The organism is Pseudomonas hamedanensis (assembly GCF_014268595.2).
Classification (GTDB): domain Bacteria; phylum Pseudomonadota; class Gammaproteobacteria; order Pseudomonadales; family Pseudomonadaceae; genus Aquipseudomonas; species Aquipseudomonas hamedanensis.
This window is the reverse complement of record NZ_CP077091.1, coordinates 5,094,163-5,149,599: the sequence shown is the minus strand read 5'-3', so window position 1 is coordinate 5,149,599 and position 55,437 is coordinate 5,094,163. Positions and strand designations below refer to the sequence as shown.

General features: G+C 57.7%; 56 protein-coding genes and 2 pseudogenes (2 of these 58 cut by a window edge). 35 read left to right on the top strand and 23 right to left on the bottom strand.

Annotation, left to right across the window (positions count from 1 at the left end; genetic code table 11):
* The 8 genes from HU739_RS22530 to HU739_RS22495 all read left to right on the top strand — a co-directional run.
* On the top strand, positions 1 to 526 hold the final stretch of the coding sequence (locus tag HU739_RS22530; protein ID WP_186550604.1) for an ATP-binding protein. The gene continues 944 nt to the left of window position 1, outside the view; only the last 526 of its 1,470 coding nucleotides appear in the window; its start codon lies off the left edge, out of view; the stop codon is at positions 524 to 526.
* A gap of 225 nt (positions 527 to 751) precedes the next feature.
* Complete coding sequence (locus HU739_RS22525) at positions 752 to 2,011, top strand: D-mannose isomerase (protein WP_186550606.1); 1,260 nt, start codon at positions 752 to 754, stop codon at positions 2,009 to 2,011.
* Positions 2,012 to 2,130: 119 nt separating this feature from the next.
* Positions 2,131 to 3,432, top strand: a complete 1,302-nt coding sequence (locus HU739_RS22520) for an ABC transporter substrate-binding protein (RefSeq protein WP_186550608.1) — start codon at positions 2,131 to 2,133, stop codon at positions 3,430 to 3,432.
* 214 nt (positions 3,433 to 3,646) lie between these two features.
* Positions 3,647 to 4,555, top strand: a complete 909-nt coding sequence (locus tag HU739_RS22515; protein WP_186550610.1) for a carbohydrate ABC transporter permease — start codon at positions 3,647 to 3,649, stop codon at positions 4,553 to 4,555.
* Positions 4,548 to 5,393 carry a carbohydrate ABC transporter permease gene (locus tag HU739_RS22510; RefSeq protein ID WP_126365763.1) on the top strand — a complete coding sequence of 282 codons (846 nt, stop codon included), beginning with the start codon at positions 4,548 to 4,550 and terminating at the stop codon, positions 5,391 to 5,393. Before HU739_RS22515 ends, HU739_RS22510 begins: the two co-directional genes overlap by 8 nt.
* Before the next feature lie 2 nt (positions 5,394 to 5,395).
* Positions 5,396 to 6,556 (top strand): ABC transporter ATP-binding protein, encoded by a 1,161-nt coding sequence (locus tag HU739_RS22505; protein WP_186550612.1) that lies wholly within the window; start codon positions 5,396 to 5,398, stop codon positions 6,554 to 6,556.
* A gap of 227 nt (positions 6,557 to 6,783) precedes the next feature.
* Positions 6,784 to 8,133, top strand: a complete 1,350-nt coding sequence (locus tag HU739_RS22500; protein WP_186550614.1) for a carbohydrate porin — start codon at positions 6,784 to 6,786, stop codon at positions 8,131 to 8,133.
* Positions 8,134 to 8,441: 308 nt separating this feature from the next.
* Positions 8,442 to 9,296: a D-hexose-6-phosphate mutarotase gene (locus tag HU739_RS22495; protein WP_186550616.1), complete on the top strand. Its 855-nt coding sequence runs from the start codon at positions 8,442 to 8,444 to the stop codon at positions 9,294 to 9,296.
* Between the two features lie 120 nt (positions 9,297 to 9,416).
* Here HU739_RS22495 and HU739_RS22490 read toward each other — a convergent pair whose 3' ends face one another.
* Entirely contained in the window at positions 9,417 to 10,277 is an 861-nt protein-coding gene (locus HU739_RS22490; protein WP_169842436.1) for a MurR/RpiR family transcriptional regulator, read from the bottom strand.
* A 226-nt stretch (positions 10,278 to 10,503) separates the two neighbouring features.
* Between HU739_RS22490 and zwf the strand changes: the two genes are divergently transcribed.
* From zwf to HU739_RS22470, 4 genes are all read left to right on the top strand, one after another.
* Positions 10,504 to 11,970 carry a glucose-6-phosphate dehydrogenase gene (gene zwf / locus HU739_RS22485; RefSeq protein ID WP_186550618.1) on the top strand — a complete coding sequence of 489 codons (1,467 nt, stop codon included), beginning with the start codon at positions 10,504 to 10,506 and terminating at the stop codon, positions 11,968 to 11,970.
* Positions 11,957 to 12,670 carry a 6-phosphogluconolactonase gene (gene pgl / locus HU739_RS22480; RefSeq protein ID WP_186550619.1) on the top strand — a complete coding sequence of 238 codons (714 nt, stop codon included), beginning with the start codon at positions 11,957 to 11,959 and terminating at the stop codon, positions 12,668 to 12,670. Before zwf ends, pgl begins: the two co-directional genes overlap by 14 nt.
* A 17-nt stretch (positions 12,671 to 12,687) precedes the next feature.
* Entirely contained in the window at positions 12,688 to 13,353 is a 666-nt protein-coding gene (locus tag HU739_RS22475) for a bifunctional 4-hydroxy-2-oxoglutarate aldolase/2-dehydro-3-deoxy-phosphogluconate aldolase (RefSeq protein WP_186550621.1), read from the top strand.
* 172 nt (positions 13,354 to 13,525) lie between these two features.
* A complete protein-coding gene (locus HU739_RS22470) occupies positions 13,526 to 14,107 on the top strand; it encodes a peptidase associated/transthyretin-like domain-containing protein (protein WP_186550623.1) in 582 nt (193 codons plus the stop codon).
* Here HU739_RS22470 and HU739_RS22465 read toward each other — a convergent pair.
* Both HU739_RS22465 and HU739_RS22460 read right to left on the bottom strand, forming a co-directional pair.
* Positions 14,104 to 15,285 carry an aminotransferase class V-fold PLP-dependent enzyme gene (locus tag HU739_RS22465; protein ID WP_186550625.1) on the bottom strand — a complete coding sequence of 394 codons (1,182 nt, stop codon included), beginning with the start codon at positions 15,283 to 15,285 and terminating at the stop codon, positions 14,104 to 14,106. The genes HU739_RS22470 and HU739_RS22465 overlap by 4 nt on opposite strands.
* A gap of 30 nt (positions 15,286 to 15,315) precedes the next feature.
* Complete coding sequence (locus tag HU739_RS22460) at positions 15,316 to 15,552, bottom strand: DUF3820 family protein (RefSeq protein ID WP_003227425.1); 237 nt, start codon at positions 15,550 to 15,552, stop codon at positions 15,316 to 15,318.
* Between the two features lie 204 nt (positions 15,553 to 15,756).
* Here HU739_RS22460 and HU739_RS22455 point away from each other — a divergent pair, with 204 nt between their 5' ends.
* A complete protein-coding gene (locus tag HU739_RS22455; protein WP_186550626.1) occupies positions 15,757 to 16,224 on the top strand; it encodes a ferritin-like domain-containing protein in 468 nt (155 codons plus the stop codon).
* 129 nt (positions 16,225 to 16,353) lie between these two features.
* On the opposite strand, the gene HU739_RS22450 is transcribed toward HU739_RS22455, so the two are convergent.
* A complete protein-coding gene (locus HU739_RS22450; RefSeq protein ID WP_003227420.1) occupies positions 16,354 to 16,824 on the bottom strand; it encodes a MaoC family dehydratase in 471 nt (156 codons plus the stop codon).
* 42 nt (positions 16,825 to 16,866) lie between these two features.
* Positions 16,867 to 17,811: an alpha/beta hydrolase gene (locus tag HU739_RS22445; protein ID WP_186550628.1), complete on the bottom strand. Its 945-nt coding sequence runs from the start codon at positions 17,809 to 17,811 to the stop codon at positions 16,867 to 16,869.
* Between the two features lie 222 nt (positions 17,812 to 18,033).
* Between HU739_RS22445 and fadD2 the strand changes: the two genes are divergently transcribed.
* Together fadD2 and fadD1 are read left to right on the top strand one after the other, a co-directional pair.
* Positions 18,034 to 19,722 (top strand): long-chain-fatty-acid--CoA ligase FadD2, encoded by a 1,689-nt coding sequence (gene fadD2 / locus HU739_RS22440; RefSeq protein WP_186550630.1) that lies wholly within the window; start codon positions 18,034 to 18,036, stop codon positions 19,720 to 19,722.
* 356 nt (positions 19,723 to 20,078) lie between these two features.
* Complete coding sequence (gene fadD1, locus HU739_RS22435) at positions 20,079 to 21,776, top strand: long-chain-fatty-acid--CoA ligase FadD1 (protein WP_186550632.1); 1,698 nt, start codon at positions 20,079 to 20,081, stop codon at positions 21,774 to 21,776.
* Between the two features lie 155 nt (positions 21,777 to 21,931).
* On the opposite strand, the gene HU739_RS22430 is transcribed toward fadD1, so the two are convergent.
* Entirely contained in the window at positions 21,932 to 22,309 is a 378-nt protein-coding gene (locus tag HU739_RS22430) for a hypothetical protein (protein WP_119427887.1), read from the bottom strand.
* Positions 22,310 to 22,502: 193 nt separating this feature from the next.
* Between HU739_RS22430 and HU739_RS22425 the strand changes: the two genes are divergently transcribed.
* The 3 genes from HU739_RS22425 to def all read left to right on the top strand — a co-directional run bounded on the left by HU739_RS22425 (position 22,503) and on the right by def (position 24,341).
* Positions 22,503 to 22,694 (top strand): CsbD family protein, encoded by a 192-nt coding sequence (locus tag HU739_RS22425; RefSeq protein WP_186550634.1) that lies wholly within the window; start codon positions 22,503 to 22,505, stop codon positions 22,692 to 22,694.
* 163 nt (positions 22,695 to 22,857) lie between these two features.
* Positions 22,858 to 23,805, top strand: coding sequence for a YihY/virulence factor BrkB family protein (locus HU739_RS22420; protein WP_186550636.1), 948 nt, complete (start codon positions 22,858 to 22,860; stop codon positions 23,803 to 23,805).
* Positions 23,802 to 24,341: a peptide deformylase gene (def, locus tag HU739_RS22415; RefSeq protein WP_186550638.1), complete on the top strand. Its 540-nt coding sequence runs from the start codon at positions 23,802 to 23,804 to the stop codon at positions 24,339 to 24,341. The genes HU739_RS22420 and def overlap by 4 nt, the downstream gene beginning before the upstream one ends.
* A gap of 123 nt (positions 24,342 to 24,464) precedes the next feature.
* On the opposite strand, the gene HU739_RS22410 is transcribed toward def, so the two are convergent.
* Positions 24,465 to 24,881, bottom strand: a complete 417-nt coding sequence (locus HU739_RS22410) for a GNAT family N-acetyltransferase (RefSeq protein WP_186550640.1) — start codon at positions 24,879 to 24,881, stop codon at positions 24,465 to 24,467.
* 323 nt (positions 24,882 to 25,204) lie between these two features.
* On the opposite strand from HU739_RS22410, the gene HU739_RS22405 reads away from it, so the two are divergent.
* The 6 genes and pseudogenes from HU739_RS22405 (at position 25,205) to HU739_RS27105 (ending at position 30,624) form a co-directional block, all read left to right on the top strand.
* Positions 25,205 to 26,146 (top strand): fatty acid desaturase, encoded by a 942-nt coding sequence (locus HU739_RS22405; RefSeq protein ID WP_186550642.1) that lies wholly within the window; start codon positions 25,205 to 25,207, stop codon positions 26,144 to 26,146.
* A gap of 139 nt (positions 26,147 to 26,285) precedes the next feature.
* Positions 26,286 to 27,077 carry a phosphate/phosphite/phosphonate ABC transporter substrate-binding protein gene (locus HU739_RS22400; protein ID WP_186550644.1) on the top strand — a complete coding sequence of 264 codons (792 nt, stop codon included), beginning with the start codon at positions 26,286 to 26,288 and terminating at the stop codon, positions 27,075 to 27,077.
* Positions 27,078 to 27,207: 130 nt separating this feature from the next.
* Entirely contained in the window at positions 27,208 to 27,735 is a 528-nt protein-coding gene (locus tag HU739_RS22395) for a sigma-70 family RNA polymerase sigma factor (protein WP_186550646.1), read from the top strand.
* The gene (locus tag HU739_RS22390; protein WP_186550648.1) at positions 27,732 to 28,745 is read left to right on the top strand and encodes an ABC transporter substrate-binding protein; all 1,014 of its coding nucleotides are present in this window, start codon (positions 27,732 to 27,734) and stop codon (positions 28,743 to 28,745) included. The genes HU739_RS22395 and HU739_RS22390 overlap by 4 nt, the downstream gene beginning before the upstream one ends.
* A 559-nt stretch (positions 28,746 to 29,304) precedes the next feature.
* Positions 29,305 to 30,081, top strand: a pseudogene (locus HU739_RS27110) (PAS domain-containing protein); the annotation flags it as partial.
* A 3-nt stretch (positions 30,082 to 30,084) separates the two neighbouring features.
* Positions 30,085 to 30,624 carry a methyl-accepting chemotaxis protein gene (locus HU739_RS27105; protein ID WP_225922847.1) on the top strand — a complete coding sequence of 180 codons (540 nt, stop codon included), beginning with the start codon at positions 30,085 to 30,087 and terminating at the stop codon, positions 30,622 to 30,624.
* Between the two features lie 65 nt (positions 30,625 to 30,689).
* Here HU739_RS27105 and HU739_RS22380 read toward each other — a convergent pair whose 3' ends face one another.
* Together HU739_RS22380 and HU739_RS22375 are read right to left on the bottom strand one after the other, a co-directional pair.
* Complete coding sequence (locus HU739_RS22380) at positions 30,690 to 31,118, bottom strand: hypothetical protein (protein WP_186550652.1); 429 nt, start codon at positions 31,116 to 31,118, stop codon at positions 30,690 to 30,692.
* A gap of 295 nt (positions 31,119 to 31,413) precedes the next feature.
* Entirely contained in the window at positions 31,414 to 31,851 is a 438-nt protein-coding gene (locus HU739_RS22375) for a PACE efflux transporter (RefSeq protein ID WP_186550654.1), read from the bottom strand.
* Positions 31,852 to 31,973: 122 nt separating this feature from the next.
* Between HU739_RS22375 and HU739_RS22370 the strand changes: the two genes are divergently transcribed.
* Positions 31,974 to 32,846 (top strand): LysR family transcriptional regulator, encoded by an 873-nt coding sequence (locus tag HU739_RS22370; RefSeq protein ID WP_186550656.1) that lies wholly within the window; start codon positions 31,974 to 31,976, stop codon positions 32,844 to 32,846.
* 126 nt (positions 32,847 to 32,972) lie between these two features.
* Here the strand turns inward: HU739_RS22370 and gntR are convergent, their stop codons facing one another.
* Positions 32,973 to 34,004 (bottom strand): HTH-type transcriptional regulator GntR, encoded by a 1,032-nt coding sequence (gene gntR, locus HU739_RS22365; protein WP_186550658.1) that lies wholly within the window; start codon positions 34,002 to 34,004, stop codon positions 32,973 to 32,975.
* A 216-nt stretch (positions 34,005 to 34,220) separates the two neighbouring features.
* On the opposite strand from gntR, the gene HU739_RS22360 reads away from it, so the two are divergent.
* Both HU739_RS22360 and HU739_RS22355 read left to right on the top strand, forming a co-directional pair.
* On the top strand, positions 34,221 to 34,754 hold the full coding sequence (locus HU739_RS22360; RefSeq protein ID WP_101155849.1) for a gluconokinase: 534 nt from the start codon (positions 34,221 to 34,223) through the stop codon (positions 34,752 to 34,754).
* An 82-nt stretch (positions 34,755 to 34,836) separates the two neighbouring features.
* Positions 34,837 to 36,189, top strand: coding sequence for a GntP family permease (locus tag HU739_RS22355; RefSeq protein ID WP_186550660.1), 1,353 nt, complete (start codon positions 34,837 to 34,839; stop codon positions 36,187 to 36,189).
* A 177-nt stretch (positions 36,190 to 36,366) separates the two neighbouring features.
* Here HU739_RS22355 and alaC read toward each other — a convergent pair whose 3' ends face one another.
* Positions 36,367 to 37,584: an alanine transaminase gene (gene alaC, locus HU739_RS22350; protein ID WP_186550662.1), complete on the bottom strand. Its 1,218-nt coding sequence runs from the start codon at positions 37,582 to 37,584 to the stop codon at positions 36,367 to 36,369.
* 139 nt (positions 37,585 to 37,723) lie between these two features.
* Here alaC and HU739_RS22345 point away from each other — a divergent pair, with 139 nt between their 5' ends.
* From HU739_RS22345 to HU739_RS22335, 3 genes are all read left to right on the top strand, one after another.
* A complete protein-coding gene (locus HU739_RS22345) occupies positions 37,724 to 38,386 on the top strand; it encodes a LysE family translocator (protein ID WP_186550664.1) in 663 nt (220 codons plus the stop codon).
* 69 nt (positions 38,387 to 38,455) lie between these two features.
* Positions 38,456 to 38,941, top strand: coding sequence for a GyrI-like domain-containing protein (locus tag HU739_RS22340; RefSeq protein ID WP_186550666.1), 486 nt, complete (start codon positions 38,456 to 38,458; stop codon positions 38,939 to 38,941).
* Between the two features lie 88 nt (positions 38,942 to 39,029).
* Complete coding sequence (locus HU739_RS22335; RefSeq protein ID WP_186550668.1) at positions 39,030 to 39,518, top strand: GNAT family N-acetyltransferase; 489 nt, start codon at positions 39,030 to 39,032, stop codon at positions 39,516 to 39,518.
* A 120-nt stretch (positions 39,519 to 39,638) separates the two neighbouring features.
* Here the strand turns inward: HU739_RS22335 and HU739_RS22330 are convergent, their stop codons facing one another.
* From HU739_RS22330 to HU739_RS22295, 8 genes and pseudogenes are all read right to left on the bottom strand, one after another.
* The gene (locus HU739_RS22330) at positions 39,639 to 40,415 is read right to left on the bottom strand and encodes a dTMP kinase (RefSeq protein WP_186551501.1); all 777 of its coding nucleotides are present in this window, start codon (positions 40,413 to 40,415) and stop codon (positions 39,639 to 39,641) included.
* Complete coding sequence (locus HU739_RS22325) at positions 40,412 to 41,548, bottom strand: radical SAM protein (protein WP_186551500.1); 1,137 nt, start codon at positions 41,546 to 41,548, stop codon at positions 40,412 to 40,414. Before HU739_RS22325 ends, HU739_RS22330 begins: the two co-directional genes overlap by 4 nt.
* 22 nt (positions 41,549 to 41,570) lie before the next feature.
* Complete coding sequence (locus HU739_RS22320) at positions 41,571 to 42,407, bottom strand: inositol monophosphatase family protein (RefSeq protein WP_186551499.1); 837 nt, start codon at positions 42,405 to 42,407, stop codon at positions 41,571 to 41,573.
* Positions 42,404 to 43,462: a hypothetical protein gene (locus HU739_RS22315; RefSeq protein ID WP_186551498.1), complete on the bottom strand. Its 1,059-nt coding sequence runs from the start codon at positions 43,460 to 43,462 to the stop codon at positions 42,404 to 42,406. Before HU739_RS22315 ends, HU739_RS22320 begins: the two co-directional genes overlap by 4 nt.
* A 32-nt stretch (positions 43,463 to 43,494) precedes the next feature.
* On the bottom strand, positions 43,495 to 44,826 hold the full coding sequence (locus HU739_RS22310; RefSeq protein WP_186551497.1) for an MATE family efflux transporter: 1,332 nt from the start codon (positions 44,824 to 44,826) through the stop codon (positions 43,495 to 43,497).
* A gap of 32 nt (positions 44,827 to 44,858) precedes the next feature.
* Entirely contained in the window at positions 44,859 to 45,920 is a 1,062-nt protein-coding gene (locus HU739_RS22305) for a hypothetical protein (RefSeq protein WP_189684544.1), read from the bottom strand.
* A gap of 242 nt (positions 45,921 to 46,162) precedes the next feature.
* Positions 46,163 to 46,797, bottom strand: a pseudogene (locus HU739_RS22300) (pyridoxamine 5'-phosphate oxidase family protein).
* An 18-nt stretch (positions 46,798 to 46,815) separates the two neighbouring features.
* A complete protein-coding gene (locus HU739_RS22295; protein WP_186551495.1) occupies positions 46,816 to 47,301 on the bottom strand; it encodes a GNAT family N-acetyltransferase in 486 nt (161 codons plus the stop codon).
* Positions 47,302 to 47,443: 142 nt separating this feature from the next.
* On the opposite strand from HU739_RS22295, the gene HU739_RS22290 reads away from it, so the two are divergent.
* From HU739_RS22290 to HU739_RS22280, 3 genes are read left to right on the top strand one after another with little or no spacing between them, the layout of a single operon-like run.
* Positions 47,444 to 47,869, top strand: a complete 426-nt coding sequence (locus HU739_RS22290) for a YybH family protein (RefSeq protein ID WP_186551494.1) — start codon at positions 47,444 to 47,446, stop codon at positions 47,867 to 47,869.
* 40 nt (positions 47,870 to 47,909) lie between these two features.
* Positions 47,910 to 48,254: a YciI family protein gene (locus HU739_RS22285; RefSeq protein ID WP_186551493.1), complete on the top strand. Its 345-nt coding sequence runs from the start codon at positions 47,910 to 47,912 to the stop codon at positions 48,252 to 48,254.
* Entirely contained in the window at positions 48,247 to 49,476 is a 1,230-nt protein-coding gene (locus HU739_RS22280; protein WP_186551492.1) for an RNA polymerase sigma factor, read from the top strand. The genes HU739_RS22285 and HU739_RS22280 overlap by 8 nt, the downstream gene beginning before the upstream one ends.
* 144 nt (positions 49,477 to 49,620) lie before the next feature.
* On the opposite strand, the gene HU739_RS22275 is transcribed toward HU739_RS22280, so the two are convergent.
* Positions 49,621 to 50,475: a LysR family transcriptional regulator gene (locus HU739_RS22275; RefSeq protein ID WP_186551491.1), complete on the bottom strand. Its 855-nt coding sequence runs from the start codon at positions 50,473 to 50,475 to the stop codon at positions 49,621 to 49,623.
* A gap of 89 nt (positions 50,476 to 50,564) precedes the next feature.
* Here HU739_RS22275 and HU739_RS22270 point away from each other — a divergent pair, with 89 nt between their 5' ends.
* On the top strand, positions 50,565 to 51,002 hold the full coding sequence (locus HU739_RS22270; protein ID WP_186551490.1) for a multidrug/biocide efflux PACE transporter: 438 nt from the start codon (positions 50,565 to 50,567) through the stop codon (positions 51,000 to 51,002).
* 123 nt (positions 51,003 to 51,125) lie between these two features.
* On the opposite strand, the gene HU739_RS22265 is transcribed toward HU739_RS22270, so the two are convergent.
* Complete coding sequence (locus tag HU739_RS22265; protein ID WP_186551489.1) at positions 51,126 to 51,884, bottom strand: SDR family NAD(P)-dependent oxidoreductase; 759 nt, start codon at positions 51,882 to 51,884, stop codon at positions 51,126 to 51,128.
* A gap of 119 nt (positions 51,885 to 52,003) precedes the next feature.
* Here HU739_RS22265 and HU739_RS22260 point away from each other — a divergent pair, with 119 nt between their 5' ends.
* Positions 52,004 to 52,900 (top strand): LysR family transcriptional regulator, encoded by an 897-nt coding sequence (locus HU739_RS22260; RefSeq protein WP_186551488.1) that lies wholly within the window; start codon positions 52,004 to 52,006, stop codon positions 52,898 to 52,900.
* 122 nt (positions 52,901 to 53,022) lie between these two features.
* On the opposite strand, the gene HU739_RS22255 is transcribed toward HU739_RS22260, so the two are convergent.
* Positions 53,023 to 54,633, bottom strand: coding sequence for an inorganic phosphate transporter (locus tag HU739_RS22255; RefSeq protein WP_186551487.1), 1,611 nt, complete (start codon positions 54,631 to 54,633; stop codon positions 53,023 to 53,025).
* 224 nt (positions 54,634 to 54,857) lie between these two features.
* On the bottom strand, positions 54,858 to 55,437 hold the 3' portion of the coding sequence (locus tag HU739_RS22250; protein WP_186551504.1) for a transporter. Its footprint extends 449 nt past the window's final position; only the last 580 of its 1,029 coding nucleotides appear in the window; its start codon lies beyond the right edge, outside the window; it ends in the stop codon at positions 54,858 to 54,860.

The window sequence follows — 55,437 nt, the reverse complement described above, 5'->3', positions numbered from 1 at the left end:
GCAAGCCAAATTCGGCCGCGATCTCGATGAGTTGGAGTTGTTGGTCAAAGGCGCGCTGCAATGCGTCAAAGACACCGACATCCATGAAAACATCGAGCCGGTGGACCTCAATCATGTGCTCGATTGTCTGGTCGAGCCGTACCTGGCGCCCAACGGCAATGGCCGCGTCACCCAGCACGGGCGGGCGCTGTCGGCGTATCCGGGCAAGCCGCTGGCGCTCAAGCGCTGCATCGGCAACCTGATCGACAACGCCTTGAAGTACGGGCAAAACGCGCACCTGCACATCGATGACGATGACAGCGCGTTTGTTTTGCATGTCGATGATGAAGGGCCGGGCGTGCCGCAGCAGCGGCTGGAGCAGGTGTTCGAGCCGCACTTCAGACTCGCGGGGCAGCAGCAGGGCTATGGGTTGGGCCTGGGGATTGCGCGCAACATTGCCCATAGCCATGGCGGCGAGGTGACGTTGCAGAATCTGCGCGAGGGCGGGTTGCGGGTGACGTTGCAGTTGCCGCGCAGTGTTGATTAGTCAGACCGCGTTACCGTTCTTCGCGAGCAAGCCCGCTCCCACATTCGACCGCGTTGCGGCGGGTGGAATGCGTTCACCTGTGGGAGCGAGCCTGCTCGCGAAGGCGTCAGATGCATCAATACAAATGTCACAAGCCAGTGACAAACCCCGTCCCCTTCGTTACAAGCCCAGCCCGGCCCGTTGTTTAAACTGCCCGCAGTCATAACAACAAAAAAGGGCCACTCCATGGACACCTTTCATCCAGGCTTCAGCAGTTGGCTGAACGCCCCTGCCCATCAGCAATGGCTCGCCGCCGAAGGCCTGCGCCTGCTGGATTTCGCCAAAGCCTCGAAGCTGCCTGAAGGCTTCGGCAATCTCGACGAGCGCGGCCACCTGCCGGTGAACGCCCAAGCTGAAACCATGAACACCGCGCGCATGACCCACAGTTTCGCCATGGCCCACATTCAGGGCCTGCCGGGGTTTGCCGAACTGGTCGATCACGGCATCGCCGCCCTGCGCGGGCCGTTGCGCGATGCGCTGCACGGCGGCTGGTTTGCGGCCGCCGGGCACCGTGACGACAACACCGGCAAAAACGCCTACCTGCACGCCTTCGTCGCGCTGGCCGCCAGCTCTGCGGTGGTCGCGCAACGGCCCGGCGCACAGGCCCTGCTTGATGATGCGATCGACATCATCGACAGGTATTTCTGGAGCGAAGAAGAGGGCGCGATGCGCGAGTTCTTCAATCGCGACTGGAGTGAAGAAGAAGCCTATCGCGGCGCCAACAGCAACATGCACGCGACCGAAGCGTTCCTTGCGCTGGCCGATGTCACTGAAGACCCGCGCTGGCTGATCCGTGCGCAACGCATCGTCGAGCGAGTGATCCACGGTCACGCCGCTGCCAACGGGTACAGGGTTATCGAACATTTCGATCGAGACTGGCAACCGCTGCGCGACTACAACCACGCCAATCCCGCCGATGGTTTCCGCCCTTACGGCACCACCCCGGGCCACGGGTTCGAGTGGGCGCGGCTGTTGTTGCACCTGGAAGCCGCGCGGGTCCAGGCCGGCATGCTCACACCGGGCTGGCTGGCAACCGATGCGCAAAAGCTGTTCGAGAACAACTGCCGCCACGGCTGGGATGTCGACGGTGCGCCGGGCATCGTCTACACCCTCGACTGGGACAACCAGGCGGTCGTCCGTCATCGCCTGCACTGGACGCACGCCGAAGCAAGTGCCGCCGCCAGTGCCCTGCTCAAACGCACGGGCGAGGCGCAATACGAAACCTGGTACCGACTGTTCTGGGAATTCTGCGAGACGCATTTCATCGACCGCTGCGACGGCAGCTGGCATCACGAACTCAGTCCACAGAACCTGCCCAGCGCCGATATCTGGCTGGGCAAGCCCGATCTGTATCACGCCTGGCAAGCCGTACTGATCCCTCGATTACCGTTGGCGCCGAGCATGGCCACGGCTTTGGCGCAGGTGTCTCGGCCTGCTCCTGTGTAACCATGTGGTGACATTTACGCATCGCTTCGTTACCTGCGAAGCGAAATGCCCTGTTTAAACTCCTGTGCAGCGCAAGCACCAGACTTGCAATGCATAACAACAAGAAAGGTACATCTCGAATGAATGCGATTTCTCGCCTCGCTACTGTCATTTCTGTCGCCTCCCTGTTCCCGCTCGCAATCCTGCCGCTCAGTGTCTCCGCTGCCGAATCCAAAGGTTCGGTCGAAGTCGTGCACTGGTGGACTTCCGGTGGCGAAAAAGCCGCCGTCGATGTGCTCAAGGCTCAAGTCGAAAAAGACGGTTTCACCTGGAAAGACGGCGCTGTCGCCGGCGGTGGCGGTGCGACTGCCATGACCGTGTTGAAAAGCCGTGCCGTGGCCGGCAATCCACCGGGCGTCGCCCAGATCAAAGGCCCGGACATTCAGGAATGGGCATCGACCGGTCTGCTCGACACCGACGTGCTGGAAGACGTCGCCAAGTCGGAAAAGTGGGACAGCCTGCTCGACAAGAAAGTCTCCGATACCGTGAAGTACGACGGTGATTACGTGGCCGTGCCGGTGAACATCCACCGCGTGAACTGGCTGTGGATCAACCCGGAAGTCTTCAAGAAAGCCGGCATCACCAAGAATCCAACCACCCTTGAAGAGTTCTACGCCGCCGGCGACAAGCTGAAGGCGGCAGGCTTCATTCCGCTGGCTCACGGCGGTCAGCCTTGGCAGGACAGCACCGTGTTCGAAGCCGTGGTGCTCTCGGTCATGGGTGTGGATGGCTACAAGAAAGCCCTGGTCGACCTGGACAATAGCGCGCTGACCGGCCCTGAGATGGTCAAGGCACTGACCGAACTGAAGAAAGTCGCGACCTACATGGACGCTGACGGCAAAGGCCAGGACTGGAACCTGGAAGCGGCCAAGGTCATCAACGGCAAGGCCGGCATGCAGATCATGGGTGACTGGGCCAAATCCGAATGGACCGCCGCCAAGAAAGTCGCCGGCAAGGACTACGAGTGCGTGGCCTTCCCGGGCACTGACAAGGCGTTCACCTACAACATCGACTCGCTGGCCGTGTTCAAGCAGAAGGACGCAGGCACTGCGGCCGGTCAGCAGGACATCGCCAAAGTCGTGCTGGGTGAAAACTTCCAGAAAGTCTTCAGCATCAACAAAGGCTCGATTCCGGTACGCAACGACATGTTGAACAACATGGACAAGCTCGGCTTTGACTCCTGCGCCCAGACCGCGGCCAAGGATTTCCTCGCGGACGCCAAGTCCGGCGGCCTGCAACCAAGCATGGCGCACAACATGGCGACCACGCTGGCCGTGCAGGGCGCATTCTTTGATGTCGTGACCAACTACATCAACGACCCGAAAGCCGACCCGGCCGACACCGCCAAGAAACTCGGCGCGGCGATCAAGTCGGCCAAGTAATGCTTGGCCCCTGTAGGAGTGAGCCTTTGTGGTGAGGGGATTTATCCCCGTTGGGTCGCGAAGCGGCCCCGGAAAGTTGCAGCGGCGCAGTGTCTGAAATACCGCGTGTAATGATTTTGCGACTGCTTCGCAGCCGAACGGGGATAAATCCCCTCGCCACAGGGCTCACTCCTACAAGGGAATGCTTTCGTAAACCCCTTTTCTGGATTTCCCCATGAGTTCTGTTGCTGTGTTCAGCAAGGCCTCGCCGTTCGATGCATTGCAGCGCTGGCTACCGAAACTGGTGCTGGCGCCGAGCATGTTCATCGTGCTGGTGGGCTTTTATGGCTACATCCTGTGGACGTTCGTTCTGTCGTTCACCACGTCGACGTTCCTGCCCAATTACAAGTGGGCGGGCCTGGCGCAATACGCGCGGTTGTTCGACAACGACCGCTGGTGGGTCGCAAGCAAAAACCTCGCGGTGTTCGGCGGCATGTTCATCGGCATTACCCTGGTGATCGGTGTGTTGCTGGCGGTGTTCCTCGACCAGCGCATCCGTCGCGAAGGCTTTATCCGCACCATTTACCTGTACCCGATGGCGCTCTCGATGATCGTCACCGGTACCGCGTGGAAATGGCTGCTCAACCCGGGCATGGGCCTGGACAAATTGTTGCGTGACTGGGGCTGGGAAGGCTTCCGTCTGGACTGGCTGATCGACCCGGATCGCGTGGTCTACTGCCTGGTGATCGCCGCCGTGTGGCAAGCCTCGGGCTTCATCATGGCGATGTTCCTCGCCGGCCTGCGCGGCGTCGATCAATCGATCATTCGTGCTGCGCAAATCGATGGCGCGAGCATGCCGCGCATCTACTGGAAAGTCGTGCTGCCAAGCCTGCGTCCGGTGTTCTTCAGTGCGGTGATGATCCTGGCGCACATCGCGATCAAGAGCTTCGACCTGGTCGCGGCGATGACTGCCGGTGGTCCGGGTTATTCCTCTGACCTGCCAGCGATGTTCATGTACTCCTTCACCTTCAGTCGCGGCCAGATGGGCATGGGCTCGGCCAGTGCGATTCTGATGCTCGGTGCGATCCTGGCGATCATCGTGCCTTACCTGTATTCCGAGCTGAGGACCAAGCGCAATGACTAGTCTCGCTGCCAAACCTGCCATCAGCTTCAGTCGCATCGCCATCTACGCGGTGCTGATTTTCGCTGTGTTTCTGTATCTGGTGCCGCTGGTGGTGATGTTGCTGACCAGCTTCAAGACCCCCGAAGACATCAGCACCGGCAACCTGCTGAGCTGGCCGACGGTGGTCAGCGGCATTGGCTGGGTCAAGGCCTGGGCCACGGTTGACGGCTACTTCTGGAACTCGATCAAGATCACCGTGCCCGCCGTGATCATCTCCACGGCCATCGGTGCGTTGAACGGCTACGTGCTGTCGATGTGGCGCTTTCGCGGTTCGCAGTTGTTCTTCGGCCTGTTGCTGTTCGGCTGCTTCCTGCCGTTCCAGACCGTGCTGCTGCCAGCCTCGTTCACCCTCGGCAAGATGGGCCTGGCGAGCACCACCACCGGCCTGGTGTTCGTTCACGTGGTTTATGGTCTGGCGTTCACCACGCTGTTCTTCCGTAACTACTACGTGAGCATTCCAGATGCGCTGGTCAAGGCCGCGCGTCTGGACGGCGCCGGTTTCTTTACGATTTTCCGCCGCATCATCCTGCCGATGTCGACGCCGATCATCATGGTCTGCCTGATCTGGCAATTCACCCAGATCTGGAACGACTTCCTGTTCGGGGTGGTGTTCTCCAGCGGTGATTCGCAACCGATCACCGTGGCGCTGAACAACCTGGTCAACACCAGCACCGGTGCCAAGGAATACAACGTGGACATGGCAGCGGCGATGATCGCCGGCCTGCCGACCCTGCTGGTCTATGTGGTCGCAGGCAAGTATTTCGTGCGCGGGCTGACGGCCGGCGCAGTCAAGGGGTAATCATGGCAACGCTCGAACTTCGCAATGTAAACAAGACTTACGGCGCCGGCTTGCCGGACACCCTGAAGAACATCGAACTGTCGATCAAGGACGGTGAGTTCCTGATCCTCGTCGGCCCGTCGGGCTGCGGCAAATCGACCTTGATGAACTGCATCGCCGGTCTGGAAACTATCACCGGCGGCGCGATCATGATCGGCGATCAGGACGTCAGTGGCATGAGCCCCAAGGATCGTGACATCGCCATGGTGTTCCAGTCCTACGCGCTGTACCCGACCATGAGCGTGCGCGAGAACATCGAATTCGGCCTGAAGATCCGCAAGATGCCGCAGGCCTCGATCGATGAAGAAGTTGCCCGCGTGGCCAAGCTGCTGCAGATCGAACACTTGCTCAACCGCAAACCGGGTCAGCTCTCCGGCGGACAGCAACAGCGGGTGGCGATGGGCCGTGCACTGGCGCGTCGACCGAAGATTTATCTGTTCGACGAACCGCTGTCCAACCTCGACGCGAAGCTGCGCGTCGAGATGCGCACCGAAATGAAACTGATGCACCAGCGGCTGAAAACCACCACGGTTTACGTGACCCACGACCAGATCGAAGCGATGACGCTGGGCGATAAGGTTGCGGTGATGAAAGATGGAATCATTCAGCAGTTCGGCACGCCTAAAGAGATCTACAACGACCCGGCCAACCTGTTCGTGGCGAGCTTCATCGGTTCGCCGCCGATGAACTTCATCCCCCTGCGTTTGCAACGCAAGGACGGTCGTCTGCTGGCGCTGCTGGACAGCGGTCAGGCGCGTTGCGAGTTGCCGATGAGCATGCAGGACGCCGGGCTTGAAGACCGCGAAGTAATCCTCGGCCTGCGCCCGGAGCAGATCTGTCTGGCGAACGGCGAGGGCAATGGTTTGCCGAGCATCCGTGCCGAAGTGCAGGTCACCGAACCGACGGGTCCGGACACCCTGGTGTTCGTCAATTTGAACGACACCAAAGTCTGCTGCCGTCTGGCGCCGGACGTGGCACCGCAGGTGGGCGAAAGCCTGACGCTGCAGTTCGATCCGTCGAAAGTGTTGTTGTTCGATGCCAATACCGGCGAGCGTCTGGGCGTTGCGGGCCAGGCGCAGGCTGAAGTCCGGTCGGCGAATGTGGCGCAATTCAAAGGCCGCTGAAGAACAGTGTAGGAGTGAGCCCTGTGGCGAGGGGATTTATCCCCGTTGGGTCGCGCAGCGGCCCCAAAAGCTGGTCTGCTACGCAGCCCTACGGGGATAAATCCCCTCGCCACAGGGTTCACTCCTACAAAAAAGGAGCACGCGGTGAATGGCCTGTCATTCGTCGCACTTTATGTAAACCGCGTTAGATAAAAACAGTTAATAACAATAAAGACGAGGATGTAGGGATGAAAAAGAAACACGTCAATGCCCGGTTGATCTGCCAAATGTCCGCTGCTGCGGCATTGGTGCTGGCCGGCAATGCGATGGCGGCGGATGCGTTCAGCTCCGACTCCAAATGGATGACCGGTGACTGGGGTGGGGAGCGGACCCGGCTGATCGAGCAGGGTATCGACATCAAGGCCGACTACGTTGGGGAAATGGGCGCCAACCTGAACGGCGGCTACAACGACGACAAGACCGCGCGTTACGCCGACCAGTTCGGTCTGGGCGTGGCCCTCGACCTGCAAAAGCTGTGGGGCTGGGACAACACCCAGGCGAAGATCCAGCTGACCAATCGTAACGGCTACAACATCTCCAACGACCGCGTTGGCGATCCGCGTGCCGGCACCCTCAGCTCCTCGCAGGAAGTCTACGGCCGTGGCCACATGGTGCGTCTGACCCAGTTGTGGATTCAGCACCAGTTCTTCGACAACAAGCTCGACGTCAAGGCCGGTTACTTCGGTGAGGGCGAAGACTTCAACACCTTCCCGTGCGAGTTCCAGAACCTGGCGTTCTGCGGTTCGCAAGTGGGTAACTGGGCAACCAACATCTGGTACAACTGGCCGGTCAGCCAGGCCGCTATCCGTGTGAAGTACAACATTAACGACGAGCTCTACGCGCAGATCGGTGCGTACAACCAGAACCCGTCGCAGCTGGAACACGGCAACGGCTTCAAGCTCAGCGGCAGCGGTACCAAGGGTACCGTTTTGCCGGTTGAATTGGTCTGGTCGCCGAAGGTCAACAGCCTGCCGGGCGAATACCGCGTCGGTTACTACAAGAGCACGGCCGATGCCGATGACGTTCGCGAAGACGTCAACGGTTTCGACGCGGCAACCACTGGCGATGCCTACAAGACCCACAGCAGCAAAAGCGGCTACTGGTTCGTCGCGCAACAGCAACTCACTACCCACAACGGTGATGCGACGCGCGGTCTGAACATTGCCGCCAACGCCACGTTCCACGACAAGGACACCAACTTCATCGACAACTACCAGTCGGTGATGTTTGTCTACAAAGGTCCGTTCGATGCGCGTCCGAAAGATGACATCGGCATTGGCGCGGCGCGTATCCACGTCAACAAGGACGTCAAGCGCAACGCTGAGCTGTTGAACGCTTCCAACGGTGTGTCCGACTACGACAACGCCGCGTTCTCGCCGATTCGTGAAACCGAATACAACTACGAGCTCAACTACGGCTTCCACGTCACCAACTGGCTGACCGTGCGTCCCAACCTGCAATACATCACCCATCCGGGCGGTGTGGATGAAGTCGATAACGCTTTGGTCGCTGGCCTGAAAATTCAGTCTACGTTCTGACGCGTCTGCGATAAGCTCCTCTCTATGTGCGCATTTTGCGGACAGCCTTGGCTGTCCGCTTTTTTTTGTGACACAGGTCAGATGTGTTGCTTGATGATTTTTTGTGGCTGGAGAGTTTTTTGTGGCGAGGGGATTTATCCCCGCTGGGCTGCGAAGCGGCCCCAAAGCCATCCACTGAGGTGTATCAGCGAGAGGCCGTTTTCCAGGTTTGCGACTGCTTCGCAGTCGAACGGGGATAAATCCCCTCGCCACAGTATTCAAGGGTCACAAAGGTAATTGTACCCCCATGATTTTCAGGACCGTAGCCAATGCATGAGCATCCGCTGCAACGCTTCTTCAAGTCCCTGCGCGAGCGACCGGTGTTCGCCTGGGAGCGCTATCAGCTGCGCGACGTGTTGGTAATCGATCATCCGCTGTGTCAGGCGGTGTTCAGTCGTCAGGGCGCGCAGCTGCTGCACTTTCAACCGCGCGGGCAAAAGCCGTGGTTATGGTGTGCGGCGAAGTGGCCGCATGTCGGCGCGATTCGCGGTGGCGTACCGGTGTGCTGGCCGTGGTATGGCCGCCACCCGAGCGAAAACGCGTGGCCGTCCCACGGTTGGGCACGATTGCTCGACTGGAAACTGCTCGACAGCAGCAGCGCCGAGGATGGCGTGCGCCTGCATTGGCAATTGCAGCTGTGCGACTGGCAAGTCGACCTGCACGCGCATCTGGGCGAACGCATGGAATTACGTCTGAGCACCGAGCATCAGGACGACATGCCTTGCCAGTTGAGCCAGGCGTTGCACGCTTACTGGCGTATTGGCGATGTTGGTGAGATAGCGCTGTCTGGCCTCGAAGGCGCGCAGGGCTATGACCAGTTGAACCGTCAGGTTTGTCAGCAGGAAGGTGAGTTGCGGGTTGATGGCGGCTGCCAGCGGGTGTTTCAGCATGACGGCGAATTGCAGCTCAAGGACCACGCCTGGCAGCGTGAGTTGTGCATTGACACGGGTGACAGTGGTGACACGGTGGTCTGGCACCCGGGGTCACGGCCGCTGTTGGGGGTGAGTTGGGATGAGATTTCCGAGTTCGTCTGCGTGGAAGCAGCGGCGGGCGGCACCGACAGTCTGCATCTGGCGCCGGGGGAGAAGGCGCATTTGAGTTTGCAGGCGTGGGCTGCGGCCTGATTCTGTGTTGCTGCCGCTGGCCTCATCGCGAGCAGGCTCACTCCTACAGGGGGAATGCGTTTCAAATGTAGGAGTGAGCCTGCTCGCGATGGCGATTATCCAGTCAGCCGAGATTTTGGATCAATTGAACTCGTCACCCACCGGATACCGGCTCGCATTCAGGCTCTCTTTGATCTTGCGCAAATGCGGCTGGAAATCCACGCCACGGCGCAACGTCATCCCCGTTGCCAGCACATCCAGCACGGTCAACTGAATGATCCGCGAAGTCATCGGCATATAAATGTCGGTGTCTTCCGGCAGCGGAATGTTCAGGCTCAGGGTACTGGCCTTGGCCAGCGGCGAATTCTCGGCGGTCAGGCCCAGCACCGAAGCACCGTTCTCACGGGCAATCCGCGCCACTTCCACCAGCTCGCGGGTACGCCCGGTGTAGGAAATGATCACGAACAGCTCGCCGGTGTGCGCCACCGAAGCGATCATTCGTTGCATCAGCACATCAGCGTGGGCGGTAACGGCCAGATTGAAACGGAAGAATTTGTGCTGCGCATCCAGCGCCACCGGGGCCGAAGCGCCGAGGCCGAAAAAGTGAATCTGCCGCGCCTGAATCAACAGGTCGACGGCGCGGCTGATCAGGTTCGGATCAAGTGCCTGACACGCACTGTCCAACGATGCAATGGCGCTGCCGAAAATCTTCTGCGTGTACGCTTCAGGGTTGTCGTCGGCCTCGACCGCACGGCTGACATACGCCGCGCCACTGGCCAGGCTCTGCGCCAGTTGCAGCTTGAGCTCGGGATAGCCGCTGACGCCGAAGGAGCGGCAGAAACGGTTGACCGTCGGTTCGCTCACCGACGCCGCCTGGGCGAGGGCGGCGATGCTGAAGCGGGTGGCCTGCTGCGGGTTGAGCAGGATCACTTCGGCCACTTTGCGTTCGGCCTTGTTCAGCTCTTCAAGGCGACTCTGGATCTGTTCCAGTAAATTTCGCACGCGGTCCATATGACATTCCTAATTCACCTGCGCAAGGACGCGCGGGGTTATGCAAATCGGGCCTTTGATATGGCCCGTGACGGTGGCCTATCCTACTGATGGCTCTGACCGACCACCACACGGAATGTGTATTTTGCGAAAATGTTGTGGTTATTACTACATTTTCCCTTGAGTGATGCCTTGAAAAAAGGTATTTGTAGCTTAACTTGATAAAAGAACAAACATCATGCCTTCGATTACGGTTGAACCGTGCACCTTTGCCTTGTTCGGCGCGTTGGGCGATCTGGCCCTGCGCAAGCTGTTTCCTGCCCTTTATCACCTCGATGGCGCCGATCTGCTGCATGAGGACACGCGCATCATCGCGTTGGCCCGTGAAGCCGGTACCGAGCAGCAGCACCTGGCGTTTATTGCCGCCGAACTGCGCCGCTATGTCGGCAAAGAACTGAACGAAACCGTGGCCGAGCGCTTTCTGGCGCGCCTGACTTATCTGCACGTCGACTTCCTCAAGGCTGACGACTACGTCGCGCTGGCCGAACAGGCCGGCAGCAGCCAGCGCATGATTGCCTATTTCGCCACCCCGGCGGCTGTATACGGCGCGATCTGCGAAAACCTGGAAAAAGTTGGTCTGGCCGCGAACACCCGCGTAGTGCTGGAAAAGCCGATCGGTTCGGACCTCGAATCTTCGCGCAAGGTCAACGATGCCGTGGCGCAGTTCTTCCCGGAAGACCGCACCTACCGCATCGACCACTACCTGGGCAAAGAGACCGTTCAGAACCTGATCGCCCTGCGTTTCGCCAACAGCCTGTTCGAAACCCAGTGGAACCAGAATTACATCTCCCACGTGGAAATCACCGTGGCCGAGAAGGTCGGCATCGAAGGCCGTTGGGGCTATTTCGACAAGGCCGGCCAACTGCGCGACATGATTCAGAATCACCTGTTGCAGCTGCTGTGCCTGATCGCCATGGACCCGCCGGCCGACCTGTCCGCCGACAGCATCCGTGACGAGAAAGTGAAAGTGCTCAAAGCGCTGGCGCCGATCAGCCCGGAAGGCCTGACCACGCAAGTGGTGCGCGGCCAGTACATCGCCGGCCACAGCGAAGGCAAATCCGTTCCGGGCTATCTCGAAGAACCCAATTCCAATACCCAGAGCGACACCGAAACCTTCGTCGCTCTGCGTGCCGACATCCGTAACTGGCGCTGGGCCGGCGTGCCGTTCTACCTGCGTACCGGCAAGCGCATGCCGCAGAAGCTGTCGCAGATCGTCATCCATTTCAAGGAACCGTCGCACTACATTTTCGCCCCCGAGCAGCGCTTGCAGATCAGTAACAAGCTGATCATCCGCCTGCAACCGGACGAAGGCATTTCCTTGCGCGTGATGACCAAGGAGCAGGGCCTGGACAAAGGCATGCAACTGCGCAGCGGGCCGCTGCAACTGAATTTCTCCGACACCTGGCGTAGCGCGCGGATCCCCGATGCCTACGAGCGGTTGTTGCTGGAAGTGATGAACGGCAATCAGAACCTGTTTGTCCGTAAAGATGAAATCGAAGCCGCGTGGAAGTGGTGTGACCAGTTGATCGCCGGATGGAAAAAATCCGGTGACGCGCCCAAGCCGTATGCGGCCGGGTCGTGGGGGCCGATGAGCTCCATTGCACTGATCACGCGGGATGGGAGGTCGTGGTATGGCGATATCTGATGTGCAACTGCCAGCGGGCGTGAATGCCCACGAATTCAAGAGCCCGGTGTTGCTGGCCGAAGGCCTGGCGCTGAACGTTGCCAAGCAACTGAGCGAAGCCATTGCGGCACGCGGCAATGCGGTGCTGGTGGTGTCCGGCGGGCGTAGCCCGGTGGCGTTTTTCCAGCACCTGGCCAAGCAGGAACTGGACTGGTCGAAGGTGGTGATCACCCTCGCCGACGAGCGCTGGGTGCCGGTTGAACATGCCGACAGCAACGCCGGTCTGCTCAAGCAGTACCTGCTCAAGGGCCCGGCGGCCAAGGCGCAGTTCCTCAGCCTCTACAGCGCTGCGGCGAATGTCGAACAGGCCGCCGAACAGGCCGACCGCTTGCTCGCTGAACTGCCGGCGATTGATGTGCTGGTGCTGGGCATGGGCGATGACGGTCACACCGCGTCGTTGTTTCCAGACAGCCCGAACCTCGCCGAAGCCCTGCAAGCCGACGGCACGCGTCGTTGCTGGCCGATGCTCGCGCCAAGCGTGCCGCGTCAGCGCCTGACCATGAGTCGGGCATTGCTGGCGTCGGCCCGACACAAGATTCTGTCGATTTCCGGTCAGTCGAAACTGACCACCCTGAATGCCGCGCTGGCATCCGATGACGTCGCGGCCATGCCGGTGCGCGCGTTCCTGCAACCTACGTTAGAGATCTACTGGTGCCCATGAGCCAAGGAACAGCCGCTATGACAACCCTATCCCCGACCGTTTCCATGGCGGACAAAGTTGCCCTGATCGACAGTCTCTGCGCCAAGGCGCGGATCTTGCCGGTGATCACCATCGCTCGCGAACAGGACGTGCTGCCACTGGCCGACGCGCTCGCCGCCGGTGGCCTGACCGCGCTGGAAGTGACCCTGCGTTCGCAATTCGGCCTCAAGGCCATCCAGATCCTGCGCGAACAGCGCCCGGAACTGATGACCGGCGCCGGCACCGTGCTTGACCGCAACATGCTCGCGGCAGCCGAAGCGGCCGGTTCGCAGTTCATCGTCACCCCAGGCATCACCCGCGACCTGCTCGAAGCCAGCGTCGACAGCCCGATTCCGCTGTTGCCGGGCATAAGCAACGCCTCGGGCATCATGGAAGGCTACGGTCTGGGCTATCGCCGCTTCAAGCTGTTCCCGGCGGAAGTCAGTGGCGGCGTCGCGGCGATCAAAGCGTTGGGCGGCCCGTTCGGTGAAGTGAAATTCTGCCCGACCGGCGGCGTGAGCCCGGCCAACATCAAGAGCTACATGGCATTGAAAAACGTCATGTGCGTGGGCGGTAGCTGGATGCTTGATCCGGAGTGGATCAAGAACGGCGACTGGGCCCGTATTCAGGAATGCACTGCCGAAGCCCTGGCGCTGCTGGACTGATCGTCACCCCTACACTTCGTTGTGTGTTCTACGGCTTTTCGGTGCGCTTGGTCGGCGCACCGTTTTTTTTGTGCTGAGAAAAGTGCCGGTACATGTTGCGATACATAGTTAACGCACACGGGCTTTTTCCCAAGGTTAACCTGCGTTCATCTTATGGAAGAGAGAACGCCTCATGGACGACCTTCAGTCTCTGACCCTTACGCCACACTCCCTTTATCAACCGCAACGGTCAGCCCCTGGCGGGCCCGATTGGCGCTCAGCCGAAGCCGAGGTGCGCAACATCAGCCGAGGCGTCGAAGGCCTGCCACTGATCCTGCGGCTGTCGCTGGTCGATGCCATGACCGGCGAACCGGTTAACCGCGCGCTGGTGCGTATTCAGCAGGCAATCGATACCGACGTCTATCTGCGCGGCAGTCAATCGACCGATAGCCACGGCGTCGTCCGTTTCACCACTGTCTATCCGGATCGTCTGATAGCGGGCACTTCCTGCCTTACCCTGAACGTGTACATTCCAGGCGACGAAGCGGGCGCGCGAGCCGATCATGAGGCGTGGGCCGGAACCTTGCACCTGCCCGGCCGCTGCGGCTGTGAGCCCCGCGCCGATGACGCTTTGCAACTGATGTTGCAGCCGATTGCCGGCGAGAACTTCGAGGACGGCGCCTTCGCTTGGCAGACGCTCGGCATCGATACCTTTGCCGTGTCGTCGCAGCTCGGCCTCGAAGGCTACGAAAAAAACGTCGGTGCGCCGTTTTAGCGCAGCTGGTTCAGCGCCCGCACCAGCAGTTCCATCTCGGCTGCCGTGGTGGTCAGCCCCGGTGTGATACGAATGCTCGGCCCGCTCGCGGCGCCGTGACGCACCACGGTGAACAGGTTGTATTCGTTAAGCAGGCGCTCGGCCATCGCTTGCTGATCGTCGTGCCGGGTGAAACGCAGCGAGGTGATGCCGCAGTACAACCGTGGATCGTCGGGCGTCATCACCTCGATGCCTGGCAGGTGCCGCACCGCGCTGACCCATAGATTGCGCAGATAGTTGAGCCGCGCACCTTTGGCCGGGGCGCCGCCGAGGGAACGATGCTCTTCGAGTACCAGCGGCAACGTCATCAATGCGGGAATGTTCGGCGTGCTGTACGAGGTCCGTGCACGGATATCGTTGCTCGGGAAGTGCGTTTCGCCCATGTCCGGGTCGATGTCGGCCAGACGCTGCGGCGCGATGTAGACAAAGCCCAGGGTCAGCGGTGCGCCGATCCATTTGTGCAGGTTGTATCCGGCGAACGCGATGCCCAGTGCCTCCAGATTGAACTCGACCTGGCCGAGCGCGTGGGCACCGTCGAGGATGATGTCGACGCCATATTCCTTGGCGAGCGCGGCGATGGCTGCCACTGGCATCACCAGGCCTGTGCGGTGCGTGACGTGCGTCAGGGCCATCAGCTTGAGTTTCGGGTGAGCGATAAACGCCGCGCGGTAGGTCGCCAGCAGGCTGTCGAAACTGGCCGGATGCGTGTGGTCGATCTCGATGACCTCGGCGCCGCGCTGCCGGGCCAGCCAGCGCATTGCGCCTTTGACCGTGTCGTATTCGAGATCGCAGATCAGCACCTGATCGCCCGGTTGCAGGCGGTTGTAATTGCGGATCAGCGATTGCAGGCCTTCGGTGGCGTTGCGGGTGAACGCCACGCACTGCGCCTGCACGCTGAGCAGCTCGGCCAGTTGTGTGCGAATGTCGAGGCTGTCCTGTTGCTCGAAACGCTGGCGCACATACACCGAGTTGCTGGTGTTGATCAGCTCGATGTTGCGGTGGTACTCCTCGATCACCGTGCGCGACATGCGCCCGAAGTAGCCGTTCTCCAGGTTCACGGGGCCGGGTTGTGCATCGTAACGGTCGGCGAACGTCATCCAGAACGCTTCGTCACGGGCGCGGCGGGTGTTATCGGGCATGGTCGGTCAGCTCTGAAAGAGGAGGGCGCTTCAATGACGCGGAGCGGGTTTGCCGTGTTTGGCGCGCAGCGGTTCAAGCAGGTCCGACAGGCCGTTGTGGTCGATCTCCTGCATCAATGCCAACAGACCGCCAAGTTCGCCATGGGGAAAGCCTTCGCGGGCGAACCAGTTCAGATAGGGTCCCGGCAGGTCGGCAATGATCCGCCCCTTGTATTTGCCGAAGGGCATTTCGCGGGTGATCAGCAATTCGAGTTTTTCGGGATTCATCGTGTTTTCGTCTGGCTTTAAAACAAACTGGAAAATACAGGCATTCTGCATGCAGGCCAAATGACAGATCATGCAAATAACAGGAATACAGATTTTTGCTCTATATGTAACGTATTGAAATTAAAGGGTTTAATCTGATAAGCGAAGCTGGCACGCACACTGCAATATCCCTTGCATCTTCAACCAACCGCAAGGAATTGGAAAATGACTGACGTAAACAAAGAATCCATCTCGGTACTCAATGACCTGATCGAAACCTGCAAGGACGGCCAGGAAGGGTTCAAGACTTGCGCCGAAGACATCAAACACCCTGAACTGAAAACCCTGTTTGTGCAGCGCTCCGCCGACTGCGCTACCGCTGCTGCAGAACTGCAGGCTCAGGTGCGCTCGCTGGGTGGCGATCCGGAAACTTCGACCAGCGTCAGCGGCGACCTGCACCGTCGCTGGGTCGACGTCAAAGCGATGTTCACCGGCAAGGACGAAGAGGCCGTTCTGAACGAAGCCGAGCGCGGTGAAGACCATGCACTGAAGGCTTATCGCGAAGCCATCGAGAAAATCAACAAGCACAACCTGGTGGGTATCAAGGATCTGGTTGAGCGTCAGTACCACGGCGTACAACGCAACCACGATCAAGTGAAAGCCCTGCGTAACCAGGCGCGTGCCAACTCGTAAGCGCCACTGAAACAAAATGTGGGAGCGGGCTTGCTCGCGAAGAGGCAGTGTCAGCAACGTCATCGTTGCATGACACACCGCATTCGCGAGCAAGCCCGCTCCCACATTCGTTATATGTAGACTCGATAATCAGCCAATACTGATCGCGGGCAGCGTCGGCAACGTCACCGTCTGCTGCTTGCGCGGCGCCAGAATCTCCGCCTCGCCATCCACCACCAGTTCATCACGCTGGTTGAACACGCGAGTGGCAATGCGCACGCGAAACTTTGGCAGCTTCTCAAGAATTTCCAGGCGCACCGTCAGCGTGTCGCCAATCTTCACCGGCTTCTGAAAGCTCATCTGCTGACCGATATAGATAGTCCCCGGTCCAGGCAATTCGCAGGCAACGGCGGCGCTGATCAGCGCACCGCTGAACATGCCGTGGGCGATGCGCTCCTTGAACATGCTGGCGGCGGCGAACTCGGCGTCCAGGTGCACCGGGTTGTGGTCGCCCGACATGGCCGCGAACAACTGAATGTCGCGCTCCTCGACGGTCTTGCTGTAGCTGGCGGTCTGGCCGACTTCGAGGGCTTCGTAAGGGATGTTGGTAACCTGGGTCATCGGTCTCGATTCCTGTGACGGATTGAATCAATCCATAAAAAGTTATTCGCTGCGATGGCGGCGCGGATGGCTCAGGGCCTGGTCGATCCAGGCCAGCACATCGGCGCTGACTTCATCGCGATTGGTTTCGTTGAACAATTCGTGCCGGGCCTGCGGGTAGATCTTCAGGTGCAGGTACTGGCTGCCCGCCGCGCGCAGGGCATTGGCCAGATCAGTCAGACGCTTGCCCTCGCTCACCGGATCACATTCGCCGCCAATCACCAGCAGCGGCAGGCCCGGATCGATCTGGGCGAGATTGGACGCTTTGCTGATTTGCTGCAACCCGCCGAGCAGGTCGATCCACAGCTGATTGGTGCAGCGAAAGCCGCATAAAGGATCGCTGGCGTAGCGGTCGACTTCCAGCGGATCGCGGCTGAGCCAGTCGAAGCGGGTGCGCACCGGTTTGAATTGATGGTTGAACGAGCCGAACGACAGCCACTCGATCAGCGCACTGCGGCCCTTGCCGCCCTGACGCAGCTTTTCCAGGCGCGCGATCTGGCGGGCGGCGCGATACAGGGCGACCGGCTGGAAATTGGAACCACTGAGTATCGCCCCCTGCAGGCTGGCGCTGTGATGCAGCAAATAGCCTTGAGCGAGGTAGCTGCCCATGCTGTGGCCGAGCAGGATAATCGGCACGCCGGGGTGTTGCTGGCCGATGTGCTGGTTGAGGCTGGCGAGGTCGCCGAGCACTTTGCGCCAGCCGTCGTCATCGGCGAAGTGGCCGAGGGTGCCGTTGTCGGCGGTTCGGCCATGTCCGCGCAGATCCGGGGCGTACACACCGTAGTCTTTGTCGCAAAACGTGTCGGCGAGTCTGGCGTAGCGAGCGCTGTGTTCGGCCATGCCATGGGCTACCAGAATCACCGCTTTCAACGGCGCGCCCGGCAGCCAGCGATTGACGTACAGGCGGCTGCGGTCACTCGCGTCCAGCCATAGGGTGTCGTGGATCATGGCGATTCCTTTGCTCAGAGTCGGCACATGTATAGCGCGTCTGATCAGCCCACGCCACGGCAGGAAGATTCACACGGTCAATGACGGCTTTACCCATATTTGCCTGATTGGCCATAACTGCTAGTGTCCGTGAAGCTCCGCTTTTTGCTTTCCCGCTCAATGGATGAGCGAGAAATGACAGAAACGCGGCCCGGATCGGCTCAGGTAAAGAGGACAAGAACAATGCAACCTGATTTCTGGAACGACAAACGCCCGGCCGGCGTACCGCTGGACATCGACATGGGTGAGTTCAAGTCGGTGATCGAGGTGTTCGAGCGTTCCTGCAAAAAATTCGCCGATCGCCCGGCGTTCAGCAACATGGGCATCACCCTGACTTACGCCGAACTCGAACGTCAGAGCGCCGCGTTCGCCGGCTATCTGCAAGCGCATACCGATCTGGTGCCGGGGGATCGCATCGCGGTGCAGATGCCTAACGTCCTGCATTATCCGATTGCGGTGTTCGGCGCTTTGCGTGCCGGGCTGATCGTGGTCAATACCAATCCGCTGTACACCGCGCGCGAGATGCGTCACCAGTTCAAGGACTCCGGCGCGCGGGCGCTGGTGTACCTGAACGTGTTCGGGCAGAAAGTCCAGGAAGTGCTGCCCGACACGGACATCCAGTACCTGATCGAAGCGAAGATGGGCGATCTGATGCCCACTGCCAAGGGCTGGCTGGTCAACACCGTGGTCAGCAAAGTGAAAAAAATGGTCCCGGCGTATTCGCTGCCGCAGGCGACCTCGTTCAAGAGCGCGCTGCGTCTGGGCCGGGGCTTGGGTATCAAGCCGTTGAGCGTCGGCCTCGACGACATTGCCGTGCTGCAATACACCGGCGGCACCACGGGCCTGGCCAAGGGCGCGATGCTCACCCATGGCAATCTGGTGGCGAACATGCAGCAGGTGCGCGCCTGCCTGGCACAGCTCGGGCCGGATGGTCAGCCGCTGCTGCGCGAAGGGCAGGAAGTGATGGTCGCGCCGCTGCCGCTGTACCACATCTATGCCTTCACCGCGAATTGCATGTGCATGATGGTCTCGGGCAATCACAACGTGCTGATCACCAATCCGCGCGATATCGCCGGCTTCATCAAGGAACTGAAAAACTGGCGGTTCTCGGCGTTGCTCGGCTTGAACACCTTGTTTGTGGCGCTGATGGACCATCCGGATTTCAAGACCCTGGATTTCTCCAGCCTGAAACTCACCAACTCCGGCGGCACCGCGCTGGTCAAGGCCACCGCCGAGCGTTGGGAGCAAATCACCGGGTGTCGCATCACCGAAGGTTACGGCCTGACCGAAACCTCGCCGGTGGCCTGCACCAACCCGTACGGCGACCAGTCGCGCCTGGGCACGGTGGGCCTGCCGGTGCCGGGCACCTTGCTCAAAGTCATCAATGATGACGGCGCCGAGCTGCCCCTGGGCGAGCGCGGCGAGTTGTGCATCAAAGGCCCGCAGATCATGAAGGGCTATTGGAACAAACCTGAAGCCACTGCCGAAGTGCTGGATGCCGAGGGCTGGTTCAAGTCGGGCGACATTGCTGTGATCGACCCGGACGGTTTCGTGCGCATCGTCGACCGCAAGAAAGACATGATCATTGTCTCGGGCTTCAATGTGTACCCCAACGAAATCGAAGACGTGGTCATGGCTCACCCGAAAGTCGCCAACTGTGCGGTGATCGGCGTGCCGGACGAACGTTCGGGCGAGGCCGTGAAGCTGTTCGTGGTGGCGCGGGAGTCCGGGGTCAGCCTTGAAGAACTGAAGGCCTACTGCAAAGAGAATTTCACCGCCTACAAGGTGCCCAAACACATTGTCTTGCGTGAGTCTTTGCCGATGACGCCTGTAGGGAAAATTCTGCGGCGTGAGTTGCGGGATATCGCCTAAGCGGTGAATGGCCGCGCGTTGCGCGGATCGCGAGCAGGCTCACTCCTACAAGGGAGCTGTGTACTCCCTGTAGGAGTGAGCCTGCTCGCGATTCTTTGTTTGGTGCCCATGAAAACCGGGGCTTTCACAGGTTTATAGGATTTTTGCTCTAAAATGACTGCTGGCAAGTCTTGAGTCATCAATATGACTGTAGGGCCCACGTTTGGCTCTAGTCGACCCTTGGCAAAGCTGCTACTCTCGGCGCGCTTTGTGACTTCTCGGCCTCTGTAAAGCCAGATTCACCAATACAAAACACACACCAATAATAATCGCATCAAATGCGGTGAAGAATTCGCGTTGCTGAGGAGTGGGCTTCCATGATCGAAGACTTTTGGAAGGATAAATACCCGGCTGGAATTGCTGCCGACATCAATCCAGACGAGTATCCGAACATTCAGGCAGTGTTGAAGCAATCCTGCCAACGCTTCGCCGACAAACCGGCTTTCAGCAACCTGGGCAAGACAATCACCTACGGTGAACTGTACGAATTGTCCGGTGCGTTTGCCGCCTATCTGCAACAGCATACCGACTTGCAGCCCGGCGATCGAATCGCCGTGCAACTGCCCAACGTCCTGCAGTACCCGGTCGCGGTTTTCGGTGCCATTCGCGCCGGGCTGATCGTGGTCAACACCAACCCGCTGTACACCGCGCGGGAGATGGAACACCAATTCAACGATTCCGGTGCCAAAGCGCTCGTCTGCCTGGCCAACATGGCGCACCTGGCGCAAGCCGTGGTGCCGAAAACCGGGGTCAAGCACGTCATCGTCACTGAAGTTGCCGACCTGCTGCCACCGCTCAAGCGCCTGCTGATCAACAGCGTCATCAAGTACGTGAAGAAGATGGTGCCGGCCTATCACCTGCCGAACGCCATCAAGTTCAACGATGTGCTGAGCAAGGGGCACGGCCAGCCAGTAGCGGAAGCCAACCCGGACAGCGGCGATGTCGCCGTGCTGCAATACACCGGCGGCACCACAGGCGTGGCCAAGGGCGCGATGCTGACCCATCGCAATCTCGTCGCCAACATGCTGCAGTGCAAGGCGCTGATGGGCTCCAACCTCAACGAAGGCTGCGAGATCCTGATCACGCCGCTGCCGCTGTACCACATCTATGCGTTCACCTTTCACTGCATGGCGATGATGCTGATCGGCAACCACAACATCCTGATCAGCAATCCGCGCGACCTGTCGGCGATGGTCAAGGAACTGTCGAAGTGGAAGTTCAGCGGTTTTGTCGGCCTCAACACCTTGTTTGTGGCCCTGTGCAACAACGAAGCCTTCCGCAAGCTGGACTTCTCGGCGCTGAAAGTCACCCTGTCCGGCGGCATGGCCCTGCAACTGGCGGCAGCCGAGCGCTGGAAAACCGTGACCGGCTGCGCCATCTGTGAAGGCTACGGCATGACCGAAACCAGTCCGGTGGCCACGGTCAACCCGATCCAGCACATCCAGATCGGCACCATCGGCATTCCGGTGCCGTCGACCCTGTGCAAAGTCATCGACGACGCCGGTGTCGAGCAGCCGCTGGGCGAAATCGGCGAACTGTGCGTCAAGGGCCCGCAAGTGATGAAGGGCTACTGGCAGCGTCAGGAAGCCACCGACGAGATGCTCGACAGCGAGGGCTGGTTGAAGACCGGCGACATCGCGCTGATCCAGCCGGACGGCTACATGCGCATCGTCGATCGCAAGAAAGACATGATTCTGGTCTCCGGCTTCAACGTGTACCCGAATGAACTGGAAGACGTGTTGGCGACCCTGCCAGGCGTGTTGCAGTGCGCGGCCATCGGCGTGCCGGACGAGAAATCGGGCGAGGCAATCAAGATTTTCATTGTCGCCAAACCGGGCGTGACCCTGACCAAAGAGCAGGTCATGGACCACATGCGCGCCAACGTCACTGGTTACAAAGTGCCGCGTTCGGTGGAGTTTCGCGATGCGCTGCCGACCACCAACGTCGGCAAGATCCTGCGTCGTGAGCTGCGCGATGAAGAGCTGAAGAAACTCAAGGCCAAGAGCGCCGCTTAAACACGAAGCCCCGCAGATGCGGGGCTTTTTGTTGGTGAGTTGATCGTTCCCACGCTCCGCGGGGGAATGCCGCCCCGGACGCTCCGCGTCCAGCACTGCAGGGACGCAGAGCGTCCCGAGATGCGTTCCCACGCGGAGCGTGGGAACGATCAGTCCTACTGACGAAACGGCGCAAAATTCACGTTGGTTCCCGCCGGGCGCATGTCCTGCAGGTACGAATCCTTGTCCGCGCTCAATTCCAGGCTCAAGGCGGCCTTGCGCTTGCCTTCATTGCGAATTACCAGCCCTTCGAGCTTTTCGCGCAGGAACACCGTCGGCACTTTCAGGTGCAGCAGTTCGTCGGTGGCTGGCGTGTGCATCAGCAGGTGGATCCACTCGTACTGCCCGATGGCCAGGCGCGACACCGGCAGGTCGAACCACCAGATATTGCGGTTACGGTTCAGTTCGGCGAAGTGGCAATTGTTGCTGCCGAGCACGGCGCCGCCCAGTTCCTGGTTGCGACGGGCGATGGCCTGCTTTTTATCGAGTTTCATAACATTCCTGCGGATCGGTTCCTGGGGCGCAACGCCCGTATGGAGCGCATTCTCGGGGCAACGCACGCAAACATAAAGCGCAACCTGCACACGACGACGAAATGCCCGGAAAATAATTGAAACTTGGCGCAAAGCGTACCGGTCAACCGTTACGTACTGACTTTTCTTCCCTTATGCGTCACGGAGAAACACCATGAGTAGCACAGGCGATAAAGTAAAAGGCATGGCCAACGAAGCCGTCGGCAACATCAAACAAGGCGTCGGCAAAGCTACTGACAACGACCGGCTCCACGCGGAAGGCAAAGTCCAAGAGAAAAAAGGCGAAGCCCAGCAAGCCGTTGGCAATGCCAAGGACGCGGTCAAGAAAGGCGTCGACAAGGCGTAATCGAGCCTTGAACGAATCACCCGAGCGGCCATCCAAGGATGGCCGTTTTTGTATCAGAACCCTGCGGTCATCCGCCAAAGGATCGCCAAGTAGGCTACCTTGAGGTAAAAAACGGCCCCTGAGTCGCCACGACTTCAACCTTTTGCGGCGCAAGGAGACGCGAATGATATTTCCGGACATGAAAGGTCTGCCCCTGCACCGGGTGATGGTGCGCACGGTCACCGAGTTTATCGACGACGAGATGTCGACCTATGCCTCGGCACTGGCCTACCAGATGCTGTTCTCGCTGTTCCCGTTCATTCTGTTTCTGATCGCCCTGATCGGTTTTCTGCACCTGCCGGACTTCTTCTCTTGGTTGCGCCTGCAATCGGAGCTGGTCCTGCCGCCGCAAGCGCTGGAGCAGGTCAACCCGGTGATTGACCAATTGCAGCAATCCAAGGGCGGCCTGCTTTCAATCGGTATCGTTATCGCTCTGTACACCGCATCGGCCGGCGTGCGCCTGATGATGAGCGCAATGAACGCAGCCTACGACGTGGTCGAAGGTCGTCCGGTGTGGAAGCGTTTCCCATTGTCCATCGTCTACACCGTCGGCATTGCCGGCATGCTGTTGATCGCCGCCGCGCTGATGGTGCTCGGGCCGCAGGTGATGGGCTGGATTGCGGCGCAGGTCGGGCTGGAAGAAGTCATTGTTACCATCTGGACGATTGCGCGCTGGCCGGTGATCGTGATTCTGATGATGGTGGCCGTGGCGCTGATCTACTACGTGATGCCCGACGTCAGACAGGAATTCCGTTTTATCACGCCAGGTTCGGTGCTGGCCGTGGTGGTGTGGATCATCGCCTCGCTGGGCTTTGCCTTTTACGTAAAAACCTTCGCCAACTACAACGCGATGTATGGCAGCATCGGTGCGATTATCGTGCTCTTGCTGTATTTCTACATTTCCGCGGCGGTGTTGCTGCTGGGCGCGGAAATGAATGCGGTCATCGAACACATGTCCGCCGAAGGCAAGGACAAGGGCGACAAAACCCCCGATGAAACGCCCAAACAACACGTCTCGGGCCTGGGCCGCGATCATTCGCTCAAGCCGGACACTGACGAAGCCCGACCATGATCCGTGAAATTCTTAAAATGGGCGACGAGCGCCTGCTGCGCATCGCCCCACCCGTGCCGGCCGAAATGTTTGACAGCCCAGAGCTGTGGCAACTGATCGATGACATGTTCCAGACCATGGAAAGCGTCGGCGGCGTTGGCCTGGCCGCGCCGCAGATCGGCGTTGACCTGCAACTGGTGATCTTCGGCTTCGAGCACAGCGAACGTTACCCGGACGCCGAAGCGGTGCCGCAGACGATCCTGATCAACCCGCTGATCACGCCGCTGAGCCCGTTCACCGAAGAGGGCTTTGAAGGGTGCCTGTCGGTGCCGGGCCTGCGCGGCGCGGTGGATCGTTATCAACAGATTCGCTACGAAGGCTTCGATCCGAAAGGCGAGCCGATTGTGCGCGTGGCCGCAGGCTTTCATGCGCGGGTGGTGCAGCATGAATGCGATCACCTGATTGGCCGGCTGTATCCGTCGCGGATTACCGATTTCAGCAAGTTCGGCTTTACCGAAGTGATGTTTCCCGACCTGGATCCTGCGGCTGACGACTAGCTCGAATCCACCATAATTCCCCTGTAGGAGTGAGCCTGCTCGCGATAGCGGTCTGTCAGTGACAAATTCGGTGACTGATACACCGCTATCGCGAGCAGGCTCACTCCTACAGGGGGAATTGGGTCAGATCGAAGGGTGCAGGCCCATCGCAATCATCGGCTTGCTCCGCGCATACCGGCTCAGCCGCTCCGCCATCGCCTGGGGCAGGGCCGGGTCGAACGTGAACCCGCGCCGCTCATAAAACCCGCGTAGATCCGGATGGCAAAACAGCCACACCGGCTCGCTCACGTCTTTTATCGCGGCGCCAATCAACTGTGCGGCAATTCCTTGCTTCCGCCATTCCGGATCGACAAACAACCCCGTCAGCCAATGCCCGTCCGCTACCGGCCGCAAACACAACGCCGCCACAATGTCGCCGCGCCGCGCCACCCACAACTGCGCCTCGCGTACGGCTTTCATCGAGGACTGGTGGCTGCGGTAGAATTTGTTCATCAGCGGCCACAACGATTCGTCGAGTTGGCTGTAGTGGATGTCGGGCATGGTTTCGCTATCGGTTCGAAAAGTGCCGATTATAAAAGAACGCGCGCCTGCGGATAGGTGTATACCTGACCTCACATCCCCTGTGAGTGGAGCACACATCATGTCCAAAGGTATGGATTCAAAGAAAGCCGCGAAGAAGAAACCGGCCAAGACCGCCATTAAAAAACGCGCGGAAAAGAAAGCCAAGAAAGTCGACATCTTCGGCCACTGATCACCGCTACCGAAAGCCCGGTTCACGGGCTTTCACACCGTCCGAAAAATAAACTGCAAGATTCAGCCGCGTCGTTGCACAGAAGGGGACTACTCCCGTTCCGAGCAACGCCATGGCTTTTTATTTCGATGCCGAGCATCGCCAGCAAATCGAATCCCTGCGCCGACGCTTTACCGCCCGTACTGAATGGCCGACCTGGCTGTTGCTGATCGCTGTTTATGCAGGCTGGTTCGCCATTGTCCTCAACAGCGCTTGGCTGGGTCGCGGTTGGAGTACGTTGCTGCTGATCCCGCTGCTGGTGCTGTGGTTGTCACTGCAGCATGAGCTGCTCCACGGCCATCCGACCCGTTGGCCGATCGTCAATAAAGTCCTCGGCTACGCACCCTTTGCCGTGTGGTATCCCTACACGCTGTATCGCGACAGCCACTTGCTGCATCACCGCGATGAAGATTTGACTGTGCCGGGTGTCGATCCGGAAAGCCGTTACTTGAAGTCCGCCGACTGGCAGGGCAGTTCTTTGTTCGAGCGCGGTATGCATTGGCTGAACAAAACCGTACTCGGCCGGTGTGTGATTGGCGCACCGCTGGCGTTGACCGCGTTGGCGCGTGAGGAGCTACAGCGCTTGAAAAACGCTGAATGCCAAGCGTGGCTGATGTGGCTGACCCACGGCTTCGCGACCCTGCTGATGCTGTGGTTCGTTGCCCGGTACAGCGTCCTGCCGGTGTGGCATTACCTGCTGCTGGTCAGCGTGCCGGCGCTGTCGATCGCGATGATCCGCTCCTACTTCGAGCACCGTCCCCATGCGCAGCCGGAGCAACGCACGGTGCTCAACGAAGCCGGGTGGCCATGGCGGTGGCTGTTTCTCAACCTGAATTTTCATCTGGTCCATCATGATTTGCCGGGGCTGGCCTGGTACGACTTGCCCAAGGTGTACTGGATGCGTCGCGAGCAGTGGGTGGCGCGCAGTGGCGGGTTTGTCGTGCGTGGGTATGGCGAGTTCTGGCGGCGCAATGGGCTGACGCCGATCGACAGTCCCGAGCATCCTTTTCACTGATCACAAGAACACCACTAACCCCTTGTAGGAGTGAGCCTGCTCGCGATAGCGGTAGTTCAGATAAATCAATGTGGACTGACACACCGCTATCGCGAGCAGGCTCACTCCTACATTGATAATTGTCGTCGGGAGAATATGCATGGCCCAACACCACGCCGAACTGCTGATGTACCCAGCCCCCGAGCCCATCCGCCTGGCCAACGAACTATGGCTTACGCGCATCCTTGAACACCTGGGCCACAGCCGTCTCGACGCGACCCATCTATCGCTGCCCGAGCTCTGGCGATCACCGCACCTGCTGCTCACGCAAACCTGCGGGTATCCGCTGATGACGGCGTTACGCGGCAAGGTCCGAATCATTGGCCGGCCACGCTATGAACTGCCCGACGCCAGCGCCGGCAACCATTGCAGCCTGATTCTTGGCCGCGCTGACGACCCGCGAAAACAGCTCGCGGACTTTCGCAACAGTCGCGCCGTGATCAACAGCGAGGACTCCAACAGCGGCATGAATCTGTTTCGTCAGCGCCTGGCGCCGTTGCATCGGCACGGGCAGTTCTTCGGGTCGGTCGGCATCAGCGGCGGTCACCGTGAAAGCTTGCGCTGGCTGCGCGAAAATCACGCCGATCTGGCTGCCATCGACAGCGTCACCTATGACTTTCTGGCCCGGCACGCCGCGCATGAAGTCGCCGGATTGAGTGTGGTCGCGCGCAGCGCTGTCAGTCCGGCGTTGCCGTTTATCACCGTTGCCAGCGCGACGGACGCTCAAGTCGAGGTGTTACGGCAGGTGATGAATCAGGCCTTGCGCGAACTGCCTGAGGTGGCGCAAACCTTGGGGCTGGCCGACGTGATGGCGGCCAGTGAGCGCGACTATCAGGTTTTGCTCGACTATCAGCAGGAGGCTGAAGTTCTGGGCTATGGGCGATTACGCTGAAGCACGGCGAGCTATATTTCTCTGTGGAATATAGGGATGAAATATAAGTATTTTTAAAGAATAAGGCGCCACGCTACGATCGCGCCACCGGACGACCGGACATTCAGCTACCCCTTACCCAGGAGCCCCTATGTCCGGCGCCGACCCTTCCCATCGCCATACTGTGGACGGCCTGTTTCGCGCCCACTATCGCTGGCTCTGCACATTCATGCGCCGGCATCTGGCGGACGCCGCCAGCGTTGAAGACATTGCCGCGGAGACCTTCGCGCAATTGCTTGAAGCGCCGTCGCTGACGGCGATTCGCGAAGCCCGCGCCTTACTGACAACCATCGCTCAACGCCTGCTTTATCAGCGCTGGCGGCGTGCGGCGCTGGAGCGACAGTATCGGCAGCAGATTGATATTGATTTCGCCCCGTCGCCTGAAGACCTCGTACAGCTCGCGCAAACCTTTGATCGTCTCGACCGCAGCCTGCATCGCTTGCCGGCCAAGGTCCGTTCGACCTTTCTATTGGCGCGCATCGATGGCCTGACCTACCCGCAAATCGCTGCCGAACTGGGCATCTCGCAGCGTTCGGTCAGCGTGTACATGGCCCGTTCTCAAGCGCTGTGCGACCGGCACAGCGCCAATCAATTCCTGGAAGAAAAGAGGTCCGCATGAGATCGATCAAAACCCTGCTCGGCCGCACGCTGCTGGCGCTGAGCCTGAGTGTCGGCGCTGTTTCAGCGGCAGACAAAAACGCGCCGATCCACTTCGGCGATATCACTTGGGAGAGCGGCAGTTTCATTACCGAAGTGCTGCGTCTGATCGTCGAAAAAGGTTACGGCTATCCGACCGATACGCTGCCCGGCAGTACCGTCAGCCTCGAGGCGGCCCTGGCCAAAAACGATATCCAGGTGATCGGCGAGGAGTGGGCCGGGCGCAGTCCGGCGTGGGTCAAAGCGGCCGCCGAGGGCAAGGTGTTTGGCCTCGGTGACACGGTCAAAGGCGCCACCGAAGGCTGGTGGGTGCCGGAATATGTGATCAAGGGCGACCCCGAACGCGGCATCAAAGCGCTCGCGCCAGAGCTGAAATCGGTGGCTGATCTGCCGCGCTACAAGGACGTGTTCCGCGACCCGGAAGATCCTTCACGCGGGCGTTTTCTCAACAGCCCGACCGGCTGGACGTCGGAAATCGTCAACAGCCAGAAACTCAAGGCGTATGCCCTGACCGACAGTTACGTCAACTTCCGCACCGGCTCCGGCGCGGCATTGGATGCCGAAGTGGCATCGTCGATCAAGCGCGGCAAACCGGTGCTGTTCTATTACTGGTCACCGACGCCTCTGCTCGGTCGGTTCAAATTGGTGAAGCTGGAGGAGCCGCCCTTCGACGCCGAGGCGTGGAAAACCCTGGCCGATGCCAACCACTCCAATCCACGGGGCACGCGGTCGATGCCGGCAAGCCTGGCGATTGGCGTATCGGCACCGTTCAAGGCGCAGTACCCGGAGTTGGTCGCGGTCTTCGAGAAAGTCGACCTGCCGATTGATCTGTTGAACCAGACTTTGGCGAAAATGAGCGAAAAACGATTGCAGCCGCGCGCGGTGGCCGAGGCGTTTTTGCGTGATCAGCCGCAGGTCTGGACGGCTTGGGTGCCGGGGGAAGTGGCGGCGAAGGTGAGCGGAAGTTTGTAGGATTTTTCTGATGTTTCTGTAGTGCTGCAACTACCGCTATCGCGAGCAGGCTCACTCCTACAGGGAAATGGATTCCCCTGTGGGAGCGAGCCTGCTCGCGAAAGCGCCTGCCCCGGCAGCCTTTTCTCCGCTGCGCTGAACCGTTTCTTGTGCAAAAAGTGCCAGATAGTGGCCGACTAGTGGCCTTGCGCCCGGCGTCGGGCTGGCTATGCTTGCTGGTAACTAACCCTGTCGACCGTCATGGCATGCCATGCGCGCAGGTTGGTGTGAATTCATGCTGCCAGAGTGCGCAATCAAGGCACCGACACTGAACCAACAAGGAGCGGTTGTGACATGGAAGTTCCTCAACGCGTTAGGGCTGGCCCGCGTGCGGGCTATCAAGAAAAGGATGTCTTGATTAGAGCGTCGCTGCATGGACTCTCCGATTGATCATCATTTATCACCTGACAACTTCCTCCCCGTGGAGGAAGGCGTGTGCCTGTTCTGTGGAGCGTAGTGGTAGATCTTGAAAGACCTGCACTTTCATCAAACCAAAGATCGCGCGAAAGGTGATAGAACCATGTTCAACCTACATCACAAGGCTGACCTGCAGCAGATTGAACGCTTCAGTTGCGCCTTGACCGAGGCCAACGCCAAGTTGGAGGCGATCAGCCGTTCCATGGCGATGATCGAATTCACCCCTGAAGGCATCGTTCTGGATGCCAATGAAAACTTCTGCAAGACCATGGGCTACAGCGCCGAAGAAGTGCGCGGCAAACACCACCGGATATTCTGCGAAGAAGTGTTTTATCGCAGTGAAGACTACGCCCGGTTGTGGCGCGACCTGGCCCGCGGCGAGCCACTCAGCGGGACTTTTCTGCGCTTGAACAAGAGCGGCAGGGAAATCTGGCTTGAAGCCAGTTACATGCCGGTCTATGGCCCCGACAAGCAAGTCAGAAGTGTGATCAAGGTCGCAGCGGACATTACCGGGCGAATCAACAAACAACACGAAGAGGAAGCCATGCTCGCGGCGATCGGCCGCTCAATGGCCGTCATTGAGTTCACCCCGCAAGGCAACGTCATCACGGCCAACGACAACTTCTTGCAAATCATGCAGTACTCGCTCAACGAAATCGTCGGCCAGCACCACAGTCTGTTTTGCCATCGCGCCGAAGCCGAATCAGCGCACTACAAGGCGTTCTGGGCCTCGCTCAACCGCGGCGAATATCACTCGCACCGCTTCGAGCGCAAGAACAAGTCCGGGCAGATGGTTTATCTCGAAGCGTCTTACAATCCATTGTTCGACGCCAAGGGCCGGTTGTATAAAGTAGTGAAGTTCGCCAGTGACATCACCCAGCAAATGACCACGTTGCAGAATGCTGCGGAATCGGCCCACAGCACTTCGGTACAAAACGACGCCTGCGCGCAAAAAGGCTCACAGGTCGTGCAGCAGACCGTACAGATCATTCAGGACATTTCCCGCGATCTGAATGAAGCGGCGGTGAGCATTGATGCGGTGAGCAAACAGTCGGACATCATCGGCAGCATCGTCCAGACCATTCGCGGCATTGCCGATCAGACCAATCTGCTGGCGCTCAACGCAGCGATTGAAGCCGCGCGGGCCGGTGAGCACGGGCGCGGTTTCGCCGTCGTGGCCGATGAGGTACGCAGCCTGGCGGCGCGAACCAGTCAGGCGACCCTGGAAATTGTCGATGTGGTACGCAGGAACCATGACTTGTCGCTGAGCGCTGTGTCGAGCATGCAGTCGAGCCTGAGCCGCACCGGGCTGGGCGTGGAGCTGGCGAACGAGGCGGGGGAGGTGATTTTGGAGATCCAGCAGGGATCGCGGCACGTGGTGGATGCGATCAGTCAGTTCAATGAAACCCTGCAATTGAACTGACAGCCCCTACAACTGCCCCGACTGCAGGGTGGGGCAGTTTCAAGCAGCTTGCTCGAGGCTGTCGCTTATTTTCTTAAATTAAAGTTGCCGTGGACCTTCGCAGTTTTTGTCCCACTTGGTGATTGCGCGGTGTACTCGAAACTGCCTTTTACAGTTTGGTTAACGACGTCGACCTCTTCGATGGTGATCCTTCCGCCAGGGGACAGTGCAGTCCACGAACCTTTTTCCCATACCTTGGGAATGTAGTTACCACCATTTGGTCGTGATTCGAAAATATAAGTAGTACCGGCCACAATTGCGGCATTGATATAAATATCCGCTCCGTGGGACGTCATGTCGTTACGTACATTTCCAGCGATATACAGGCTATCGGAGTCCAACGACAATACACGTCGTGTGATGGATAGGCTTTCCTCTCCTTGGGCTTCCTCATTGGCAAATATAGCGATGTGCCCGATGGCCGTCGTGGCTTTGTTTTGCAGATCTTTAGACATGATTTCCTTCCTTGCTGGTGACTGACAAAGAGCCAGCCATGCTGTCGCATGACCCGTTCCATGGTTCTTCAGGCAAAGCTCAGCGTCTACTGTCAGAAATTACAGGTTCGGTATCGTTTCCGACAAACGGTCTAAGGACGATTGCCTCCAAATGCCGTTCAGCAGGGGCTTGTCACAAACTGCATCAGCGATGCGCAATATTCTCCCACGCCAGTTCCGCGTGAGCAGGCCGAATTAGTAATGGTCAACATGATCAACATGTTCTGGCGCGTAACGCTAGTAGCGCGACGTACCGTTATGCTGTTGCCGAGTCCGGCAGCGCCGAGGCGGGCAAACCGAAGATCCGATCGAACAGCCAGTTGAACGCAAACGTGTAGCACGGGATGAAAATGATCAGTGCCAGATCCAGCAGGAACGCCTGTACCAGGCTGATATTCATCCACCACGCAATCAACGGAATCAGGAACACGATCAGGGTCAGTTGAAAGCCGACGGCGTGGGCGATACGCCGTTTCACCGTGCGGGTGCGTGAGATCTGGCGGCTTTCCCAGTATTCGAACAACGAGGTGTAGATGAAATTCCAGGTGACGGCGATAGTGGTGATGATCACCGCCAGTGGCCCGGTGCTGCCCGGCGATGTGCCCGATAACAACGCCAGGCCGAGGGCCGAGAAGGTCATGCCGATTATTTCGTAGAGCGACACGTAGACCAGTTTGCGTTTCACGCCTTGCATGCAGATTTGCCTCTTTCTTGCTGAGTATTGGCCAGCCGGGCTGGCGGAGGCGACGAAAGATAGCTTCAATAGAGCTGACAGAAAAAGTCGGTAGCTTTCAGTTTTATTGATAGGTGGTGAGTGTGAGCTTCAACAGCGACAGCATCGAATTGTTCCTCGCCGTGATTGAACGCGGCTCGTTTTCCGCTGCCGCGCGGCAGTTGGGCAAAGTGCCGTCGGCGGTGAGCATGGGCATCGCCAACCTGGAGGCCGAGCTTGGCTACGCCTTGTTCGACCGCAGCCATCGCGAACCCCAGCCCACCGCCATGGCGCAATCACTGGTGCCTCACGCACGATTGATCGCCGAGCAGCTCAAGCAGTTGCGAGTGCATGCGGTGGAGTTGTCGCTGGGGCTGGAAAGCAAGTTGTCGATTGGCGTGGTTGCGGACATTGATCGGCGGCGGTTGCTGGTTGCGATCAAGTTGATCGCCGAGCGACATCCGTTGCTCGACATCGAAGTGCTGACTGCCCCGCAAGATGATGTGCTGGCGATGCTGCACAGCGGCCGGGTCAGTGTGTGCCTAGCCTTTGCCGGGTTGAGTGTGAATGTGTTGGAGCAGTTCCAGTTCGTCGGCAGCGAACGCATGATCGCCACACTGGCGGCGGACAGTCCGCTGTTGCAGGGGCGGGATGTGTTTCTGGAGGATCTGGTTCAAGTTCGGCAGATCATCGTCGCCAGCCGTGACTTGCCGATCAGTGAAACCCGTCCGTTGGTGGCTGAATCGTATTGGCGCACGGACAGCCTGGAGACGGCGATGGAAATGGTCGAGGCGGGGTTGGGCTGGGGAAACTTTCCGCTGTCGGTGGTGCAGCCATGGCTGGAGGCCGGGCGGTTGAAACGGCTGAGTTTTCGCAACATCGAAAATGGGCTGGTCATGCCGGTGCATGCGGTGTGGCTCAAGAGCCAGCCGTTGCAGAAGGGCGCGCAGGCCCTTGTGGATTTACTCAGTCACTGATCCCGACGCTGATCCCTTGTAGGAGTGAGCCTGCTCGCGATGACGGAGTGTCATTCAACACATTCATTACCTGACACAACGCTATCGCGAGCAGGCTCACTCCTACAGGGAATGATCAGCGGAGAGTTAGGTACTCTCGCGAACCTTCAGCTCAAACCCCATGTCCTCAACCGGCCGCGCCACTTTGTTGCCGGCCATCAAGGTCAGCATCTGTTCCGCCGCCCGCCGGCCAATCGCTTCGCGTGGGGTGTTGATGCTGCTCAAACGCGGCACCATGTGTTCGGACATCGGCAAGTCATTGAAACCGAGAATCGCCACCTGCTCGGGAATCTTGATGCCATTGCGCAAGGCTTCCAGCAGCGCACCCTGGGCGAGGTCGTCGTTACCAAAGAAGATCGCGTCGACATCCGGATGTGCCGCGAGCAATTGCAGAAACAACTCCCCCCCCAATCCCACGGATGAAGAACGCGGAGTCAGGATTTCCAGATCCGGGTCGTAGCGCCCGGCTTTCTGCAACGCTTTGCGAAACCCTTCACCGCGCAGCAGGGTGCGCTGATCGAGCTGTGCGCCGATATAGGCCAGACGTTTGCGTCCACGGGAGAGCAAATGCTCGGCCGCCGTTTCTCCGGCGCTGAGCTGCGAAAAGCCCACGCAATTGACCCCGGCAGCGCTGTCCAGTTCCATCATGTACACGCAGGGAATATTGCTCGCCTCGATCATTCGCCGCGAACTTTCCGTGCGATCGAACCCGGTCAGCAGAAAACCGCGCGGGTGATAAGCCATGTAATTGCGCAGCAGATTTTCTTCTTCGTCGCGCGAGTAATGGAAGTTGCCGATCAGCACTTCGAAGCCCTTGGGCGTCAACACCCGATGAATGGCTTCCAGCGTGTCGATGAACAGCAGGTTGGACAGCGACGGCACCAGCACGACCACCGAATGGCTCTGCGCCGAGGCCAGCGCGCGGGCGGCAGGGTTGACTACATAGTTGAGTTCAAGCGCGGCTTTCTGCACTTTTTCCACCAGTTCGGTGGCCACGGTGCTGACGCCGCGCAAGGCGCGCGAGGCGGTAATCGGGCTGACACCGGCCAGGCGGGCGACTTCGTTGAGGGTGGGGCGGCCAGTGGTGCGGGTATTTTTATCGTTTTTAGGGGGGGTCATCGGGTGGCTTGCCAAACAAAAATCAAGGCACTAAGGTAGCGCTGTCCTGATGCAGCTGCAAATGCGTGAGCGCGGTCCTGCCTGATCAGTGCTCTTTGGCGTTAGGAACAAACCTGCTGCAACCCAAAAAAACGACAAGAAGGCGTCGGCAACTTCTGCCTGTGCACTAGAGTCATAGCTAGCAAAGGTAGCGCTGTCTGCGCGCTGAGGTGTTATATGAGTCATCCCATCACCGCCCTGGTCATCATGGGCGTTGCCGGTTGCGGCAAGACGTGCGTCAGCCAGGCCCTGTGCCATTTGAGCGGCGCCACTGCCATTGAAGGCGATACTTTTCATCCGGCCGCGAACATCGAAAAGATGAGCGCGGGGATCCCCCTGAACGACGACGACCGTGCCGGCTGGCTCGACAGCCTGTGCGATGAACTGCGTCGTGTCGATGCCGACGGTCAACGCCCTGTACTGACCTGCTCGGCGCTTAAACACAGTTATCGCGAACGTCTGCGCAGTGCCTTGCCTGGCCTGGGTTTCGTGTTTCTTGAATTGACCCCGGAAGTCGCTGCTGAGCGTGTGTCCCACCGCCCGGGCCACTTCATGCCGGCGACGTTGATCGAAAGCCAGTTCGCCACCCTCGAATCGCCCAAGGGCGAGCCGCTGACCCTGGCGCTCAACGCCTCGGTACACAGCGTTGAGGAATTGGCCTTGCAGGCTCACGTCTGGTGGCAGGCCAACGGCCTGAAACAGGCGGTATGAGTATGTTGAAAAAGACAGCGCTGTCCTCCCGACTTCTGTTCAACCCGCTTTAATAACAACAACAATCCAGGAGACACCCCCCATGTTTGGCATGTCCCACGAGACGTTCCTGCTGCTCGATGCAGTGGTCACGGTAATCGGCCTGATTATCCTGATCACCAAATTCAAGATTCACCCGTTCATTGCCCTGACCATCGCCGCCGCGTTCCTCGGCCTGACTTCCGGCATGCCGATCAACACCATCATCAAGGCGTTCCAGGATGGCTTCGGTGGCGTGCTCGGTTTCGTCGGCATCATCCTCGCCCTGGGCACCATGCTCGGCAAAATGATGGCCGAATCCGGCGGGGCCGATCAGATCGCCCAGACCCTGATCCGTGCGTTCGGTAAAGACAAAGTCCAGTGGGCGATGATGTTCGCCGCGTTCCTGGTGGGCATTCCGCTGTTCTTCGAAATCGGTTTCGTGTTGCTGATTCCGCTGGTGTTCATCGTTGCGCGCCGCACCGGTGTGTCGATCATCAAGATCGGTATCCCGCTGCTCGCCGGCCTGTCCGCGGTGCACGGCTTGGTGCCACCGCACCCGGGTCCGCTGCTCGCCATCGGCGTGTTCGGCGCTGACATCGGCAAGACCATTCTCTACGGTCTGATCGTCGCACTTCCGACCGCCATCATTGCCGGTCCGATCTTCGGTACCTTCATTGCCAAGCACATTCCCGGTCACCCGAATCAGGAACTGGTCGATCAACTGGCCCGCGAAAACGATTCGGCCATCCTGCCGAGCTTCAGCATTACCCTGGTGACCGTGCTGCTGCCGGTGTTCCTGATGCTGCTGAAAACCTTCGCTGACGTGGCGCTGCCGGACGGCAATTTCTTCCGCCTGTGGATGGACATGATCGGCCACCCGATCTCTGCACTGCTGCTGGCGTTGCTGCTGTCGCTGTACACCTTTGGCTACAAGCAGGGCATCGGCTCCAACCAGATGCTCAAATGGCTGGACGCAAGCCTGGCGCCAACCGCAGCGATCATTCTGATCATCGGTGCCGGCGGTGGCTTCAAGCAGATGCTGGTGACCAGCGGCGTGGGCGACGTGATCGGCCACATGGCGGTCAGCGCGCAGATCTCGCCGATCCTCCTGGCGTGGCTGGTGGCGGCGGTGATCCGTATCGCGACCGGTTCGGCCACCGTGGCGACCATCACTGGCGCCGGTATTGTTGTGCCGGTCGTTGGCATGATTCCGGGCGTCAACCGTGAACTGCTGGTGCTTGCCACCGGTGCCGGTTCGCTGATCCTGTCCCACGTCAACGACGCCGGTTTCTGGCTGGTCAAGCAGTACTTCAACATGACCGTGGCCGAGACGTTCAAGACCTGGACCGCGATGGAAACCATCCTGTCCATCGTCGCGTTGGGCTTCATCTTGCTGCTGTCGCTGTTCGTTTAAGCGGCACCTTGCAGACACAAAAAAACCGCAGCGATGCGGTTTTTTTGTGGGTGAAATTTTGAGGCTGGGCACATTCTCTTGTAGGAGTGAGCCTGCTCGCGATAGCGGTGTGTCAATGCCATTTACGGTGACTGACACACTGCTATCGCGAGCAGGCTCACTCCTACAGGTTTTGCGTTAGCCGCCAGATTTTGCCACTAAGCCATCCGCCCTGAACATCCCGCGAATCCCGCGCACGGCCTGGCGAATCCGGTCCTGGTTTTCGATCAGCGCAAAGCGCACGTGATCGTCGCCATACTCGCCGAAGCCCACTCCCGGCGACACACAGACCTTGGCTTCGGCCAGCAGTTTCTTGGCAAATTCCAGTGAGCCCAAGTGAGCATAAGCCTCGGGAATCTTCGCCCAGACATACATCGACGCCTTCGGGTTTTCGACCATCCAGCCCAGTTCATGCAGGCCTTTGACCAGCACATTGCGGCGCTGACGATACTGCTCGGCGATGTCGCGCACGCACTGCTGATCGCCCTCCAGTGCGGCAATCGCCGCCACTTGCAGCGGGGTGAAGGTGCCGTAGTCGTGGTAGCTCTTGATCCGCGCCAGGGCGCTGACCAGCTCCGGATTACCGACCATGAAACCGATGCGCCAGCCGGCCATGTTGTAGCTCTTGGACAGGGTGAAAAACTCCACCGCAATGTCCTTGGCCCCGGGCACCTGCATGATCGACGGGGCTTTCCAGCCGTCGTAGACGATGTCGGCGTAAGCCAGGTCGTGAATGACCAGCACGTCGTATTGCTTGGCGAGGGCGATCACCCGTTCGAAGAAATCCAGCTCGACGCACTGCGCGGTCGGGTTCGACGGGAAACCAAGGATCATCATTTTCGGCTTGGGGATCGAGCCGCGAATGGCGCGTTCCAGTTCGTCAAAGAAATCCACGCCAGGCACCAGCGGCACTGAACGCACCTGGGCGCCGGCGATCACTGCGCCGTAGATATGAATCGGATAGCTAGGATTTGGCACCAGCACTGTGTCGCCCTGATCCAGGGTCGCCAGCATCAAGTGCGCCAGGCCTTCCTTGGAACCGATGGTCACGATGGCTTCGCTTTCCGGGTCGATATCGACCTCGTAGCGCTGCTTGTACCAGTTGGAAATCGCCCGGCGCAGGCGCGGAATGCCCTTGGACGTCGAGTAACCGTGGGTGTCTTCGCGTTGAGCAACTTGTACGAGTTTTTCGACAATGTGCGGCGGCGTGGCGCCGTCGGGGTTGCCCATGCTCAGGTCGATGATGTCTTCACCACGACGTCGCGCGGCCATCTTCAGCTCGGCGGTGATGTTGAAAACGTAAGGGGGGAGTCGATCAATGCGCGCAAAGCGGCGCGGCGAACCTTGTTCGGCCATTGTTGCCTCGGATAACGTAAGCGCCCGGAACCGTCCGAGCGACGCTGGTCACTGCGGTGACCTGTGGCGGAAGATAACGGCGGTGATGGCATACTGTCCAGCGCGGTTTTAAACATTTTTTTCCGAAGGAAATCGGTCAATGGAATTCACCAGCGGCTTCTTGCTGAGCCTTTCGCTGTGCCTGGACATCGGCGTGGCCAACATCGCCATGATCACGTTGGCGATGCAACGCGGTTACTTTCAGGGCTTCGCACTGGGCCTCGGCACTTGCGTCGGGGACCTGATCTACGCGGTGCTGGCGCTGGCCGGCATGACCGTCCTGCTGCAATACGAAAGCGTACGCTGGGTGCTGTGGATCGGTGGTTCGGCGCTGCTGATCTACTTTGCAGCGAAGATGATCTATTCGGCGATTCATCATGAAGCGCTGCTGGCGGAAACGGCGGAAGTGGGGCAGAACTCCCATCGCAAGGAGTTCTTTCGCGGCATTTTTCTCGCCATGTCGTCGCCGAGCGCGATCCTCTGGTTTGCCGCTGTCGGCGGTACGTTGATTGCGCGTTCCGGTGGCGGTGGCCCGTTGAGTTCGGCGCTGTTTCTCGGTGGTTTTCTCTGCGCGGGTCTGCTGTGGTCGGCCGGTTTGTGCTTTGCCGCGAGCCACGGCGGCAAGTTGCTGGGCGATAAGCTGCTGCGCTATTCCTATCTGGCATCAGCGGCGATCTTCTGCTATTTCGCAGTGTACGTGATCGTATCGGGCTATAACGAGTTTGTCGGCTCAGGCGCCGTCGAGCAGTTGCATTCGCTGTAACCGTGCGAAACGGCTTCGGCTTTCTATACTCCCAGCCGAACCCACTTTTCTGAACAAAGGAGTCGCGTCATGGATGAGCAAACACGCGTCGAAGTGGCCGAACCTCGTTTTGAACATGGTCAGTTTCTGCTGATCGCCGGGTTCGGTGGACGATTTACCCAAGACACCACCGAAGACATCCCGGCGTTGTGGGAAAAGCTGATTCCGCATCTGGGGAGAATCCCCGCCCAGGTCGGTGAAGTGACCTACGGCGTGTGTTGCAACGCGGACGGCGAGGGCGGATTCGAATACATCGCCGGTGTGCAAATCGACAAGCTCGACGACCTGCCGGAGAAATACCGCTGGGTCGAAATTCAGCCGCAAAAATATGCGGTGTTCGAGCACAAGGGGTCACTGACGCAACTCCCCGACACCTTCCAATACATCTGGAATACCTGGTTGCCGCAGTCGGGGCAGGAAGCGGCAGACGCGCCGGAGTTCGAGCGTTACAGCGAAGACTTCAACCCGAAACTCAACACCGGCAGCCTGGAAATCTGGTTGCCGATCAAGGCCTGATGGAAGCGCGAATCGAGGCGGATCATGTCCGCCCCGGTTATTCTGCTTTATGCTTGGCAGCCTTAACTTCGCCGATTTTCGAGTTGCCATGAACACCGTTATCCGCAACGTCAGCGCCGCCGACCTGGACCGCTGCTACGCCATCGAAACCGTCGCCTACGAAGGCGACGAAGCCGCCACCCGCGAAAAGATCGCCACACGCATTGCCGCTTGGCCGGACGGTTTTGTCGTCGCCGAAGTGGACGGCGTGGTGGCCGGTTTCATCAATTCAGGTGCGGCGTTTGATGTGCAGATGTCCGACGAGGCGTTCAAGGAACTGATCGGCCACGACCCGAAAGGCCCGAACGTGGTGATCATGTCGGTGGTGGTGCATCCGGGTTATCAAGGGCAAGGTCTGGCCAAGCGTTTGCTCGCCGAGTTCGTCGAGCGCATGCGTGGGATGGATAAAGCGACGATTCATTTGATGTGCAAGGAACAGCATATTCCGTTGTATGCCGGGTTCGGCTTTGCCTACATCAAACCCTCCGAGTCCGAGCATGGCGGGATGGCGTGGCATGAGATGATTCTGACCCTCTAAGGAACGCCAACCCCCCTGTGGGAGCGGGCTTGCTCGCGAATGCGGTGCCTCAGTCAGCGCTGATTTACCTGACATACCGCATTCGCGAGCAAGCCCGCTCCCACATGAGATTGTGGTGGGTCAGTAAAGGGAGTCGATAACCCGTTTCGGCGCCTCCCGGTCGTAGCTGTCGGCGTCGATCAGCTCGTCGTTAGAAACGTTCGTTGATTTATACTCCCTACAAAGAATGCTCTGGACTGCAGTCACCGCCTTATCGAGAACGGCTTCCTCACTTAGGTCGGTTGTATCGATTCTTACCCAGTTCTCCAGACCGCATCGCTCATAACTGGATCTAACTCGATTCTGATAGTCAATGAAGCCCTTCTGGGGATCTGCATTGGCGCCGTCATAGGCTCCACTCTCGCTAAGGCGAAATGATCCTTTTCTCTGTGCTGCCAGTGCCGGATCGACATCTAAAAAAATTACGAAGTCAGGTTTTCTAATTGTTGAAAAATTTGTCAACGCATCCTTAGCCAAATCGGTACTCTTGAGTAAGAAGCGCGCCAAGTATTTGTAGTGCCAACCATCGGCGATGCAACTTGTGCCAGAATTGATTAAAGGTGTTATAGCCGCATGATCTGTGGCGTGAAACCACGCAGCTATGAGGCTCATCCAGTGTTTGTCACCTAATTGTTCCAGGGGAGCGTTGTCCGGATAATCCCATAAGACTTCACGTAGCCGAGACATATGAAACTCTGTATAGCCTGTAGGCACGGGAGGACGATTTTTGTCTATATAGCGCAATGCAGAATGGGATTCAAGAATTCTGTCGTATGTCGCTCGCGCAACCGTCGATTTTCCTGCACCATCGGTACCTTCGAATGCAATAAATACTCCCTTGTCCAAAGAATAATTCATGCGAAACCTCCTAAATATGCTTCAGTATCTAAAGAGTTTCTTCCACTTCCTTCTATTAACGGCCTAAAGCCTTCTCGTTGATAAATCTCTGACATTTTTTTACCGATTGTATTTAGAAAGTCGACGGAAGGGCGCGCTTTTGTAGAATAGTGTGAGCCGGCGTCGGGGTGAAATACTGCAACCGCGGGCACCACTCCCATATTTCCGAAATATTCGATGCCATCAATGATTGACTCTAAAGGTTCCATGCCTGCCACAAAGCCTGCGTATACATTTCCGCGACCAAGAACCTCGACAGCGGCTTCAAACGCAGAGAGGAAGCGTGCTCTTGTGTAATCCTGTGATTTTCCAGGGCAAACTTCAGAAAACAAATCTGCATTGAACACTTCTAGGCTCATAGATAAATTATTGCCCAGTCCCTTGAATCGCTCGAATAGCCGAAAATCTTTGGGTGGCATTGAAATTAAGTGATATTCGAGTTTGCTTGCGGCGTTTCTCTCTTTGACACGCTCCATCAAGTCTAAATGCATTGAGTAGCCTTTATCATAGTTTCGGATCGTGCCGCCATTAAACAGTACTCTCTTGTAACGTCCGCTCTCGACCTCGGTGGCTATCTCTACTGCTTCTCCTGCCAAATCACCTTTGATGCGCATTTTGTGATCGGAAAGGTTTTCCCTGGCAGCGCCCAGAGAGCAGAATTTGCACTCTCGGCCATTATTGAAGTAGTAACAGTGGCCAGGTGAAAATACTCCGAGGGTGGAATTTCCATAGACGGTTAAATGTGTTTCGAATAACTCGCCGTTGCTTAGGTGTTTTCCATAAACTGTTGGTCTAGTGGGGAACGTAATTTTTATAATTTTGCTTCCAAGCCTTAATGCAGGATATCCCTCTGCTAAGACGACTCGGTACGCTGAATTAGGATTGTAATTAGCGGCTGTGATGATTTTTCCATCTAAAATTATTTCCTGCGGTGTGTGGGGGTTTGATTCAAGTATTACACTGTCACCTGTACCATATGCTCGTCTTTTTTCAATGTGAGTCGATTGATTCTGAAAGTAATCTAGGAATTCTTTAGAAAAATTAACACCATTAGACAATAATTCGAGTTTCAGGCCGACTGTTTCGAATAGCATGATTCGTCTCCAGTTCAGTGCGTTATAGAAGTAATTGTATAAGTTCTTTCGTGGATACGGCTATTAACGTTCCGTTGTCCGATAGCGATGTTTTTGAAGGGGGGAGACTGCTTCTGATACCACCTTTGTCGTCGAACAATGCGCCACCCGCCTCTCTGAGTATCAACTCTGCTGCGGCAATATCACAACTTCGTTCGTGTCCGGGTGCGCCTACGTCAATAAAAGCATCAAGAACTCCGGCAGCAATAAGGCAGATTTCCAATGAGGAACAGGAATAAACTCGAACCTTCGCCGCGGACCATATTATTTTTTCAATTCTGGATCTCTCCCGAACGTCTTTGGGGCGATGTAATGAAACTCTCATATCTGTTAGGCAGTGGGTGGTGCGTGTCTTAAGTCTTTTAACAATTATCGAGGACTGCAGATACGCTCCCTCGTTTAATGCCGCCGTGTACACCAAATCTCTTGATAGGTCATACACCCATCCAAATATATATGCGCCTTCGTGATAAAGTGCCACGCTTGATGTGTAGCCAGGGAAGCCAAGAACTGCGTTGTGCGTAGCGTCTAATGGGTCAATAAGAAGTGAAAACTCTTCGCTTTCATCGGTGCTGCTGAAGTTGTCAGTTTCTTCCGAGTATATTGTGAGCTTGAAACTGATATTTGAAAGACATTCAAATAATATAGATTGACAATCTAAGTCTGATTGTGTTTGGACGTTTATCCACTTGTCTTGTGGTATGTCGTAGTCAGGTAAGCACGCGAGCGTTCCAGCCCAATAACGACGTAGTTGCTTCCTGGCCGTGTAGAGGCATTCTTCCAGTTCAGAAACATGTTCATCTCTGAATAAAGCTCTCATGTTGGTTGCTCAGATATGAGTTGTGTGTGCCAGGTTTCTCTGTTTAGACGTGATGCGTAGAGCCTCACTTCAAATAGTTTTCCTCCGTAAACGGCATAATCCGAGCTCATGAATGCGCTAAAAGTTTTCGGGAACAATGCGAGAGTTTTTACCTCGGCTTTATAACCGATTATTTTTCTGATCATATTCCCAGCTTGCCTGAGGCTACCGCCTGTATATGACTTGTCTATAATCAACCAAGGCTCATTTGTTATTTCTTTGTGAGGGAAAATATCCAAAAACTCACCGTCGCGCGTCAGTAAATTTGCGTCGTTTTGTCGATGAATTTCTGAAAAGAATATCTTTTCATCTCCAGTTGCCGCGAGATACCCTAGAGCAATAGGTAGTCCGGCTGATAATAAAAATAGCTTGTTCTTGGATAGTGTTTTGATTTTATGCCAGACTGGATGGTCTTCGTAAATATATCGAGTGTTCAACGTAATGCAATTGTCCCAATGCTCATGTGATATGTAGGCACTGTAAAATGCGCAGAAGCGGTTGTGAAAATTAATGGTGTCATCATTAGTGTCTGTGAGTAATCTGTTTTTCGATATACCACGCTTCGTTGATTGGGTGTGTGAGGATTGTTTCTGTTCCATCAACTTCGGTAGGATTTTTTCGATTAACTCATTTTTAAAATCGAGGAGCTTTTGCTTGCTTGGCCCAGAAACAGCTATTTCCGGTGATAGGCCATCGCCTAATATTTTGCGCATGCCTTCAAATTTTGATTGATTAATGGCTGAGTTTATTTGATGCCAGGTTTTTACTATTTGTAAGTCAGACATGTCATTAAAAATCTGCTCAAGATTGCTCAAGTCACAAATCATTACCTCCGGGTGGCGTAGTTCGAATAAAGCACGTTGAAGATGACACCCATTAAGTAATGCGGTGCGGTATGCGTAATAGTCGGTCGTTTGTAATCCACTCAATGTTCGCCAGGCATGATGCTCGCTAATTATCGTTGTCAAAGTTGACTGCTGATTTTTTGTGTTGATAAATGAATAGGTTTGTCTCATTGGTCGATCCTCGCAAAACTATTTTGGAAAGGTCAGCGCTGTTTTGGTCGGCATAGGTTTTCTTCAATGCAGAGGTTTTTTGATGCGTATTTTAATGTGCGCCTTAATCTCCAGAGTAAAAGAAACATTAAAGTAAATGAGCATAGTACTAACGCCAGGAATATTGAGTGCACGTTGTGTTCGTACAGTAATAAGAGGGTTGCTGAAGAAAGCACACCAAAAATGTTTAGTGTCAGTATTGTCATTATTGTGGGTATCCAAAAATCGTTCATGCTTCTCAAAGTCAATCTGGTGACAACGAAAATGAACTCAAATACTAAAAAAGGTATTGAGATAATGATGTTGTTTTCTATGAGAATCCTCGTCGCTGTGTCGGATGTGTAGATTAGAGCGATATTTTTATTAAACAAAAAAAACGACACTAGGACGGGTGTCAGTATGAGCAGTCCAAGCCCGATAGCCAGTAGGAAAGTTTCTGAAATTTCTTGGATATCCTTTGTGGCGTAATGGCGTGCAGTGATTATGCCTGCAGCATTTCCTATTCCTATAGAAATCATATATATGATGCTGGCTGCGTGGATAGAAGCTTGGTATGCAGAAAGGCTGATGTCATTTATTTGTTTCGATATTAGAGAAAGTAAAAAGAAAAGCAGGCTTTCGCTGCCAAAGCACAGTGCCATAGGGATGCCGTTAATCGTGTATTTTAGATAATCACTTTTTGAGATCTTGTGGGGTAGAGGATTTTTAAAGTGTCTGTTCATTGTGGTTCTGAAAAAGACCAGCGCTGCGCATGAGAATACGTAACGCAGGCAAACGTATGTGATGATGAAGTCGGATAAATTTATTCCTGGCTCTATGTTTGTGAGTGCGACGCATGTCAATGCGAGTGCGCTATTCAATAGCCATGTGTAAGTGAGTTCATATTGCGTTTTTCTCATGCCGTTATAGATGTTGAAAATGGTGACCTGTAGAAATACGGCAGGCAGCGAAATCGAAAGTGTTAAAAGTATTTTGAAGTCTTCTAGGTTACTGGGTTTGGTGTCCAGTTCTAAAAAAAATTTACCCGCTAGAAATATCGTGACTGGAATTAACAGCCCATAAAAAATTGCAAGATTAAATGATGTGGTTATTTCTGACTTTATGCTGGTGGTATTTAAATCGGTAGCGCCTGCAACGATTACTAATGTTTTAGAAAAGAATCCGATGCCCACAACTGTCAGAAAAGATGTTGAAGCCAAAGCGAATGATGCTGTACTCAGAGAGTCGACAATGTAATGGCCTATAAAGGAGAAAAAAATCAGTGACCCTGTCATATCTCCCAATCTGGAAAGCATCAGCGGTACAGATAATTTAAGTACTTCCATAACAGGGCTCGTCTGTGGCGTTGCAGGAGGGGTTAGTCCCACTCTTTAAGCAATGTCGTTAGCGGAGGAGTCTGGGAAGCAGCAAAGTATTTTTTCCTAAAGTAGTACTCGCACACAGATGTTTTATGCTTGGTTTGTTTGCGCTCATTGAATTCTTTGTCAAGTGCGGCAAGGGACGTTTTTGTCGTTGGATAGATATCTATTGTTTTTAGAAGGCCTTCGATTGCCAGAAATACCAAGTCCATGTACTCCAAAATCTCTTGGATGTAGGATCTGCATTCTGTCTCTGTAGTTGCTCCTTGCCTGGCCAAATCGAAAAACTTATTTTTGATGGCGTCGAATCCCTCAATTCGATACATGTTTGAGTAGACCCACTTGTAATGCTTGTTCGACGTACCAGTGAGGTAGGTGAAACTCATGGATGTTTTTAGCATCATGTCCCTAGCTATCTCGCAGCCCATCCATAGATTTCCTGACTGCCAACAGCCTTGAATATCCTGGAATGCATAAAAGACAGGAAGCTTTTCGCGATGTGCAATGTAGATGTGTTTTTTTAGAGGAATTTGCGATTTTAATGAGTCAAATTTTTCTTCGTTGGTAATTGCATGTCCAATAATAGAACGGTGAACGATGTTGTTCTCTGTATTTGTGAGTACAGGGCTATATAGAAAACGCTGATCAGAAATCACTTCGTCAAATGCTTTGTTGATTTTGTTATATATGTCTTCCATTTCTGAGAAGGTGATGTAGTCGGCGTCGATGTGGATGCTCGTATCGCCGTAGAAGTCGGTTGTGTTGTGAACTGTTTCGTTTTTTGTAATGTGACGATAATGCTCGTCCGTGACAAACGCGTGTTCGGTGTCTTTAATGTTGCAAGCTTTGGGTCGTTCGTCGCAGAGTATAATGCAGTCGATGTCGGAATGAATTGTTCCGATGCCCTCGATTAAAGAGCCAGAAATAATCAGGATGCTTGTCGGTTCTAAAGATGCTTTCTCTCGGAGATAGCTTTTCGGGATAGAGATTTTTCCATCGAGTATGATTATCTCATTGTCTGTTATTTTTGACTTTGAAGTCTTTATTAGAGTGTCTATCATATTGTCCTCTCTTTAAAATGGAGCGGCGCAGTGATTTAAGTATTCGTCTTCGCGTTGGGCGTCAATGTTCGAATAGACATCGGTTCTTGGCTATTTAATAAACTTGCTCATGACTAAAAACCTAGAGTGTTTGACAGTGAAGCGTCAATATCTAGGATGAAAATCAGAATTTACTGACAGGGGTTTCTCTGTTTGAAATGATTTTGGATTTGCTTGTGGGATAACTCTTACAGGACCAGAACTTAGTCCGGTAAGAGATCATGAGACCTTTTTTCAAAGAGGCTATCACGCACCCGTTTCGGCGCTTCCCGGTCGTAGCTTTCTGCGTCGAACTCGCGTCATTAAGGCGCTTGTGAAACGCGCCGGCAGAGGGCAGGGCGGAGCGTGGTACGTGCGTCTCGGGATTCCACGCATTCGAGCGCACAAACGCTTTCGAGCAATGAAAGAATGCCGCTTCTACCGTGACCAGCAACACGGTTTTCGCCGGTTTGCCATTCACTGCGAAGCTTTCCAGCAACGCCGGTTCATCGCTGATGGTTGCCGTGCCATTGACCCGCAACGTCTCGCCAATCCCGGGAATGATGAACAGCAACGACACGCGCGGATCGTGCAGCACATTGCGCAGGGTATCGATGCGGTTGTTGCCCGGGCGGTCCGGCAGGGCCAGGGTGCGCTCATCAAGGATCCGGACAAAACCGGGCTTGTCGCCGCGTGGCGAATTATCCAGGCCATCGGCCCCCACTGAACTGACGATCACCAGCGGCGACAGGCGTACCATCGCCTGATAGTCATCGTTGAGAAAGCTGATCTGCTTGCGTACGGCGCGCTCGTGGGGCAAGCCGTAAATGGCTTCCAGCGCTTGGATCGAATCAATCATCGTGCATCCCTCAACGAGTCAGAACAGCAGGCCCATGCGCCGCTCGTAGCCGATTCGACCCTTGTACGCTTCGCCGCTGTCGACGTAGCCGTGCTTGGCGTAGAGCGCAATCGCCGCTTCATTGTCGGCATCCACCGACAATTCCAGACCCTTGATTTCCGGCCACGCTTGTCGCGCAACCTCGGGCAGCGCTTGCAGGCAGGCCTTGCCATAGCCCTTGCCCTGCGCCCGGCGATCGACCTGCAGCGCATGCAATGTGGCGCTGTGCTCGTTGGCCCATTCCGGTAACACCGGCGGGCGCTTGAGCAGCAGGAAGGCCACCGGCACGTCTTGCGCCAACAAGGCAAAACCCTTCACGCCGGGGCCGGGTTTCGACTGCAGCGTGTGCAAGGCGCCGTGGATATCGCCGGAAAACTTGATCTGCTCGGCGTGGATTTCAATCGCCTCGACTTGCTGACGCTGTAACGGGCTAAGGCTGTCGTAGGGCACGAGTTGGGCTGACACGGGAATTTCCTTTTTCCTACAAAGAGTGAGCATCCGATTCTAGCGATTTTGTCCCGCGCGAATTTATTTTGTTTGGCCTGTCGATCCGCAAGAAGGGCAAACGACTAAGGGTGTCTTCCCAACAAAAACCACGGAGAACACCATGAGCGCATACACCGAAATCCAGACCCTGATCGATACGTACCGCGAAGCCGTGATGGCCAAGGACGTCGAGAAAGTCATGGCGTTGTACGCCGACGACATCGTTTCGTTCGACGCGATCAAGGCCCTGCAATTCAAGGGCAAGGCGGCCTACCGCGCGCACTGGGTCGATTGCATGGAAATGTGCCCCGGCCCGCACGTTTTCGAGTTCCACGAAATGGCGATCGAGAGCGCCGACAACATCGCCTTCGCCCATTGGGTCGCCAACTGCGGCGGCACCAACGACAAGGGCGAAACCCAGAGCTGCTGGATGCGCGTCACCGCCTGTTATCGGCAGGTTGGCGGAGCGTGGAAAATTGTCCATGAACACTGGTCGGCACCGTTCGATCCGATGAGCGGCGCGACGCTGTTCGATGTGCAACCCTGATCTTCAGCCATAGTTGATCCGTTCGAATCAGGAGAACGCCATGAAATACCTATGCCTGGTCTACAGCGACGAGCGCCTGCTGCACACCTCGCCCGACAGTCCGGAAGACGCCGAGTGCTGGGCCTATGCCGAGTCGATCCAGGGCAGCGGGCGGATGATCGCCGCCGAAGCGCTGGAGTCGGTGCAGACCGCGACCACGGTACGGATGCACAACGGCAAGCTGTCGATCACCGATGGCCCGTTCGCCGAAACCAAGGAGCAACTGGCCGGTTTCTACCTGATCGACGCCAAGGACCTTAACGAAGCCATCCAGGTCGCCGGCAACATTCCGGCGGCCCGGGTTGGCAGCGTTGAAGTGCGCCCGGTGCGGCAGTTGAATGTCTGAGGTCCGGGCGCGCGTCGAGCAGGTCTATCGCGAAGACTCGCGGCGGATTCTGGCGACACTGATTCGCCTGCTCGGTGATTTCGACCTTGCTGAAGAGGCCTTGCACGAGGCGTTCTTCGTCGCGGTCGAACGTTGGCAGCGCGACGGCGTGCCGGATAATCCGCGTACCTGGCTGGTCTCCACGGGACGGTTCAAGGCCATTGATGTGTTGCGTCGGCGTGCGCGGTTCAAGGCGTCGCAGCCGTTGTTGCTGGCGCAACTGGAAGAGCTCGAACAGGCCGACTGGAGTGGTGAGGATGTGGAAGACGATCGCTTGCGGCTGATCTTCACCTGCTGCCACCCGGCGCTGGCGGCGGATGCGCAGGTGCCGCTGACCTTGCGCGAAGTCTGCGACCTGACCACCGAAGAAATTGCCCGGGCTTTCCTCTCGGCACCGGCGGCGATTGCCCAGCGCATCGTCCGTGCGAAAGCCAAGATTCGCGACGCGAAAATCCCTTATCAAGTCCCCGGCCTGAGCGAACTGCCCGAGCGCCTCGACAGCGTGTTACGGGTGATTTATCTGGTGTTCAACGAAGGCTATTCGGCGTCGGTCGGCGCCGAACTGACCCGCGATGAGCTGACTCGCGAAGCCATTCGGCTGGGGCGCTTGCTCATGGAGCTGCTGCCAGAACCGGAAGTGATGGGGCTGCTGGCGTTGATGCTGTTGCACGAATCGCGTCGCCCGGCGCGCACTTCACCCGGTGGCGAGCTGGTGCTGCTGGATGATCAGGATCGCTCGTTGTGGGACGCCGGGTTGATGGCCGAGGGCTGCGCGCTGGTTGAACGGGCACTGAGCACGCGGCGGTTCGGGCCGTATTGCTTGCAGGCGGCAATCGCTGCGGTGCATGCCGAAGCGTCTTCGGCGGCGCAAACCGACTGGCAGCAGATCGTCGGGCTGTATGACGTATTGCTGCGGGCGGTGCCGTCACCGGTGATCGAGTTGAACCGCGCGGTGGCGGTGGCCAAGCGTGATGGGGCGTTGGCCGGGTTGTTGTTGATTGAAGGGATTCTGGGACGCGGAGAATTGCAGGATTATCACCTGGCGCATTCGGCGCGGGCAGAGTTCTGTCGGCAGTTGGGGCGGGTGGAAGAGGCGCGGGCGGCGTATCAGCGGGCGTTGCAACTGACGCGGCTGGAGCCGGAGCGGCGGTTTATCGAGGGGCGACTGAGGGAACTGGATTGATCTGAATTCTTTAACTGCAGGGCCGGCCTCTTCGCGAGCAAGCCCGCTCCCACAGTTGATCGCATTTCAATTTTGGGAGGCTCGCTCCCACTGGTGATCGCACTCAAGGGTGGGAGCGAGCCTGCTCGCGAATGGCAGCGCCGCTCATTCAAGCATCTTGCTGAGCAACCAGCTCCCCGCCGGCCCCGGCGGATACAGCCGTGACCACAAGGCATCGACAAACACCGGTTTCGGCCAGCCGCGCACATCGAGCTCTATCAGCAAATCGTTGGCATAACGCTGCACCAGCCACCTCGGCAACGGCGCCCAGCCAAAGCCTTTTTCCGCCATCTCCAGCAACATCAGATAGCTCGGCGCCGACCACACACGGCCTTTGCCGCGACTGTCGTAGGGGTTGACGATGGTCGCCAGACGCAGCTCACGATGTTGCTCAAGGATCTGTTGATCGACCTGCTCAAGCCGCGCCAACGGATGCTCGCGATTGACGAACAAGGCGATCTCGGTGCGCTCGGCCACCGTCGAGGTCACCAGATCGGGCGGGTAGTTGTCCTGCATCTCGGCAAAGGCCAGATGCGCGCGGCCGCGCTGGACCAGTTCGATCAAGTCATCGCATTCGGCAATCAAACATTCCAGCTCAAGCTCCGGATAGCGCTGCTCGAAACCCACCAGTGCCGCCTCAAAGCGGTACGACTGATAGGTGTCGGAAATCGCCACGGTGAGTTTTGGCTCTACGCCTTGAGACAGCTGCCGTGCGCTCATCTCCAGGCGATTGATGGCGTCCAGAATCGCCTCGGCTTTTTGCAGCATCACATGGCCGGCCGGCGTCAGGGTCGGCTTGCGGCTGCTGCGATCGAACAGCTGCAAATCCAGATCGATCTCAAGGCTTGCGACCGCCGCGCTGATGGTCGACTGACTGCGCCCCAACTTGCGCGCCGCTGCGGAGAACGAGCCTTGCGTCGCCGCTTGCACAAACGCCAACAGCACTTCTTGCGAAGCCATGAAGTATCGCCTTGATCGATGGTTACTGACTATGAAGTATCGGTGTCCGGGCGGATCATGGCAACCATCTTCCAGCAAGGAGTCAGGCAATGACTGCCCAAAAGTCCCTCACCGAACGTGTTTTTCAGGCGGTTGGTTTCGAGTTTCTCGCGATCCTCATCTGCACCCCGTTGCTGGCGTGGATCATGCAAAAGCCGTTGCTCGACATGGGCGCGGTGACTGTGTTGATCGCCCTGCTGGCGCTGGCCTGGAACGTGGTGTTCAACCGCTTTTTCGACCGCGCGCTGGCGCGTATGAACGTGGCGCATAACGCCTGGGTCCGCGTGGTTCACGCGTTACTGTTTGAAGGCGGGTTGATCGTGATGGGCGTGCCGCTGATTGCCGCATGGCTGTCGGTCAGCCTGTGGCAGGCGTTTTTGCTCGACATCGGCGTGCTGCTGTTTTTCCTGCCGTACACCTATGTCTATCACTGGGGCTATGACGTGCTGCGTGAGCGCTTCATGGCACGCCGCGCTTGTGAAAGCTGAGGTAAACCTGTGGCGAGGGGATTTATCCCCGTTGGGCTGCGGAGCGGCCCCAAAGTCGGGTCTGCTATGCAGCCCAGCGGGGATAAATCCCCTCGCCACAAAGGTTAGTCATCGTGCATAAAGTCAGAGAAACATGCCGCCGGACGCTTCGACCCGCTGGCCATTGATCCACTGTCCGCCCGGCGACAACAACAACGCCAGTGCGCCGCCAATATCGTCCGGCTGACCGACGCGACCCAGCGCGGTATTGCTGGCAACCATCGCGTTCACCGCGCTGTTATCGCGCACTGTACCGCCGCCAAAGTCGGTTTCAATCGCGCCCGGCGCAAGGATATTCACGCCAATCTGCCGCGCGCCCAATTCCTTGGCCTGATACCGGGTCAGAACTTCCATCGCCCCCTTCATCGCCGCGTAGGCGCCGTAACCGGGCAGGCTGAAGCGGGTCAGGCCGCTGGAGATATTGATAATCCGGCCGCCATCATTGATCAGCGGAAGCAGTTGCTGGGTCAGGAAGAACGGCCCTTTCAACTGAACGTTCATCAGCAAGTCGAACTGCTCCGGGGTGGTTTCGCTGAACAACGCGTGCACGCCGATGCCGGCATTGTTGATCAGGAAATCGAAGCGCTGACGCTGGAAAGTTTGCTCCAGTGTCTTTTCAACCTGTGCGGCAAACGCGGCGAAGTGTTCGCTGTGGCCGACGTCCAGTTGCAGCATCGCCGCGCTGGCGCCGAGCGCCTGCAATTCAACAACCAGCGCCTGGGCCTCGTCGGCGCGGCTGTGGTAAGTGCCGATGATGTCGATGCCTTGGGCGGCGAGGTGCAGGGCAGCGCTTCGGCCCAAGCCACGACTGGCGCCGGTGATCAATGCAATTTTGCGATTCATGCTGACTTCCTCGAGTATTGAGTGGCGATGGGAAGAAGTTTATTTATCCGCCCTGAGGTGATAAACACAGCGAAAGCGGAATCACTGATCGGCTCAGCCGAACAATCACCGAGACCCACATGAACAAACTGGAACTGCTGCGCACCTTTGTGCGGGTCAGCGAACTGTCGAGTTTTACCCTGGCCGGCGAAAGCCTCGGCCTGCCGCGCTCCACGGTATCCGAGCAGGTGCAGGCACTCGAAACCTTGCTCGGCACGCGTCTGCTGCAACGCACCACGCGCAAGGTGCAGGCGACTCAGGATGGTCTGGTGCTGTATGAGCGCAGCAAGGATTTGCTCTCGCACATGGACGAAATCGAAGGGCTGTTCCGTCAGGACGAAGCTTCATTGACCGGACGCATTCGCGTCGACATGCCGAACATTCTCGCGCGTCGGTTGATCATGCCGCGCCTGCCGCAGTTCATGGACCGTCACCCGAACCTGCAACTGGAAATCAGCAGCACTGATCGCCGCGTGGATCTGCTCGCTGAGGGGTTCGATTGCGTGTTACGCATCGGTGCGCAGCCTGACCAATCCGTCGTCGCCCGGCATCTCGGCGATTTCCCCATGGTCAACTGCGCCAGCCCCGGGTATCTGGAGCGTTACGGCGTGCCGCAGACCCTGGAAGACCTGGCGCAGCATCGGCTGGTGCATTACGTCGGCGTGCTGGGTTCACGTTCTGAAGGCTTCGTCTACGAGGCGGGCGGCGAGGTGCGGCGGGTGGCAATGGCCGGCAGCATCACGGTCAACAGCACCGACGCCTACGAAGCGGCCTGCCTGGGCGGTTTCGGCCTGACCCAAGTGCCGCGCACCGGCATGCAGCCGCATCTGGAGAACGGCGAATTGCTGAGCGTGCTGGCGCAATACACCGCGCCGCCGATGGCGATCTCGCTGCTGTATGCGCGGCAACGGCATTTGCCGTTGCGGGTGCGGGTGTTTATGGATTGGCTGAGCGATGTCGTTCGTTCGACGCTCTAATCAACAACGTGAATCCATTGTAGGAGTGAGCCTGCTCGCGATAGCGGTGTGTCAGTCAACATTAATTCGTCTGACACACCGCTATCGCGAGCAGGCTCACTCCTACAGGGGCCGGCGCCGGGTCAGAAAATCTGGGTGAACAGCCAATACAAGCTGCCCGACAACAGAATCGCCGCAGGCAGCGTCAACACCCACGCCATCAATAAATTGCGGATCGTGCGCATCTGCAAGCCGCCGCCATTGGCAACCATGGTTCCCGCTACACCCGAAGACAACACGTGCGTAGTCGACACCGGCAAACCGAACATGTCCGCCGCACCAATGGTCAGCATCGCCACGGTTTCCGCCGATGCACCTTGCGCATAGGTCAGGTGGGTCTTGCCGATCTTCTCGCCGACGGTCACGACAATGCGCTTCCAGCCAACCATGGTGCCGAGCCCCAGCGCGATGGCCACGGCGATTTTCACCCACAGCGGAATAAACCGCGTGGCGTTGTCGATCTGTTGTTTGAACAGTTGCAGCTTGTTGGCGGTATCGGCGTCGAAGTTACCGACCTTGTTTTTGTCCATCAGGCGAATGCTTTCGCTCGCCAGGTACATGTCGTTGCGCACGTTGCCCATGGCTTCGGCCGGGACTTTCGCCAGCGAGCCGTAGCCTTTGACTTGCTCGCCGATGTGCCCGGTCAGGGCGGCTAGGGCGGGGATCAGTTGCGGCGTGGGCTCCTTGCTGCGTACGTAATCGGAGAGAATCGGACGCGGATCGGCAGGCGCCGGCAGCGGGGCACTTTTCACCAGCGCTTGTTGGGTGACTTGCGCCACGGCGGCAAATTGCAGCGATTGTTCTTCCGGCATGGTGCGGTTCAATGCGTAGGCCATTGGCAGCGTGCCGACCAGAATCAGCATGATCAGGCCCATGCCTTTCTGGCCGTCGTTGGACCCGTGGGCGAACGACACACCAGTACACGTGACGATCAGCAAACCGCGAATCCACCACGGCGGCGGCGTGTTGCCTTCGGGGGCCTTGTACAGCGCGCGATTCTTCACAAACGCACGCAACGCCAGCAGCAACAGCGCCGCGCAGCCGAAACCCACCAGCGGCGACAGCAGCAGCGCGTAGCCGATTTTGGTCGCCTGTGCCCAGTCCACGCCGCTGGTGCCGTCGCGGCCATGCATCAAGGCGTTGGCCACGCCGACGCCGATGATCGAGCCGATCAAGGTGTGCGAAGACGACGCCGGCAAGCCCAGCCACCAGGTGCCGAGATTCCACAGGATCGCCGCGATCAGCAGGGCGAAAATCATCGCGAAACCGGCGGACGAACCGACCTGCAGAATCAGCTCCACCGGCAGCAGCGCGATGATGCCGAACGCCACCGCACCGCTCGACAGCAGCACCCCGAGAAAATTGAAGAACCCCGACCAGACCACGGCAACATTCGGCGGCAGCGAGTGGGTGTAGATCACCGTTGCCACGGCGTTGGCGGTGTCGTGGAAGCCGTTGACGAACTCAAAGCCCAGCGCAATCAGCAACGCCACACCGAGCAGCAGAAACGGCGTCCAGGTGGTGACCACCGTGCCCAGCTCGTGCATGTCGTGCATCAGGCTGTAAGCGGTAAACAGCATGCCCATGGCGAGCACGGCGAAAAACACCACATAGGTGAACGGACCGGGTTTCTTGTCGAGGGCCGGCCTGCCGCTGGCGGTGGCGGGGCTGGCGGTCAGGGAGGGAGTAGCCATGCGCGGACAATCCTGAGCGAGGGAAGGAATGTCGCCCATGATCGTTGCAGAATGTTACAGAGAGACTGCGTCAGGTCAGTGTTTGCCTGATTAGTCTGACCGATCGTTCCCACGCTCCCGCGTGGGAATGCCGCTCGGGACGCTCCGCGTCCCAGTGACGCAGAGCGTCACCAGATGCGTTCCCACGCAGAGCGTGGGAACGATCAACAGAGGTCGGTTTTTCCCTAGTAATCCCCACGCTTGCGAAACGCCCAGCGCCCGGCAATCACCGTGAACGTCGCCACCAACGCAACCAGCACCCAGAACCCGTGCGGATCCTGCGACAGCGGCACGCCGCCAACATTCATGCCGAAGAAACCGGCAATGATGTTGATCGGCAAGGCCAGCACCGTCACCACGGTCAGGGTGAACAGCGTGCGGTTGCTCTGTTCGTTGAGGTTGGCGGCGATTTCTTCCTGCAACAGTTTGATCCGCTCACCGAGGGCGGTGAGGTCGTTGATGATCAGCGCGAACTCCTCGGTGGATTTGCGCAGTTCCTTTACGTCCTCCTTCTGCAACCAGGGCGGCGGGCGATTGAGCAGGCGCAGCAATGAACCCGGCTCCAACGCCAGCAGCCGCTGCAGGCGCACCAGCACGCGACGATTGGCACCCAGTTCGGCGCGGTTGGTCGACAGGCGCGAGGAGAGCAACTCGTCTTCGACCTGATCGACGCTGAGGCTGGTCTTGCGCACGATCTGCGTCAGCACTTCGCCCTGATCGCGCAGCAGGTGCACGAGCAGTTCGGATGGCGAACGAAAGCACTCG

What these genes read in the sequence shown, in the direction of transcription:
- HU739_RS22525 (WP_186550606.1), top strand. Translation starts at nt 752, where the DNA reads ATGGACACCTTTCATCCAGGCTTCAGCAGTTGGCTGAACGCCCCTGCC.
- HU739_RS22390 (WP_186550648.1), top strand. Translation starts at nt 27,732, where the DNA reads ATGAGATCGATCAAAACCCTGCTCGGCCGCACGCTGCTGGCGCTGAGC.
- HU739_RS22320 (WP_186551499.1), bottom strand. Translation starts at nt 42,407, where the DNA reads ATGAGAGCTTTATTCAGAGATGAACATGTTTCTGAACTGGAAGAATGC.
- HU739_RS22460 (WP_003227425.1), bottom strand. Translation starts at nt 15,552, where the DNA reads ATGAATCCCGAAAAACTCGAATTGCTGATCACCCGCGAAATGCCCTTC.
- gntR (WP_186550658.1), bottom strand. Translation starts at nt 34,004, where the DNA reads ATGACCCCCCCTAAAAACGATAAAAATACCCGCACCACTGGCCGCCCC.
- HU739_RS22355 (WP_186550660.1), top strand. Translation starts at nt 34,837, where the DNA reads ATGTTTGGCATGTCCCACGAGACGTTCCTGCTGCTCGATGCAGTGGTC.
- HU739_RS22285 (WP_186551493.1), top strand. Translation starts at nt 47,910, where the DNA reads ATGAAATACCTATGCCTGGTCTACAGCGACGAGCGCCTGCTGCACACC.
- HU739_RS22260 (WP_186551488.1), top strand. Translation starts at nt 52,004, where the DNA reads ATGAACAAACTGGAACTGCTGCGCACCTTTGTGCGGGTCAGCGAACTG.
- zwf (WP_186550618.1), top strand. Translation starts at nt 10,504, where the DNA reads ATGCCTTCGATTACGGTTGAACCGTGCACCTTTGCCTTGTTCGGCGCG.
- HU739_RS22325 (WP_186551500.1), bottom strand. Translation starts at nt 41,548, where the DNA reads ATGCTATTCGAAACAGTCGGCCTGAAACTCGAATTATTGTCTAATGGT.
- HU739_RS22305 (WP_189684544.1), bottom strand. Translation starts at nt 45,920, where the DNA reads ATGATAGACACTCTAATAAAGACTTCAAAGTCAAAAATAACAGACAAT.
- HU739_RS22270 (WP_186551490.1), top strand. Translation starts at nt 50,565, where the DNA reads ATGACTGCCCAAAAGTCCCTCACCGAACGTGTTTTTCAGGCGGTTGGT.
- HU739_RS22275 (WP_186551491.1), bottom strand. Translation starts at nt 50,475, where the DNA reads ATGGCTTCGCAAGAAGTGCTGTTGGCGTTTGTGCAAGCGGCGACGCAA.
- def (WP_186550638.1), top strand. Translation starts at nt 23,802, where the DNA reads ATGATCCGTGAAATTCTTAAAATGGGCGACGAGCGCCTGCTGCGCATC.
- HU739_RS27105 (WP_225922847.1), top strand. Translation starts at nt 30,085, where the DNA reads ATGACCACGTTGCAGAATGCTGCGGAATCGGCCCACAGCACTTCGGTA.
- HU739_RS22345 (WP_186550664.1), top strand. Translation starts at nt 37,724, where the DNA reads ATGGAATTCACCAGCGGCTTCTTGCTGAGCCTTTCGCTGTGCCTGGAC.
- HU739_RS22500 (WP_186550614.1), top strand. Translation starts at nt 6,784, where the DNA reads ATGAAAAAGAAACACGTCAATGCCCGGTTGATCTGCCAAATGTCCGCT.
- HU739_RS22340 (WP_186550666.1), top strand. Translation starts at nt 38,456, where the DNA reads ATGGATGAGCAAACACGCGTCGAAGTGGCCGAACCTCGTTTTGAACAT.
- HU739_RS22510 (WP_126365763.1), top strand. Translation starts at nt 4,548, where the DNA reads ATGACTAGTCTCGCTGCCAAACCTGCCATCAGCTTCAGTCGCATCGCC.
- HU739_RS22465 (WP_186550625.1), bottom strand. Translation starts at nt 15,285, where the DNA reads ATGCCCGATAACACCCGCCGCGCCCGTGACGAAGCGTTCTGGATGACG.
- HU739_RS22450 (WP_003227420.1), bottom strand. Translation starts at nt 16,824, where the DNA reads ATGACCCAGGTTACCAACATCCCTTACGAAGCCCTCGAAGTCGGCCAG.
- HU739_RS22360 (WP_101155849.1), top strand. Translation starts at nt 34,221, where the DNA reads ATGAGTCATCCCATCACCGCCCTGGTCATCATGGGCGTTGCCGGTTGC.
- HU739_RS22310 (WP_186551497.1), bottom strand. Translation starts at nt 44,826, where the DNA reads ATGGAAGTACTTAAATTATCTGTACCGCTGATGCTTTCCAGATTGGGA.
- HU739_RS22455 (WP_186550626.1), top strand. Translation starts at nt 15,757, where the DNA reads ATGACTGACGTAAACAAAGAATCCATCTCGGTACTCAATGACCTGATC.
- HU739_RS22420 (WP_186550636.1), top strand. Translation starts at nt 22,858, where the DNA reads ATGATATTTCCGGACATGAAAGGTCTGCCCCTGCACCGGGTGATGGTG.
- HU739_RS22495 (WP_186550616.1), top strand. Translation starts at nt 8,442, where the DNA reads ATGCATGAGCATCCGCTGCAACGCTTCTTCAAGTCCCTGCGCGAGCGA.
- HU739_RS22475 (WP_186550621.1), top strand. Translation starts at nt 12,688, where the DNA reads ATGACAACCCTATCCCCGACCGTTTCCATGGCGGACAAAGTTGCCCTG.
- HU739_RS22375 (WP_186550654.1), bottom strand. Translation starts at nt 31,851, where the DNA reads ATGCAAGGCGTGAAACGCAAACTGGTCTACGTGTCGCTCTACGAAATA.
- HU739_RS22470 (WP_186550623.1), top strand. Translation starts at nt 13,526, where the DNA reads ATGGACGACCTTCAGTCTCTGACCCTTACGCCACACTCCCTTTATCAA.
- HU739_RS22330 (WP_186551501.1), bottom strand. Translation starts at nt 40,415, where the DNA reads ATGAATTATTCTTTGGACAAGGGAGTATTTATTGCATTCGAAGGTACC.
- HU739_RS22400 (WP_186550644.1), top strand. Translation starts at nt 26,286, where the DNA reads ATGGCCCAACACCACGCCGAACTGCTGATGTACCCAGCCCCCGAGCCC.
- HU739_RS22410 (WP_186550640.1), bottom strand. Translation starts at nt 24,881, where the DNA reads ATGCCCGACATCCACTACAGCCAACTCGACGAATCGTTGTGGCCGCTG.
- fadD2 (WP_186550630.1), top strand. Translation starts at nt 18,034, where the DNA reads ATGCAACCTGATTTCTGGAACGACAAACGCCCGGCCGGCGTACCGCTG.
- HU739_RS22315 (WP_186551498.1), bottom strand. Translation starts at nt 43,462, where the DNA reads ATGAGACAAACCTATTCATTTATCAACACAAAAAATCAGCAGTCAACT.
- HU739_RS22515 (WP_186550610.1), top strand. Translation starts at nt 3,647, where the DNA reads ATGAGTTCTGTTGCTGTGTTCAGCAAGGCCTCGCCGTTCGATGCATTG.
- pgl (WP_186550619.1), top strand. Translation starts at nt 11,957, where the DNA reads ATGGCGATATCTGATGTGCAACTGCCAGCGGGCGTGAATGCCCACGAA.
- HU739_RS22405 (WP_186550642.1), top strand. Translation starts at nt 25,205, where the DNA reads ATGGCTTTTTATTTCGATGCCGAGCATCGCCAGCAAATCGAATCCCTG.
- HU739_RS22335 (WP_186550668.1), top strand. Translation starts at nt 39,030, where the DNA reads ATGAACACCGTTATCCGCAACGTCAGCGCCGCCGACCTGGACCGCTGC.
- alaC (WP_186550662.1), bottom strand. Translation starts at nt 37,584, where the DNA reads ATGGCCGAACAAGGTTCGCCGCGCCGCTTTGCGCGCATTGATCGACTC.
- HU739_RS22505 (WP_186550612.1), top strand. Translation starts at nt 5,396, where the DNA reads ATGGCAACGCTCGAACTTCGCAATGTAAACAAGACTTACGGCGCCGGC.
- HU739_RS22255 (WP_186551487.1), bottom strand. Translation starts at nt 54,633, where the DNA reads ATGGCTACTCCCTCCCTGACCGCCAGCCCCGCCACCGCCAGCGGCAGG.
- HU739_RS22380 (WP_186550652.1), bottom strand. Translation starts at nt 31,118, where the DNA reads ATGTCTAAAGATCTGCAAAACAAAGCCACGACGGCCATCGGGCACATC.
- HU739_RS22445 (WP_186550628.1), bottom strand. Translation starts at nt 17,811, where the DNA reads ATGATCCACGACACCCTATGGCTGGACGCGAGTGACCGCAGCCGCCTG.
- HU739_RS22280 (WP_186551492.1), top strand. Translation starts at nt 48,247, where the DNA reads ATGTCTGAGGTCCGGGCGCGCGTCGAGCAGGTCTATCGCGAAGACTCG.
- HU739_RS22395 (WP_186550646.1), top strand. Translation starts at nt 27,208, where the DNA reads ATGTCCGGCGCCGACCCTTCCCATCGCCATACTGTGGACGGCCTGTTT.
- fadD1 (WP_186550632.1), top strand. Translation starts at nt 20,079, where the DNA reads ATGATCGAAGACTTTTGGAAGGATAAATACCCGGCTGGAATTGCTGCC.
- HU739_RS22290 (WP_186551494.1), top strand. Translation starts at nt 47,444, where the DNA reads ATGAGCGCATACACCGAAATCCAGACCCTGATCGATACGTACCGCGAA.
- HU739_RS22520 (WP_186550608.1), top strand. Translation starts at nt 2,131, where the DNA reads ATGAATGCGATTTCTCGCCTCGCTACTGTCATTTCTGTCGCCTCCCTG.
- HU739_RS22430 (WP_119427887.1), bottom strand. Translation starts at nt 22,309, where the DNA reads ATGAAACTCGATAAAAAGCAGGCCATCGCCCGTCGCAACCAGGAACTG.
- HU739_RS22265 (WP_186551489.1), bottom strand. Translation starts at nt 51,884, where the DNA reads ATGAATCGCAAAATTGCATTGATCACCGGCGCCAGTCGTGGCTTGGGC.
- HU739_RS22425 (WP_186550634.1), top strand. Translation starts at nt 22,503, where the DNA reads ATGAGTAGCACAGGCGATAAAGTAAAAGGCATGGCCAACGAAGCCGTC.